A 57,671-nucleotide genomic window follows, 5' to 3' on the forward strand; every position below is an offset into this window, starting at 1 on the left:
TGCGTATTGCTTATAATCTATTTACGCAAAATCCAAATCATGAATATGAAGACTTTGCTTCATGGGCAAAAATTGTTTCTCCAGGTCAAGGAAGTGATAAGTATAAAATGAATGGTGCCGGAGAGATGTTAGTATTCTCAGCAGCCGATTTTGAAAAATTTCAAATGCCACGGCCTGAACTAGCTACGATGATGGAAGCTGACTTAAAGAAAGTAATTTCTCTATTGGTGGAAAACCGTTGGCCCTTCCGTTTACATGCAACTTATGATGAGTCAATCACACGTTTCTTAAATGTATTTGAGGAAGTTAACAGTGAAATTCCTTTTAATGGTCTACGATGGTGGTTTGACCATGCAGAAACAATCTCAGATCGTAGTATGGAACGTGTTAAGGCTTTAAATGGCGGTATTGCCATCCAAGACCGCATGGCTTTTCAAGGTGAATACTTTGTTGATTTATACGGAAAGGAAGCTGCAAAGCGTACTCCTCCGATTTATCGTATGTTAGACCTTGGTATACCTGTTGGCGCCGGTAGTGATGCAACTAGGGTTTCCAGCTATAACCCTTGGGTTGCCCTTTACTGGATGGTTGCCGGAAAAACCATTGGTGGGCTTTCCATATACGATGAAAAAAATAAACTTGATAGAAAAGTAGCCCTGGAATTATATTCAAAAGGAAGTGCGTGGTTCTCTGATGATGAAGGTAAAAAGGGAACCCTGGCAGTAGGTCAGTTTGCTGATCTTGCTGTATTGTCTGCTGACTACTTTACTGTGCCAGAAGAAGAAATCAAAAACCTTGAATCATTACTCACCATTATGGGTGGGCAGGTTGTTTATGGAAATGATGAATTTAAAAATTTATCACCTGAATTGCCGCCAGCATCACCTGATTGGTCACCGACGGGCGTTTATGGTTATGGTGGTGCTAACCTAGCCAACACTATACTTTCCCACGATTCCCATGATAACAAGTTACATAGTTGCAGTAACCCTCTCCATCAACACACTCATACCGTAATAGGAAAAGATGGAACTACATGGGGTATCGGTTGTACTTGCTTTGCTTTCTAAGTCAAAACCACCGGTATAATGCCGGTGGTTTTCTTTCTGCAATAAGGGGTATGTAGATTCGAAATAGCATTGTATATCCCTACATGGAATGTGTTACTATGCGATAAGACCGAAGAATTGATTGATTAACTTAACTTGTTTTTGATAGCCTTCTCTCCTTGCAAAGTCTGTCCTTTTTTCCTTAATTAAAAGTCAATGGTATCCCCCTCTTGATCGACTACACCACACATATAAATCCACTGCCCTTTGACTTTAATATAGATCTTAATTTTTCAATTGTTACACTAGAATCATTATTATTTCTATTACACTGATACTTTTTGCGAATCATTTAACTTCTGCATAAAGATACGTGCTGCAAAACTTAAAAATTTATCATCAAAGTGAATAAGATTAATATCTTGGCTTGGTGTTGGATCAGTAATACGAACTATGCTCAAAGTATCATTATTAACAAAGTTAACCAGTGAAAGAGGTATTATGGCAACCCCATGTCCATTGTATACAAGGCTCAATAGAGAAATAGAAGATTTTGTTTCTATATTTGCTTCAGATAAAGATAACCCTAAACTCTCACAATATATCTTAATAGATTCACGACAACTACATGAAACCATTATTCTACTCAGCCCTACTAATTCTCGAAAAGAAACAAATGATTTTTCATTCAAAGGATGATTTTTTGGAATTACAAGGACGAGCTCTTCACTATACAAAAGGGTGCTTGTTAATATGTCTGGAATTTGAGCACTACGTGTAATCCCGAAATCAATATTTTTGTCAACGATTTGATTTACAGCAACTTCGGATTCTATAATCTTTACTACAATGTTGGGATAATGTTGTTGAAACTTCATAATATAAGGTGTTAAATAAGTGAGATCCTCTAATAAACCTCCTATAGTAATCACACCTCTTTTTACACCCTTTAATTCAAAAATTTCATTATACACGTCATCAAATTGTTGCATGATAAATTTTCCTTTATCAAATAGCAGCTTACCCGCTTCTGTCATTTTGATACCTCTTCCAACTCGATGAAACAAGGGTGTATCAAGTTCCCCTTCTAAAACACGGATTTGTTGACTTAAAGTCGGCTGTGAAATACCTAGAACTTCCGCAGCTTTAGTGAAACTATTATTATTACAAACTTGAATAAAATACTCTAAATGACGTAATTCCATTCTTGATACCCACTCTCCGCTTTATGAAAGATTTATAATTTAAAGGACGATATGTATACGTTAACATAACAACTTTATTTCATGCTATACCAATTGAAATTACATGGTTTATTCATTTTGTATTATAATAAATTTACTACCATTTATTAATTTTTCCTCCTATTTATTTAAATTAGATTTAATTAGGACATTACTAATTCGAGATATATTTCTAAAAATTTATAGTTCGAGTGCATAATACCCTAATTTTTTCAACTTTTCGATTATCATTTTTTTCTCAATATAGTCCAAACCACCAAATATATGCCGAATCGCCTCTTTATGATGAGGAAAAATACTATCCATTAACTGAATACCATCTGAAGTAATTGACGCATACGTGACACGGCGGTCTTTTGGACATGGTTTTCGTATTAAGAACCTCTTCTTTTCCAACTTATCCACTACATACGTGATACTACTACTTGCAAGTAATATTTTCCCTCCAATTTTTTGTATAGGCTGATCGCCTTTACTATATAGTAGCTCAAGCACTGCAAATTCAGTTGGATTAAGTCCATAACTTTTTATATCCTCTTCAATACGCTTAGTAATTGCCTGTGCTGCCCTTGATAATGTAACAAATAACTTTAAAGATAAGCTCTCATCATTAATCACACTCATAATTACCAATCCTTTACAAGTTATCTTGAATTCGAGATTTATTATATTATCGTCGAAATATTATGTCAATAATTCATTTTAGTTTTATTAAGCCCCTTATCATTTATTTCTCAACATAAGAAATATGGAATTAGAAGAAAAAATTGTTAATATATAAGTATCTCAATTACGTTATTTCTTTTAAAGAGAGCTTGTATTCTAACGCAAGTTCTCCTTTTTTATATTCTAAATTGAATCCGGACAAAGTTCACATATTGAGTCTGCCCATGTATATGCTATAGTTTTTAAACAAAGATTAGAGCCCTCCTACAAGAAGGAGAGCTCTAATCTTTCATATAAATATTCACAATTTTTATCATTGCGGGGACATCAAAACTTTAACTTGATAGGGATATGGCACTACCCCAATTAATAAATATTATTAACTATATATCTATCATATTTTTTATAAACAGGATTAATTAGATTTAAAAAAAGATTTCTTTTTCTTTACTCGTAATAAATCACCTGTCCATCCTTTGACTCGCATATATAAATACATACCCCCTGTTGTGAAAATAATAAATAAGAGAGCGATTAAATAGCTATATTTCCATTCTAGTTCAGGCATGTATTTAAAATTCATTCCCCATAATGCTCCTAAAGCTGTCAAAGGCGTACTCACAGCAGTTAATACAGTAAGAGCTTTCATAATTTCATTCCCACGATGAGAAGAAACAACTTCTTGTAAATGAATCATCGTGTCTAATTCTTCTTGGTACTCTTTAACAAGTTGTAATCCACGCTCTAATTTTACGTGTGTTTGTTTATAATAAAGGGTGTTTGTTAAGTTTTCTAACCAAGCTTCCTCCAAGCCTTGTAACACTTCCTGTATTAAGCGAAACACATGTGTGTTCATAAATAATTCATGACGAATATGATAAATTCTTTCTAAAACTGCTATGTTATTATGATGATAAAAATCCCATAATACATTTCTGAAATTGTTTTCAAAATAGTCAACCTTTCGTAAATAGTGAGATATAAATATTGATAAGATAGCACATACTCCTTCAGCGGAACTATTACAATTTTTTATACCCATAGGGAAATTATGTATTAATTTTTGGAAATCCTCTTCCTCTTTTTCCTGGACTGTTATCAGTATTCCATGAGCTACGAAATAATGAATAAATTTTTGAATTTTGGCATCCTTTTTATCTTGATCATATAAAAACGAACCATATACACAAGTTTGACTTGGTGATAACGTATAAACATATAATCCATTTTCACAAGGAGAACTTATTTTCTTTACAAATTGAGAGAAATAAGATGTTACATCACGAGGGATTATAGAAGAAAGTTTTTCAAGCTCACTAGTTTTCACATGATACCAACTCCATTTCGTCATTTTTATGCATTCCATATTATTCTTCCTTTCTAAATAGTTTTATGTTTGATCGAATCATATCCGTAATATGAAATTTGTATGTAGGTATTCATATCTTGGAGGAAAAGTTTTTAAATCATCTAAATTACAAAATAAATGGCATAGGAGGTCTTATTCTTTTAAAAGAAAGACCCCCTATATATTAGTTATTTTTATTCTCAATTTTAAACATTTCCTCTATACAAGCACTTTTTATCTTTTCTTATAAATAATTTATTATATATGGAAATCAAGCCCTATAATTTAGCAGTTCTATTCAACAAAATTCATTTCGATCGTTATTATAATTGGGATTTTTGTGCAGATTGATTGGTGATGTCCTCAAATACTTGACTTCCAATAATATAGTATCCATGAAGCGCGGCCTCTTTTGAAGCGTCTACCATACGGAAAGAAGCAATTTCACCTTGCATTTTTTCAATTCGTTTTTTGTGGATATCTACTATTCCTCCGGTCCAAATAATAGTATCATACTGGTCTAACTTAAATTGTTCTTGTAATACACGCATGACGTCTTGGAAGTGTGCATCCAACTCTTTTTGAATTAAAATATCCACCTGACTTGTCTCATAATTTTCGTCTCGATCTCCATATCCTTTTTCTAATATTTTTGGCATGTCGTTAATATGCAATTGATTACTTTCACCCGCATGATTCTGCAGGATATTCTTAATATTTTTCAAAGGCTTGCTACATCCTAGTTCCGTCTCATAATGATTTAAAATGAGATTCTGTTTCATATCTGCCATTTCTAATGTACGAAATCCACCATCAATAATTAAGATGCGATCTTGTTCCTGAATAATTCCCTCTTTTAAGAAATAGGCATGTAAAGCGACTGGTTGCTGAAGAATCAAAGCATTTTCCACCGTAATATTAATAAATTTCCCATCAATTTGCACGGAAGTTTCTTTTTTTAGTGCATGTTGTAATTGCTCGTGCTGACTACCAAAACAAGTGACTGGAAGCCCGGTAACAACTAAAGGTAACACGACATTTTCTTTATAATCCTTTGCAATGCAACCAAATATTTGTTGTTTAAAACGTTCGCTTTCATAATAATTTTCTATTTCTTCATTAAATGGAGGAAGCAATGAAGCGTCAGATTGATGTGCTTCATTTCCCATGTAGTATGCAAAGTCTAAGTCTATAAAACTCACCTTTGTTAAATCTTCACTGTCAGTATGATTAGGTACAGGGGCTAGTGTGGAAGCTTCACTCTTAATCGTCATCTCAGAATCTACATCCTGTCGATATGCCCGCTTGGTAAAGCCAATTCCTACATCAATTGCATACAGAGATTTCATACTTTTTTCCTCACTTTCTCTTTTAAGAATTAAATCTAGGCACTCTCTTCTTTCTCTTCTTTCCTTTCTTTCACATATTTCTTTTCATTTTCCGTTTTTTCTCCGTCTAGGTTCCTACTATTTTCATTTATTTCGTAATCCTTTTCATCTTTTTTCTTTTTGTTACTTTCGTTTTCTGTTAAGTCTTTAATGGTAGAAATGACAACTGGTGTGGCTGTAAGCAATTGTGGTAATGTTTGTTTTGCAACATTAGCTGCAGTTGCAGAGAATTGTTTACTTGTCTCAGTTACCTTCTCCAATGTTTCCTTTATGTTTCCTTCTTGTAGTTTTTCTTTTACGCTTTTTCCTTTTGTTTGTATAGCTTTCCGATTTTCTTTTTTTAATAGGGAGACGATGACTCCGGTCGTAATCCCAATCACAGCATATTTAAATATTGTATGTTTCATTTTTCTCACCCTTCTCTACTTTTATTTTCTTCAATGCTACAACTTAAAATAATTACCTTACCTATTGCAATCTATTAGAGAGAATGATAGGTTTGCGACTTCCTATCACTCGCCATTGGTGTTTCAGCTGTTACTAGGAGTAAAATCCTCCCTTGATCTAGCTTTTCTTCATATAAGTTAGCTTCCTCCTTCGACAATCCCATTTCTTCCATTTGATTTCGAAGTTCGTCCCCTTTTTTGGAGAAAAAGTTGATAATACTTGTTCCCAATCCTTGTTCTTTTACTCCAATCGTATTTGTGTTTGTATCATCCGCAATCTTTTTTGTTAGATGTTTTTCATGTGTTAAGACATACATGTCACCTTGGTGAATCCCTTGCAATTCTAGCTCTTTTACTTTCATAACTACTTCCTGTTCATTTTCATATTCATGAACCACCGGTTTTCTTTCATTCTTGTGCATTGTATTTTTCCTCCTTTAAATTTTTTATTTTTTTATTTAGTTGTTATGTAATATGTAATACACCTATTTTAAAGATGTTAAACCTAAATTTTCAAAAAATTTCATAAAATAAGTTATAAATGTTTTTGAATATCACAGCGATGTCACGAGAAGTTTGCTTTGATAAAAGTGCTACAAATAACGATTTGTTTGGAAGGCAAGCCCATTGTTTTATAGAAAATTTCTATTTAGAAAAAGTTACAAAAGGAGTACAAGATATTTTTTTCGTTAATTAAATCCTAGGAAAATAAAAAAGCACTCTTTTTAAAAGAGTGCTAAAAAACATATAACCTAATAATGTTTCTAGTTTGATTACAGAAAGAAAGTCTTTATTAAAACATATAGTTGCTAATTTAATTGCGATCTTCCTTGCACCCAAGCAGCAATGTCATTTATAACATACTCAGGGATATTAGCAGGACTATAATATTCATCCGGTTTACTTATTTCTCCATCACCTTCTGTAAAGAAATGATTTAACTTCGGATATAGTCGATAATCGACGTTATCTCGTTCTTTTAATTGTTCTTTCCAAAGAGGAATTTCGATTTTTGATTGAACTTGATAGTCTCTTTCCCCTTGAATAATAAGAAGCCGTGTCTTTTGTTCTTTTGACATTTCGGCTGCTTTAATTTTTCGGATAGAATCCCAAAATATTGCTGATCCTAAGTAAAAATCTTTTGGGGGATTCTGACTAGAGAAATTTGGATCATTTAATAATTCAAATTGTGCTTTGTAGAATTTATATTCATCTAGATTCATTGCTCCAATAGAAAAAAGGTACTCAAATTGATCTAAAACAACGTCTTGGATCGTACGAGCTGGCCCACCCATTACAATTGCCCCAGCAATATTATTATTTTGGTCTTTTTCAATCATTTTCGGAAGCATCATTCCACCTTGACTATGACCAAGAATATATATTTGATTCTTATTTATTAGAGGCTCATTTTTAAGAAATTGAGTTACAAAAAGAGCATCATCTGTTGTCTCTTTATCAACTGTATAAAAGGGACTAAATTGTGTTTTCAACCCATGTTCATAAGTTCTTTTATTATAGCGAAGAACAGCAATTCCCTTCGATGCAAGACCTTCAGCTAAATCGCGAAATGGTTTTAAAGCAAACGCTGTTTCATCCTGATCGGTTGCTCCTGATCCTTGAACAAGAATAACCGCTGGAAAAGGACCCTTTCCTTTTGGAACCGACAATGTTCCTGGTAATGGAAATGCACCACTTCCAACTACTACTTCTTTATCAACAAATGATTCAGGCTTACTATATGATGGACGCTCTGCAACAGGACTAAACGACATGCTTAGTTGAAAATCGTCTATTTTTCCAGATGGATCTAGTTTAATTAGTAAAGGTACAGTCATTTTTTCAAAAACTAATTGAATCTCCACATTTGTATGAACAGGATTTGTCTCTTTTTGTGTAACCTCTCCAATTTCTATAAAAGAACCTGCTTGTAATTGTACTGGGAGTCCCTCCCAATAGCTCTTCAGCCATTCTTCGGATATTATTTTCTGTAATGACCTTGAGGTTAAATCAAATGCAGATTTATAATCTTCACTATTCATATGACGAATAAATGAAAGAGTAGTAGATATAATAGGATTTTCATCATCACTATTGTCTACTTTTTTTATAGTTGTGTTTGCTTCCTTTAATTTCGAAATAAATTGATGGTTAAACGGATAATTATATGTATCAGGATATAAGCTTGTTTTCAATACTTCCGTATTCCGTCCCTCATACAAACTTGAAGAACTCGTAAAATTTTCAGGTAAAATTACTTCCTCCGCATATGAGACTGAGGGAATTGTTATTGAAAAAATCGCACTAACAAGTAATAACTTATTACTTGTTCTTCTTTTCTTACCCATACTTATTGATTCTCCTTTCAAAATTTAAAATTTCTAATACAGTATGCCAACTATAAGGAAAATAAAAATTATCAAAGAGATTAATAATCTATTTTACGATCCCCCCTAACTAATTAAAAATCTATCATTAACAAACTTCAATAAAAAATGCCCTCCCCCTCTTTTTTTATTGTTGGATTTTCCAAGGACTTAGAAGCACAGCACTAATTTACATGTAAATGACCCATGAGATTCTCTGTTTCAAAAGAAAAAAGCACCCCACTAGATGCTTTCTTTAATTGTTCTCACTCTCATTTATTTAGTTAATTCTCTTATTACTGTAAAATAAATTTATTCTATTTCCTAAATCTCACTTATTTCTTAATTCACTCATACCAATATAAAACCTAATAACCTATCCTCAAAAAATAAAGAAAACAGGTTATTTGGCTATTCATTCCGTAAGCTTACTGCTCAAGTTAGTCTTTTTTCACACGGTTAAACTTTATTAAGAAAACCTTAAGGAATTTCCCTCTATATTTATAAGAATTTTTTTCTATACTGAATCATGTAAATGAACAAGAGGAGAAACGATCATGAAGAAATTTGTAATTTGCATACTAGGAATAGGCCTCCCTATATACTTACTACCTTTCATATTACGCGGAGATTTAGACAGATTTAATCCGATTGCTGAAGAAAAGAATGTATATGCCGTTGCGAAAGGATATGGTGTTCCAGATTATCATCATAAAGGAAGAGCTATGTACTCACTAAAAGGTGTTGATGAATTAAGCAATGAAAAAGAATATAAAGTTGGAACGAACACGCCTAATGATTTTACAAGAAAAATTTACTTAAAAATTCATGTGAAAGGTAAGTATGTCTATTCCTACGATATTATTTCTGAAAAGGACATTCCAGAGAAAATAAGGGGACAATTGGAGATAGCAAAGAAATAAAAGAGCCAATTCGTACGAGTTGGCTCTTTATTATCGCTCCCATCTACCGTTTGGAGAATTCTTTCGATCGATTTATTAAGTTCGTTATCATTGTTTTAACAACCATTCTTCAATTACTTTAACTGTTTCATCCCGTTGTGCTTTTGACGTAATTAAGCTTGCATTATCACCTTTTTGCTCACCATACATGCCAAAATGAGCATGGTTTCCGCCTTTTATCATGTGCATAGTTGTATTCTTTGACATTAACTTTTTATTGTTCTCTATTTTTTCTACAGTTGCTAAAGCATCTACTTCTCCATAAATAGATAACATTGGAATCGATTTTGTAGAGAAATCATCTGCAGGATAAGAGCCTAAGAAAATGATCCCATCTACCTTGTCTTCATTCTGAAAGGCATACTTAGAAATCATAGCTCCGCCCATTGAATGTCCAGCAACGTACCATTTTTGAACTTCAGGGTACTGTTCAATTACACTATCTACCGCATTGATTCCAAGTATCGCTAAGTTTAATGGTAACTTAGGCATTACTACAAAATGCCCATCTTTTGCAAGAGCTTCTCCTAAGTAACTATAAGCTTCAGCTTCTACTTTAGCACCTTGATAAAAAACAACCCCTATTTTAGCATCTTTCTGTCCAAAAACTATATTACCTTCATCTTTTTTATCATTCACTAACGACAAAGCCTCTTTCGTTGGTTTGTAAGTAAACTGGGACCAAGTAAAAAAAGTAATACTCCCTATAAGTAAAATACCAAGTAAAGAGTACAGAACAATTTTCATCCATTTCTTCATATGTATGACCTCCCTAAGATGTATATATTCTATACTTTAGATTATCATTAATAAACATAAAAACTCGAGCATTTTTATTGTGCTCAAGTTTTCATTTACGTCTTTAATTTATACTATAAATTGTCCAAGATAAATATGTAGCAAATGCAGACCATAAAAAATATGGAATTAGCAACCATGTCGATACTTTAGATAAATTGGAAGAAAACATAATGAGAAGTAACGTAGTAATAGCGACTAGTAAACAGTCTACTGTTGCTAAAAACAAATTTTTTTGACTGAATTGAAAGTAGCTGAACGCTTGATTGCACATATAATTTAAAAGGAATACAAACCAAAATGTTTTTGGCTTGAATCCATAGTTGTTGTAAATAATTGCAACTGATAATGCAATAAGTCCAAATAATACAGCCCATATCATTCCGATTGTCATACCAGGAGGTGTCCAAGACGGCTTTTCTAACGCATCATACCAAGTACGATCAATAGGGAATAAAACACTAGAAACATAAAACAAACCATATGTTAGTAAAAATACTATAATACTAGATTTTTTCATAAACATTCTCCTTTTTACTAGAAGATTATAGAAACTTTATATGATTAGTATGCCCTTGTAATGGATAAATTTCTAATATTTAAATTTCAAATACATATCGTTTAATCTATTTCATACGAACTCTTTCATACTTTTATATGCACACAGTGCTCTCTCTCTTGCTGCCTTATGATCAACGACTGGCAAAGGATATGTATTACCAAGCTTTATATTGGCCTTTTGTAAAATATGCTCAGGTGCTTCCCAAGGTTTATGTATATACTTATTCGGTATATCTCTTAATTCTGGTACCCATTTTCTTATATACTCTCCATTTTTATCAAACTTTTCTCCTTGTGTGATAGGATTAAAAATACGAAAGTACGGTGATGCATCTGCTCCACTTCCAGCAACCCATTGCCATCCCATTGTATTATTTGCAATATCAGCATCTAGTAGTGTATCCATAAACCATTTTGCTCCTTCTTGCCACGGAATTAACAAATGCTTTACAAGAAAAGAGGCTACAGCCATTCTTGTCCGATTATGCATAAAACCTGTTTGCCAAAGCTCCCGCATTCCCGCGTCAATAAACGGATAACCAGTTTCACCTTTTTGCCATACTCTTAATAACTCCTCTTCCTTATTCCACGGAAAATGTTCAAAGTTTTTATTAAGAGGTTTATATACTGTAAACGGATAGTGATATAGCAAATAATAAGAAAACTCTCGCCAAATTAATTGGCGTATAAAACTATTCACTTGTTTTTCAAAAAGACTACATTGTCTTTCGGTACTTTTATTTATTAAGTAATGATACATTAACTTCACTGATATTTGGCCAAATGAAAGATATGGCGCCAACATCGAATGAGCATTTTGATTTGGAAAATCTCTTCCTTCACTATAAGAGGCTAATTTGCTAGAGAAAAATTTCTTGAATGTTTTGTATGCCCCTTCCTCTGTAGGCTCCCATATTGATTCAATATGAGATGTCCACGGTATAGTTGGCAGCAAGTGTAATTCTGAAACAGATAAGCTTGCTGGTAAAGAGCTTCCCCATTTTATACTCTGCACTTTGCTAATAGGTTTAGGTATTACCTGCTTTTGAAATGCATTGTAAAAAGGCGTAAACACCTTATATTCAGTGTTGTCCTTCTTTTTTATAATCCACGGTTCTAATAATAAATGCGAATTAAATTCCTTACAAATAATACCTTTATCTTCTAACATCATTTTCATTTTTTGATTAGATTGTAATCTGTCCGGATCATAGCAAATATTCCAATATACAGCCGTTATATCTAATTGTTCTATGAGAGAAAGTATTTCTTCCTCCGTACGTCCTTTACGAATTATTAAAGTAGAGCCCAATGCCTCAAGTTGCTTCTTTACATCTATTACAGCATGGTGTAACCACCACTTTGCCGCACTTCCTATTGAAAAAGTTTCATCTTGTACATATACCGGAAGAACCTCCCCGGACTGAACAGCCTCAAATAGAGCTGGGTTATCATATAAACGAAAATCTTTTTGAAACATAACGATAATTTTGTTTTGCATGGCTACCTCTTCTGATTCTTAAAACATAATAAAATTTATTATACAACAGCAATTTATACATAAGAATTTATTTGTCTTTAATAAATTAGTTAACTTTTTCAACTATTTTATTAGTAGGAATTTTAACAACCGTTTCTTTTTCCCCTATTCTATCAATCTTGAAACCATGAACTTTAACATCAGACGGTACTAGTGGATGATGACAAATCATATCTATACTCTTCTCAATATTTTCACTAACATTTTCTTTTCCAATTAGCCATTCATCGAGGCTACCACTTGAAAATTCAGGCATGCAATTTTTAAAGAGATAGTCTAATTCTATATTATCTTTTATGAAATCACGTTGAGTTTGTAGATTAACTGAAGACGTTTCTTTATCCTCTATTCCGACAACAAAAATTTCTTTAACATTTTCTTGATAAATAGCAATAATAATAGATCTCATTATATCTCCATAAGGATGTACAATTACAGAATCATAGCTGTGTATAGTCAACATGTTTTCTTGGTGAATGTTAGTTACTTGTTGGATACTAGGCTCTATTCCGTGTTCAATTTCTGTTAATAATAAAACTTTTTTATTCTTTGAATTCATATGGAGCACTCCTTCTTCATTATTGTATTTATGAAACTTTTAAGCTAGTAACAATAATAATTGTTACCAGTTTTTCCAGCGTCCCTCTGGATCAACACTTGCAAGTCTAACCCATCCATTTTGAACTTTTTCTCGAAATGTGAAATCATTATTTAACAAACGTTCTATATATTCAATAGGTGCTTGAATGACAATTAGTAAACGAAGTGGTGAATGATACGTCTCACTATCTGACTGCATAACCGATTGCCAAGGTAAGCCTGGCAACAGGTCACTTGCATTCCCTTGCATAACACCGAGACCTGCCGTTACAGTTTGGGTTGTTTTGTTTCCACTACCATAATAATGAGGTGCTACAGTTGAAGCGTAATATTGTAAATTTATCCACTGAGCTACTGTTCCTGGTCCTGCAATAATGTTAGCTAATATATCGCCACTTTCATCCTGTTTCCAATCATAATTATGGAGGAACGCCCTACCTTCTAAGTCACAATCTTGAGTTAATTCTCGTTGCCCGATAATAAAAGATGCATTACGAGCTAATCCCCATTCTGGACGTATTTCACTCCAATCTTCTGCAAATCGATGTGCCTCTTTACTCGCATTTTTTATTTTCGTTTTAAAATTTGGTAATTGCGTTAAACGCTCTCTATTTGCATGTTGGCTCACATTTGGCATAATCGACTCGATACAATCAAATGCTTCTTGCGCAGCTTCCGAAAGTTCCGGGACGTAAATCCATTCCAATTCGTCCACTGTTGTTTTATGTTCAGCTGCTGCAAAAATGGTGTCCTCAGGAATTTTAATACCTTCAGCAGCCAATGCCTCTCTTACTTCTGGAAGATTACATAAAGTAGCAAAAACTCTTGCATTGAATCCCCCTGCTGCTCCGCCACAAGCACCACACTCAAGCGCTGCAGCATAAGGATTGTTCGTACTTTGACTACTATGTCCGCACATTACAACTAAAGGAGCAAATTTTTCTGTCAGTCCCACCATTTTTAAAGCTTGACGCACATAGTTCACTTTTTCTTCTTTCGTAAAACCGATAGGTATCTCGCCCTTTGTGTCATGAACATGATTAAGTGAGAATGTTGTATCAGGTTTTTGTAACATAGTTTTACGAAGGTTACGAATGAAAGCACCAACTCCTCTTGGGACAAAGCTTCTTGTCACCATTTGTAGACCAAATAAAGGACCACTTAACTCAGGTAGCGCCATACTCGTCAGTACGTTCTGTTTCATCGTTTTAAATGTATAACGTACCGAACTGCCTACCCTCTTACGTTGCTCATAAGATTTAAGTTCATTTTCATTTGTGAGCTCTTTTATTTGATGTTTCGGTTTGAGTATAACTGGCAAAGAAGGATGGTTGTTATTACTACCTAGTTCACTAGTTGCAATTGGTAATCCAAAGAAACCAGCTATTCCAAATGTTTCAAACGGACCTAATTTTTCAAGGTGGCGACGAAACGGTTCTGAACGTACATCAATACAGAATGCTAATTGAGCTAATACACGCTTTTTATCATTAGTTGCACGTTGTTTAGAAGCAATCTTCTTCCTTAATTGCTCTGCATGCGTCTGTTCCCAAGCTTCCAGCCAAAGTTTCCTACGAATATTTTCATCAAAACGATAAGCGAATACTAATAATTCACTTTGTTCAGCAGCAGGCATTTGTAACCATTCCCGTGTTGAAATATTCCCCCAATAGATCCAAGAAGCTATAAGCGGGACGATTGCAACTTTTTTCTCAACCTTTTGATTTTTTAAAGGTAAATAAGGCTTTGTAATAGCCAGCTCCATAGAAATTCGAACTGCTAAATATTCTATTAGGAGTTCCTGTTCCTGAATTGATTGTTGTGAGCGCCATCGTATCATTCCTGCCCACCCAGGCAAAGAAAGTAAGTGCCCTTCAAGGTAAGCTTGTATGTTAGATTCAGAAATTCCTAGTTCAGATAATGCTCTCGCTAAAGCTACTTGGGCATCTTGTGGCCAATCTTTTAAAACTTTACGCTCATTTTTACTGAGCGCTGGATCAAATTTAATAAGGTGTTGCCATGCACGATAAAAACCTTTCTCTCGATTTGGCATCGTCCAACTTGATCCGGAGTCATCAAGATATAATTTACACCATTTAATGATATGATAATTAAGAATATCAGATAGGTTTTCACCCTTTTGGTTCTCTATAAGTGAACTTACAGGTTGCAAAGAAGAGTCTTTCATACTCTCTGTATTTATATAACTCATTTCTTCTGCCAGTTTATTTACTTCTGGCAATGATAATAGACTAGAAGGTAATTCCTCTAATTTTAAAGCTACTTGGCAAAACTGCTCCACTTTCTTTCGCGGGATATGAAAAGATTGTGAATCAAGCCAACGAGACAAGCCACTTTGTAAAAATGATTCCTCAATCTCCCCTTTTGCCTTTGCCGAATGAATTATAGCAGCACTCGGATATATATCCACATTACGAATTTCTTTTAACCAATCTGCAACTTGTTCAAATGATTGTTTTTCAAGTCCCATCCAAGGGTGATGAGCTGCAAACGTAGAGATAGGCCAAAGTGGTGCAATCACTCGGCTAGCAGATGCAACTAAATCATTTATATTATTTTCTTGCATATCAATATTTGTATCTTTCTTTAATATTGACAATATGCTCATCACGAATTACCTCCCTTTGATACATAATGTTTCAGATAGCCTGGGTGACTTTCTACTGACTTTCTTCTCGCCTCACCTACTCGAACTAACCAAAGATAAAGTACAGCGAATAAAGTAGAAGATTGATTACGAGTAACGAAAGTACTAATAGCACTACTAAATAGTAAAATACATATAACAAAGATAACAGCTGGAGCTGAAGGTTGAACACTTTGATACATGTCAGTATGCAACCATTTGTAAAGAGAATTATGAACGGTAAAATAAATGAGAGAAAAACCAGCTAAAATAAATACGCCAACAATTCGTCCCATTCTTCCCTCTCCAAAAACAACAAGCTGTTTCCATGAAAAGTATAATGACCACCCTAAGATGAACGCACTAACTAATTCATACCCTTCTCCAGAAGTCGTAAACCAAAAAGCAATCGCTATAAATAATCCGAAAACACGTCCGACCATAATCCATAAATCAGATATCTTTTCATTAGACTGCTTCACTGCCCCAAAACGTTGCACGGAAGAACCAGCTTGTAAAAACAGTGTAGCTTTAAACAAACCATGTAAAATCAAATGAATAACAGCCGCTAAATAGGCTCCTAATGCGCATTGAATAAGCATAAACCCCATTTGTGCAATAGTTGATCCCACTAGCTGACGTTTATAATCAACTTGAACTAGGCTAATTCCTGTTCCGATTAAGATAGAAATACTTGAGAAAATTAGTAAAATGATTTGTGCAATATCATCATGAAAAAGAGGTGAAAATCTAGTTAACATGATACCGCCAGCATTTACTAAACCAGCATGCATAATAGCAGACACAGGAGTTGGAGCTACAGCTGACTCAATTAACCATCTTTGAAAAGGCCATTGTGCTGCTGGAATCATCACAGCTACTATAATCAATAAGTTAATTCCTGTTTTCTCCAACGTTCCAAATTGAGCTACATTTTCATTCGTTAAAACTGATGTTAATTGCCACTGTCCAGTGCCTTGAAAAAGCCAAATGATAGCTGATAGCAAGGCGATCCAGCTTATTGTAAATAAATAACTAGAAATTTTTGTTGCTTCACTAACTACTTTCCAACCTTTATTTAGCCCTATGAGTAGAACCAATCCTATAAGAGTTGCTCCCCAACAAATAATCATGAAACGAAGATCATTACTTAACCATGCGACTGAAGATACACCTGTAGTAAATGTAAAAAGTGCAAAGTATTTTCGATATGAGCGATCTCCCAGTAAGTAACGTATAGAAAAACGCTGAATGATTAAACCAATTGTAAGAACAAAGAAAGCCATGAACCAAGCTAAAGTATCTAGATGCCAAGGCCCTACAACTCTATCTTCATTGTGATTAACAAGTGCGAGTAAAGAAACCAATGAAGGCAATGCAGCGATACCAATATGGATATGAACAAAACGTAAAGGCATCCTTGCATGTAAAAACAATAATCCACTTAGCCAAAAAGCACTAAGCGCCATAAAAAATAATGTTAACAGTGTTGATGAACTCAGCGAAATTAACATGTTAAATACCCCCTTCTAAGCAAAAATAAACTATAAAAATTCCTTTTAATTAAGATGATTTTTTAAATTTCAATTTTCATTCACTCTTTTTAGTGCATCGTTTTTTCCCATAAAAAAAACCGACAACTTCCATAATTCAATGATTTTATATCATCATTGAATTATGGAGATTGTCGGTTTCCCTTCAACTAACTTCAATAAAGTTTTTTGAAGAGCTCCCATTTTATAGAGGATAATAATGTATGTATTACTCCTGTTAAAAAGAAATGTATATTTCTGATCTCCTAGATTATGCAATCAATATATCAATTTATGTTATACGCTATCTTTTAATTAAGAAACTTTTTCATTTAGTCAATATTACATATTAAAAAAATGCTAAAGCCTTAATTATAGCAAACTGTTAAAATGAGCATCTATCAATTTTTTAAAACAATTATAAGATAAACCATATTAAGCAGTTTGTCAATTTATTTATCCGTTTTTTGAACGTTATTTCAATCAGAATTTATTATACCTTAATAACTTCAAATTTTTAATTATTAGCATGTTAATAAAGTTAAACAAATTGCAAAACTTGTAGGTTTCTTAATCCTTCCACTAACCTTAAGGTATTTTTAAAATTTCTCCTCAAGATTATGAAGCAATTTAAAAATCATTACTCGTTCACCTGTACGGGAGCTTATATCCGTATGAAAGCTTTTCACTTTCTCTCCAGTTAATTCTAGTATAATCTCTTTTAGATCTTCAATTCCAGATTCAACTAACTCCGAACGATTTTTCTTTATCGTTAACATACCGTCTTTTGTTTCGCAAACCGTATATTCAGCCGGCGTTAAAATCCCTTGTAAATTTACGATAATCATATCCCGTAATATATCTGTCTTAACGGATATAGACCCGCGTCCTAGGTAGTCCTTTTCCCAGTGAGTAATTGCTTTGCTTATCTCTGATTCAATAGAGCCTTTTGAGTTTTTCATCTTTGTATCCTCCTTCAATAAAATGTAATTATATTTATAATTACAATAACAATATAATAATCTGGATTGATTTTATTTTCAATTATTGAGAAGAATTTATAGGAATCGTTGTCATGTATCCTTTAGTATTAAAGTGAATTTTTATATTGCAATATATGTTTTTTGATTATCCCCAACAAAATACTCTTACTATAAAGGCTCTGTTGCATACATTTCTAAAAAGGACATTCCGGAGAAAATAAGGAAACTCTTGTAACGTAATATACAAACGAAAAATCCTACACTTATAAGTAGGATTTTTCTCTTTTTATATTAGTCAAAAAACTAAAAGTATACCTGCCCTCCAAATATATTACCGATTGGGATTATGCATATTTCCTTCGAATTTTGCCAACCACCAATAACAGTAAAGGAATCCCTAGCTCATAAACGGGAAATGCAATTGGAATTACGAAAAATATGTAGTAATAATGGGTAAATGTTTGGATATTTTTAACTGACACAGCTATGATGAACGAAATAGGAGCAAGAACTAACGCTACTTTTCGCCAATCCTTCAAATGAAATATTTGTGCTGTTCCATAACAAGCGATAAACATGTATAACGCCAATTTCACAAAAATACTAAAAAACCAAATAATAACTATCAAAATATCCACATTTTGAATGAACTCCATGACAGATATGTATCGGCTCAAATCGTAAACCGGATACAAAAAACTTGAAGATAAATTCGGACCGAATGTTAAAATGACCGCTAATGTTCCGATTGTTACCATGAAAACGGCTAATCCTACCCCCAACATCGCCCTTGATGACGCTTGCTCTGGTTTATCCATAAAGAAAACGAACATCATCATCATAACAGCCTCTCCAAAAAATGCGGCTACAGGGGTATAGGAACCTTTAAGGATGGGAAGCCAGCCAGAATCGTGATAAATAGGCCGCATATAATCCCAATTCATATTGCCAACATTCAAAATGATTATAAACGTTATCATTAAAAGTACAATTGGCCCTATGATTTCACTTAAACGTCCAATACCTTCCACCCCTCCTTGGTAAATGATAAAAATGAGCAATAACATCGCAGTAAAGACAATGACCCACAAAGGTGTATTATGAAACAAAGCGATAATAATGAATTCACCAAATTCACGGACGGTTATCCAAATTATCATGTACCACCCAAAGAAGTAAGGAATCATCAGTAGCTTTCCTAGCCATTTACCAAGAATAGTTTGACTAAATTCAATGAGAGTTTGTTTCGGATAAAGCGAACCAAGTGTAGTTGCCAAAAAAGTAAGAGCAACCCCTATCACTCCTGCAATCAAAATCGAGATCCACGCATCTTGTTTGACAGTACGAATCGTCGCTGGAATAACTAGAAGGAGTGATTGTCCCACTTCAAATGTGAACATCATCCAAAAGATTTGCCTGCCAGAGATTTTCATCGAATTTCTCACACTCTATATTCCTCCTTATTTTTTCATTTCATTTTTCTTCAACTGCAACGGTGGTCCAGTCAGTCCTACTCGCCGAATAGTAAGCTTTGTATGAACAGAAACCTCCACTTTTCGAAATTGTTTACTCCAATTCTTTTTTAACCCTTTCCATTCGGATGGATATTTTTGATGAATGGCTTCTCCAAATCCAAAGATATCGGTTCCGTATTGTTTTTGAACCTTTTTAATAGTTTGGAGAGCTTCCTTTTCGGACTGTTTTTCCAATACATGTTCTAAAAGAGTAAGATTTTTTGGCTGCGAAAGATCTAAATTCGTATTGTTCTCCTGAATTGTTCCTTCACCAGAAAAAACAATGTCACACTTAATTGTGTCCCCTTGTATAGTAGGTATGATTTTTCTATTGATCTTTGTCATATATAAACTTGCACTACCATTTCCTTTAGAGGCCGTTGCTGTAACTGTCTGTTTACTTAAACGATTCACTATCCAAAGAGTAGTTAACCATTCCTGCATGTTCAAGTATCCTACCAATTTGAAATCGTTGTTAAATATAGCACCGCCTACAATTTGAAATCCTTTGACCACGGTTTTACCTTTTTCATGAGACACATTTAGTTTAATAACGGGCAAAATCGGGGTGATTCCATCACTCGTACCAGCAATAAGAAAATTTAATAAAGACATATCTCCCGCTGCCTCTATTTGCATATGCTCTTTAAGTGCCCCAAGTGCCGGGATAGACTCTAAAGGGATGGACGCTTTCAGAAAATCTTTTGCAGTATTCCCTTTTATGACGAACACACCTACTCGTAATCGAATATCAGGATCGCGGCTATATGCATCTAAAACTGGAGCAAGACCACTTTTAGCCATTTTTTCTCCAATCAATATTACACGCTGGTGCCCTCGAAAAATTTCTCTCGACATTTTTGTTTGCATCATTTGTATAGCTTCATGTGTATCCTTTCCCGTTCCCGATTCTGTAAAAAACGCTTTTCCTGCATTACTTCTTCCGCTCTGTCCCATTCCCATTTTTGATGGAATAATAAACTGAGCACTAATTTCAATCTTATTATTCTTCGCTTGATCAAGTCCCCATCCTAATTCTATTGCCAAATCATTTAATTCTGTCCGATCCCAACATCCCGTCAAGAAGCATAAAGAAATGACCAGTATCATACAGAGTGCCTTGTGCAGGCTCATTCTGTTTCCCCTCCCCGTTTCTCATCTGGCTTTTGTCCACCTGGAAAACGGACTTTCTCTTCACCAGATACCATTATTGGGCGGTGGGTCATATTCCAACGAGGTGTTCGGAGAAAAACATCCTTTAAATCACGAGGAGTCTGAGGTGCAACTGGACTTAAATACGGAATGCCAAAAGAACGAATGTTAGTTAAATGAATCAAAATCGCAAGGGTACTTATTGCAACACCGTATAGCCCGAGCATTCCTGCCAATAACAGCATAGGAAAGCGTAACATCCGGTAAGCTGTTCCTAAGTTGTAGCGCGGGAATGCAAATGACGCAATACCGGTCGTCGCCACAACAATGACCAAAGGTGCCGAAATAATACCTGCTTGCACAGCAGCTTGCCCGATAACAAGTGCTCCGACAATACTAACTGCGGATCCAACAGGTTTTGGTAACCGAACCCCCGCTTCCCTCAAACCTTCAAATAAAAACTCCATCATTAGCGCTTCTATGACAGCCGGGAAAGGAATGCCTTCTCGCGCAGCTGCAATACTAATAAGCAAATTTGTCGGAATTAATTTAGGGTGAAAGGTTGTAATAGCAACATAGAGAGAAGGAAGAAATAATGAAATATTAATTAATATTAAACGAATCCATCGAACAAAAGTTGTGTAGATGGAGCGTTCATAATAATCCTCCGCTGCTTGCAGACCTGTCCAAAATGTCATAGGAACGATCAAAACGAAAGGTGTGTTATCTACTAAAATGGCGACTTTCCCCTCTAATAAACTTGCACAAACCGCATCTGGCCGCTCAGTATTTTGAATTTGTGGAAAGGGAGAAAAGGGTTGGTCCTCAATAAACTCTTCAATGAAAGCTGACTCCAACACTCCATCAATTTGAATTCGCTTTACCCTTTGGCGAACTTCATCCAAAACCGAATCAGGTGCAATTCCCTCAATATAGGCAATTACCACATCTGTCTGTGACAATTCCCCAATCGAATAAGGTTCCATTTTTAGTTTTTGGCTTCGAATTCTTCGGCGAATCAGGCTCGTATTGACCCTTATTGTTTCCGTAAATCCGTCCCGAGGGCCACGAACAGAAATCTCGGCAGCCGGCTCTTCAATACCTCGTTTTTCAAAACCTTTTAAATCAGCGACTAGAGCTTGACTCTCTCCTTCTGTTAAAATGACGATATTCGCTTTCAATACTGCTTCTATAACCTCACGAACTTTAGAGATTGTCTTTACTTGAGAAACCGCAATTAGCTGATTTTGTATAATTTCTCCTACCGAATCCACACTCTTTACTCCACTAGGCAGACCTTCGAACATCATTGGTTTCAAAACAACTTGTTCCACAGCTTTAGTGTCGACTAATCCATCTATATAAATAAAAAGAATTTTATTTTGACTATCTATGATTATTGGACGAAAAACAATATCGGAACAATTTTCAAAAACTTGTCTCAAAACTTCTTCATTCGCAGATACATTCTGCTTGAGTTCACACTCTTGATTATTATGGAGCAGCATACTTGCACTCTCAAGTTCCTGAATATCTTTTCTCAAACGCTTTCTACTAAGTTTTTTCATCATACTACCCCATTTATCGAGTGGTTTATGTTTTTATACTTGAACTTTAGTGTTAGGATTTCTTGACAGACAAGCTTTAGAAACCGTTCCACTATAATGTTTTGGGTAAGTAATCATTTATCTAGAAAACAAAAGGAAAATATCCCCTCTATATCCTTCTTAAAATCTCCTTACACATGAAAATTATTCAATTTTTTCTATAAGTTAGTTATTCTAAAATGAGGTATCCATAAAGTAACTTGTAACTGATGCTTTGTTAAATTGGTACTAATGAGCTTATAGAAACAAGCAAAAAAAGCATGTCCTGAAGAAAGATGAATCAGAACATGCTCTTAATTTATTTATTTGATACTATAGACGTTGATCTTTCTGGAAGTTTAGTTGAAAATGATCCGCTTCATTGTATACCCCGAATTCATATCCTTTTTCCTTATAAAATTTAATAATTTCAGGAAGCGCTTGTAATGTTTGTGGTTTTTCATGCATTAGAACTACTTCCACATCTTCTGTTGTTGTACGCTTTACATTCTCTATAATTTGCTGTGGATTACCTTTTAATTTCCAATCATTTGAATCTATCGTCCAATCCCAAACTTTTATTCCTGCTTCTACAATTTGGTTACGAATTTCCTCGCCCTTTAATCCTGGTGCAGATCCATATGGCGGACGAACTAGTTTAGGAGTTGTACCCGTAATATTATGGATAAGAGCTAACGTTTCTTTCATCTCCGGTACAAATTGTCCTTTTTTGTATAACTTATCACTATTATGTGTCATACTATGAGCACCAATATAATGTCCTTCTTTTACCGCTCGCTTTACGTTTTCCTGAAAAGCGGTATTCTGTAAATTGCTACCTTGCATAAAAAATGTCGAAGCAACATGTTGCTCTTTTAGTACATCTAAAAATTTCCCAGTTAATTCGCTAGGACCGTCATCGAATGTTAAATAAACAACCTTTCCTACCGGTTTTCCATCAGGTCTTTTCTGTTTTGCTGGTGGTGTCTCCTTTTTCTTTTCTTGTTGTTGCGTATTAACTTGATTACTACTTTCATTAGCTACTCCCTTCGCTGGGATAGAGTTCCATTTCCCAATTAAAAAGAATGTGAAAAAGGTCGTTGCTAAAACAACCCCTAGAGATAGTATTGCCTTAGTTCCTACATTTGTTTTTTTCTTATTTTGTGATTCTTTCATTATGTTTCGATCCTTTCCCTACTAATTTTCATATTCATTATTTATACAGCTAAGCATTAACTCCAGTTGATATTTACAATAAATAGATTAATAGAGGAAGGTGAAGATAAAATGCAGATAATGTCGAAATTAGTTAAAGAATAGCGTACTGCATCCACTCTTTAGAAAAATATTGTTTTCTCTAATACAGTTAAATTTGAAAACTGGATATACATCCAAAATAAAAAATACTACTCTTTCTAAACAAAATTTTTATATCAAGATAATAGTATGCTGTTATAAAGATAAAATACTGAGTTAGCCATACTATTGAAATTCTATTATAATTTTGTAATTGGAATTCATTTGAATCAAATAAAGAACTAGAAGAAATATTATTATGTGGAGGTGCTCCGATGAATCTTTTAATTAGAGAGTTAGAAACAAATGATTTAGACAATTTCCCGAAGATCGATGACAGTTTTATAGTGAATGCTCGGTTAATTCTTTCTCTTTCCAAAGTAAATAGACGCATAGAATATACAGTAGAAGACGTTCCAAGTTATGAAAAAAGTTATTTACAAAATCAAGATGATAATGAAGAACTGGCTTACAATGAATATATAAATAAACCTAATCAAGTCATTTACATAGCACTGTTACATAACCAAATCATTGGATTAATGGTATTGAAAAAGAATTGGAATCACTATGCTTACATAGAAGATATAACGGTGGATAAAAAACATCGTACACTCGGAGTTGGTAAAAGATTGGTTGATCAGGCAAAGCGATGGGCAAAAGAAGGCAACATGCCCGGGATCATGCTTGAAACGCAAAATAATAATGTCGCAGCATGTAAATTTTATGAAAAATGTGGATTTGTAATTGGTGGGTTTGATTTTCTTGTTTATAAAGGTTTAGATATTGAAAATGATGAAGTTGCAATTTATTGGTATTTATATTTCAAATGAAACTGTTTTTAGCATTAAACAAAGTCAAAATAAAAACCCCAATTTCTCCATATTAAAATTGAGAAATTGGGGTTAAGTTATTTAACAAGATTTTTTATCTAAAACAGATAACTAATTAATAATCCTGCCGATAATAAGAAGCCAAAAATCGTATTTGTCATTGCTGTTGATTTCATTGCGATGCGCATATACCCAGGGTCCTTTGCTCCTTTTTGGAAACTTTGAATAGCAGAGATTGGCTTTCTCAAACCTAGGAACATAACTAATGCCCAAGGGCTTATATAACCCATTAATACAATTACGGCAATCCATAAATACGCAATGAAAAAGGCTACCGCTAGTGTTACTATGGCTTTTTCTCTCCCAAGGAGGATTACTAATGTCTTTCTTCCACCTTTAATATCTTCTTCTATATCTCGGATGTTATTTGACATATTGATTGCACCGACTAAAATCCCAATTGGAATGGAAATCAATACACTTTCAATCGTTATCGTATTTGTTTGAATAAAGAAAGCAATAAGTACAAAACATGTCCCCATTAACAATCCAGAAACTAATTCTCCAAACGGAGTGTACGCAATTGGTAATGGACCACCTGTATATAAATAGCCAACCGCCATTCCAATTAAACCAATAACCACTAACCACCAACTACTATTCATACAAATATAAATGCCAATAAAAGCTGCTACGACATATAATAAAAGTGCAACTGTTAACACATTTTTTGGCTTCAATCCATGACGGACAATTCCGCCACCGATGCCAACGGATTCAGCGGTATCTAATCCACGTTTAAAATCATAGTACTCATTAAATAAGTTAGTTGCTATTTGCAATGCTAAACATGCAACCATCATCGCAATAAATAACAGCCAATCAATTTTGGCAACATAAAGTGATGCCACTGTCCCTAAAATTACAGGAGAAAACGTCGCCGTTAATGTATGTGGGCGCGTCATCTTCCATATTAATTTAGCGGAACTAATTTCTTTTTCTGTCCCCATAACTCTGTTCAATCTCCCTACATTTTAAGTATAAATTACTAGCAGTATCTTTCTATCTATTTCCTGCTTCGCATCCATTCATTATATCAATAAATGATTATCCTTTCTAACAAATCTACTTTTAATAAAGTAAAAATTATAAAATGAAACTTTAATTAGTAGAAGTTTTGTCACCCCCACTGATTATTAGTACATATTCAGTGGGATTTTACGGGCAGCCCTCCCTCCCATTCGCTGAATTTTTAAGGAGGAAATCTTATCCGCCCGCAAATATTGGGATAAATAAAAGAGCCAACTCATATGAGCTAGCTCTTTCATCTCTTATTTTATAAAAATTCAATAGTTACGCTACATTGAAAAACAGATAAATCCTACTTTTGTAGCCCATTAATAATGGTATCTATATTCCATTTCATCATTTTTAAGTAAGTATCTCCATCCTCACCTGATTTACCTAGTGAGTCTGTAAAAATTGTCCCTGCAATTGGCACGTTTGTTTCTTTTGAAACAGTTTCCATACTACGTCGATCTACACTTGTTTCAACAAATAAAGCTGGCACTTTGTTTGTTTGAATTAAACTTACAACATCTCTAATTTGATCTGGCGTACCTTGATTCTCTGAGTTAATTTCCCAAATGTATCCCGTCTTAATGTCATATGCTTTTCCAAAGTATTTAAAAGCACCTTCGCTAGAGATTAAGAAACGTTTTTCTTCAGGAATTTGATGAATTCTGTTTACTGTCTCATCGTGTAACTTTTGAAGTTCTGCTACATACTCATCAGCATTTTTAGTATAGAACTCTTTATTTTTAGGATCTTCTTTAATTAATGCCTGCTTCACATTTTCAGCGTATAAAATACCATTTTTAATATTCATCCAAGCATGTGGGTCTGGTTCTTTTTCTAATCCTTTTGTTTCTAAGTAAATAGCTTCTACACCTTCACTTACTTTATAAACCGGTGCATCTTTCGCTGATTTATTTGCCGTTTTTAATAGCTTTTTAAACCACGCTCCACCTTCTTCTAGGTTTAGCCCATTGTAAAATACCATATCTGCATCTGTCATTTTCATAACATCTTTTGGTAGTGGATCATATTCATGCGGGTTAGCTCCGATTGGAACAAGACTATGAATCTCAACTTTATCTCCACCAATTTGCTTCACCATATCATATATAATGGAGTATGTAGTTACAACTTTTAATTTTCCATTACCCTCTTCTTTTCCATTTGTGTTACTCGAACACGCTGTTAATGCAAATACAAAAATACAAATTACCGATAATACAACATTTTTAAATTTCATCATTATCCTCCAATCAATTATGACAACTCTGCTCTATTTTTTCTAATTTTGATAGCTCTCCAAAACAAACCTTGTGACGGTGAGAAAAAGAATGCCAATCCGAACAAGAATGTTGCGACAAGAACAATTGTTGCACCTGAAGCAAGATTATAAGAGAAACTAAAATATAACCCTACTACAGATGAAAGCGCACCAATGCCTGCTGCTAAATAAATCATGACCCATAAACGGTTTGTTAATAAATACGCTGTAGCCGCTGGTGTAATAAGCATCGCAACGACTAGAATAATTCCAACAGTTTGAAGTGAAGCTACTGTAACCATTGTAAGGAGAATCATTAAGCCATAATGAATCCATTTATTCGGTAATCCATAGCTTTGCGCCATCGTTGGATCAAACGTGGATACGAGTAATTCTTTGTAAAACAACATTACAAGACCAATAATGACCACTCCAATAATCAGTGTCATCCACATATCAGAAGAACGAACCGATAAGACATTCCCGAATAAAATATGATACAAATCAGAACTACTCTTCATAAAGGTAATTAAAATAATCCCTACAGCGAAAACAGATGTAAACATAATTCCTATCGCCATATCATGTTTAATACGACTATTTTGACTTACAAATCCGATTCCTACTGCAGTAATAACACCTGTTAAAACCGCTCCTATAAAATAGTTCATTCCAATCATATAAGAAAGCGCTACTCCTGGAAGAACAGCATGTGAAATGGCATCACCCATTAATGCCATACCTCGTAAAATAATAAAACATCCAATGACACCACAGATAATTCCTACCATAACGGAAGTTAATAACGCCTTCTGCAGAAAACTATACTGCGTTAATGCATCTATAAATTCTACAATCTTCATGATGAATGTACCTCCGCTGCATTATTAAACAATATTCCTTGATTCACATACGCTTTTGACATAACAGTTGGTTCTAATACTTGGCGTACTTCTCCGTAATGAATTAAGCTTTTATTCATTAATAGTAATTTATCAAAATACGATTCTGCTTTACTTAAATCATGATGGACAACGACAATCGTTTTTCCTTCTTTACGTAGTTCCCTAAGAATTTTAATGATTGTCTCTTCACTTGTTACATCAATTCCGACAAACGGCTCATCTAAGAAGAATATTTCCGCCTTTTGCGCTAAAGCTCTCGCCAAAAAGACACGTTGTTGTTGTCCACCTGACAACTCACCGATTTGGCGATTTTTAAACTCTTCCATTCCGACTTTTTTTAAGCAATCAAACGCCCAATCCCGATGCTCTTTCTTCGGTCTTTTCATCATACCTAAAGATGGATACGTTCCAATTAGCACGACATCTAAAACTGTAATCGGAAAGTCCCAATCTATATCACTTCTTTGCGGTACATATGCAACACTCTTTCTAACGCTTCGAATATCCTCTCCAAGAATTTGGACATATCCCTTATCATTTGGGATTAAATCTAATACAGCTTTCATTAAAGTAGATTTCCCCGCTCCATTTGGACCAATAATTCCAACGAGCTTCCCTTTTTCAATATCGAAGGAGACATTTTGAACTACTTGATTCCCTTGATACGATACAAACAAATCTTTAACAATTATAGCCTCACCCATTTTTTATGCATTCCCCTTTCTTTTTTTCGTGTATATAATTATTTTGCGCAAAGGAAACTTTTAAGCAAAAAAATATAAAGCGAATGTAAACCCGCGCTTAAGTTTCCTTAAGGAAACTTTTTTATATGAGTCAAATTATATAAGCTATATGAAAATTTGTAAACTAAATTTTACTAATTTATAAATATATAATGAAAATAATTATCAATGTGGAACAAAATATATTATCTATTTTATGATTTTTTGAAAAAGATATTACTGTGAAAAAATAAGCAATATAGTATATAAATGAAAGAACCTACTCGTATGAGTTGGCTCTTTCTCTTTTACAATATTTGATACGCTCTGCAGCAAAAAATATAATTAAATTACTTCCAAACAACACCTCGCCTCTCATATTCCATTCTATATTCAACAGCAGCTGCAATTTTAGAACTTGCGAACTTTTCCGTAATCCAAAGAGCTAAATCAGTTCCTGAAGTAACTCCTCTTGCAGTAATAATATCGCCTTGATCTACAATTCGGTAATGAAGAAGTTCTGCCCCATATTTACTCATTTCACCCTGTGCCAAATGGTGCATCGTCGCCTTTTTACCATTCAATATACCTGAGGCTGCTAGTAGCATACCTCCTGTACAAACTCCCGCAACAATCGTTCCTTCATTATGCATCTCTCTAATCGTTTCTGTCAGTGTTCCAAGCTCTGCTTGCTTTCGTGCCCCATGTTCAGCTTTATGATTCCAGCCACCACCAGGTACAATTAACAAATCTGGGCGATTATCCATTCGTAAAAAATCATGTAGTGTAACCGTAACTCCAAACGAGGTAGTAACTTCTTGTTTTCGTTCACTTGATACGAGTTCAACTGTAAACGGAGCCCCTTCTTCTATTGCTCTTTTCAGTACTTCAAACGGCGCGAAAGAGACAAGTTCTCCGAAGCCATCAAACAATACAATTTGTATTTTCATTTTCGGACACCCCATATTGTTTCTTTTTTGAATCGTAAATTAGGACAATAAATGTTATCTACAAATTAACAATGAAGATAGTCTTTCTCCTCTCACTCTATAAACTTCAAAATGTTCCTCTAGCTGCCCCGCATCTTCTAATACATTTAGCGTTTTCTTCACAAAATTCCAATTCAAACTACCAGATAACCATAATAATGAAGACAGTCTTTTATAATCGTTTGAGGTTAAAATATTATTAGCCTTATATCCTTCTAAAAATGAACTAGCAACACTTGAACATACTTCATGCGAATGTATTCCTTCTGTTCGAGAATACCACTTTACTAAAAAGGCTAACCCTTCAACGCGGTCAACATAACTAATAGATTCAAAATCCACAATTCCTTTTACCTTTTGACTTAATTCCCATAAAACATTCAAAGGATTTAAATCAGTTTGTACAATAAACTCCAAACTATTCGTATGTGCACATTCTATATGACACTTAGCGAGCTCTATATACCCCCGCAATTCCTTACATGTACCACCTTTATTTTCTAATAGCTTTATAAACTCACCATATCCATCTAAATGCGATTTCTTTTGAAAAGTCGAGCTTTGAAATGTACTAGAAATATCATGTATATTTCTTGCTTCCTTTCCAAAAATCTCTGCCATTGTTTCTGTACAATGAGTAACATGCTCCCCTTCAATCCAAGTAGACAATACAAACCGGTACTGTTCATCATTCCAAGTAACAAATGTAAATGACCCTCCCGCCTGATTCTCCTTAATCTGCATAAATGGGATTCCATGCTCTCGTAAATAATACGTAAATCGTACTTGCTCTTTCAATTGTTCATTTGATAACGGCCCAAAAGCTGGATTGATTGTTCGATCGCTATTGATAAACCGTGCGGAATACCGATCTCCATTTACGATAATTTTATAGTGTAGATCGGTATGCCAACTGTTCTTATGTAATTCTTCTTCCACTATTAGTGAATGAATTTCTTTAAAATAATTTATTACTACATTTCTTATTATACGTTTCACCCTATTCCCCTTTCATGCAAAAATTCATTCTTGTACTTCCGAATAAAAACCTTTTAAAGTGAGGATTTTTAAGATACACCTAATGTATTCAAATAAAGAATTCTATCCTACTGTGGAGTAATAATAAAGTTATGTAATTTTGTCGCCAAAATTACAATAGCCTTCTATCTATGTAGATGAAAGAAGGCTACTAAATCTTTTTAAAAATCTAGTTATTTCATAGTGAATGTATTATTGATTAAATAATACATTTGTTTAATACAAGTACTAAATAAGAAAAAATAACCGTTATAATGCAATTAACAAATTAAGGATTTTCATTTAAACTTTATAAAACTCAAATGTATTTTTTTCTATACATATTGTTTCATCAGAGGTTTTGATAATGATATCAAAACGCTGACTATACGAATGCATAAATACTTCATATTGAAGCCGGCGTTCTTCATGAGACTGCCTTAAATAATTTATATCGGCTCCCCTTTCAGCTATATCCCGGCTTGATCTTCTTATTAGTTCCGTTTCGCCATCTGTATAAAAATAAATTTTCAAATCAAATAAATCAGGATTAATAAATGCGGCGCTCATTCCTTCCACAATCGTTACTTTATTTTCCGAAGAAATCAACTTGCTTTTCATATAATGCGTATCTATCGTATAAAAATCTATCCCAGCTCTAACCATATGAATATCTCTTTCTAAAGCTGCCAAATGGTGCGCAGCTGGATGACAAGCTGTCATTTTATAACGATGATTTTCTTTTTGATATGTATAGTGAATCACTGCATGCTTACGGATATCCGAACTAACAATGTAAGGATCTGTATTAATATAATTTACTTCATTTTGATTTAGTAGGTTTACGAGTCTATTAGTAAACGTTGTTTTTCCAGCTGCACCATGTCCTGAAATACCGATAACAATTTGTTCATCTCTCATCTTTAACCAATTTATGATTTCTTGTAACAACTTATCCATCATTATCCCCCTTGCGCTAATATACTACCCTTTATTTCAATATCCAAAAATCCCTTTATTTAATTATACATAAAAAGGGAAAGATAGTGTGATTATTCATCATACCACCTCTAATTCTAAGCAACTTTATTATCTTTTATATGACTTTATTATTTATGAACACCTACATGATTAAATACATTTCTAACTTTATAAACCCAACAGAATATCCTCTGCTTTTCGGTAATTTATGCGAACCAATGCAGTCATAACTATGTACAATAAAAAAAGAGCCAATCATACAATAGAAGATTGACTCTTTCCTTTATTTACTCCCCTGTTTCAGAAAATCTCTTTATACGTTTTCCAATTTCATCGCGAACACGTTGAAATTCAGACCACCCTTTTCCTGCCGGGTCATCAAATCCCCAGTGAACACGATTTACGTGCGGAGGTGTCGAAGGACAAACCGAATCCGCATGACTACAAAGGGTAACAACTAAATCAGCGTTATTTAAAATATTTACATCAATTATATCTGATGTTTGATTCGTTATGTCAATATTAACTTCTTTCATCGCTTTAATAGCATTTGGATTTACTCCATGTGCTTCAATACCTGCAGAATATACATTCCACTTATCCCCTACATATTGTTTGCCCCATGCTTCTGCCATTTGGCTTCGGCATGAATTTCCTGTGCATAAGAAATAAAGTGTCTTTTTATTTTCCATGTTGTTTTCCGCCTTTGTTTTTAATTATACTGGTTGATTATTAAAATATTTACGCTTAAACCAAAAAGCGACGTTTACAAGTGCAATCATTACAGGTACTTCCACTAACGGTCCGATAACAGCTGCAAATGCTGCGCCCGAATGAATACCAAACACACCAACTGCTACAGCAATCGCTAACTCAAAGTTATTACTACCTGCTGTAAATGCTAACGTTGTCGTCACCGGATAGTTTGCACCAATTTTTCTTCCCATAAAGAAAGAAACAAAAAACATTACAATAAAATAGATTAATAACGGAATCGCTATTCTTACTACATCTAATGGTACGCTAACAATCATTTCCCCTTTTAAAGAGAACATAACGATGATTGTAAATAGTAATGCAAGTAATGTAAGTGGACTAATCTTCGGTATAAACACCTTTTCATACCACTGTCTACCTTTTAACTTAACGAGTACAAATCGCGTCAACATACCTGCTATAAAAGGAATTCCCAAATAGATAAACACGGATTTCGCTACTTCTACCATTGTAATATCGACAATAGCCCCTTCAATTCCTAACCATTCTGGAATGACTGTTACAAACACGTATGCATAAACGGAGAAGAATAGCATTTGGAATACTGAGTTAAAAGCCACTAAACCTGCTGCATACTCTTTATCCCCATCTGCAAGATCGTTCCAAACGATTACCATGGCAATACAGCGTGCTAAACCAATCATAATGAGCCCGACCATGTATTCTGGCTTATCAGGAAGAAAAATAATTGCTAAAACAAACATAAGTACAGGTCCGATAATCCAGTTTTGTACTAAAGATAAAACCAATACTTTTACGTCTTTAAATACTCGGCCCATTTCCTCGTAACGAACCTTTGCTAATGGTGGATACATCATGACAATTAAACCAGCAGCAAGCGGAATAGACGTCGTTCCAACTTGTAATGTATTCAGTCCATCTACTACACTAGGAAACACAAACCCTAAACCAATTCCAACTGCCATAGCTAGAAAAATCCATAGTGTTAAATATCGATCTAGAAAAGATAAACGTTTCATTTTATCCCCCTTCTTCTATGAAAAACCAAAATATATTTCATAGATAATTTCTCTCTTTTATATGTAATTAATCAATTTTTTTTGATTAATAGAATAAAATTTTAACAGCAGCTACCTTTGCCTGTTTTTCTAAAGATACAGCATAATTCTTCTGATAATAAATTATTTACTTCCGCATCATTTAAATCATAATAACTCCACGTACCTTTTGTTTCTTTTACAATTAAACCTGCATCTAATAAGATTTTTAAATGATAGGACAACTTGGATTGCGTCATTTCAAAAACTTCAGTTAAATCACATACACACGTCTGACCTCGCTGACAAAGCTCATACATAATTTCTAAACGTTTCTGATCCGCCAACGCTTTAAATTTTTTCTCATAGAGCTGAAAATCTTGTGCCATTTTAGTTCACTCTCCCTTCATCAATTTTTTTTGATATTTATAGTATATATGTAGTTTAGCTCTTTATGCAACTAATTAATCAATTTTTTTTGATTAATATATTCTTCTCTTAACAGAACTTTTAAGTTATTAAATTACAAAATGCCCTGCATAACAGGGCTATTTTGTAGAATTATGCATGTTTGTATTTGAAATCATACGAAATACTTTCACATAGAAAACTGCACTAACAAGGGTACAAAGCAATATAATTCCGAACACAACAATTGGAGATAGCCATGTAGAAAATACAATCATTATTGGTGCAATAAAACGCCCAATGGTAAATTGCAAATTAGATGCTGCCATATACTGTCCTCTAGAATTTTCAGGTGCATATTTACTGACAAAACTATGTACAACTGGCGAACGAATCAATTCCCCAATAGTTAATATTGCCATAAAGCCAAATAGTAGCCATATATTCGTTGTTAACCCTATTAGAAACATACCCATTCCAAATAATATATTAGAGACAATTAAAACGTTTCGGTCGCTCCAATTCTCAAAATATTTTGCAACAGGTAAAGAACATAAAACAAACAAAATGCCATTTAACCCCATCATCCATCCGAAAATTTCAGTATTACTCAAAGAGAATGAACCAATATTCCATGAGAAAAGAGATTGAGTTGGTACAAATTCCTTTACATATAATGCAAGATAAAGATCTAGCTGCATGAAAGCTATCATAATCAAAACTCCCGCAAATATGTAAAGAGAGAAAATTTTATCACTAAAAATTTTCATATAATTATTCCATTGTTCTTTAAAGATTTTTGATATTGGATTGTTATCTCCATCATTTTTAGAAGCTTCGGGCAGCGTTTCTCTAATTATGAAATAGATTGCTATAAAATAAATAAATGTAACAATTGTACAAGTCCATAACAATTCACTTCGATAATGAAAGAAGAAAAATGAACCTAACACTGGTCCAAATACAGCACCAATATTATTTGCTGTAACAAAAGTGGCAAAGACCACCCTTCTATCCTTTTCTGGCACTATATCAGCTATCATTGCAGAACTTGCTGGACTGTATATTGCCCCGCTAATTCCAATACCGATATAGGCTAAATAATTAATCCAATGTGAATGAGATAAAGCAAAAACTGCAAACATTGCTACTTGTATGATTGTGCCTAATAGCATGACAGGTCGACGCCCTAATCGATCAGCTAAATATCCACCTAACAAATTACCTATTATGCCTACAAGAGGTATAATTGCCATTAAAATTCCGCCAATTGCTTTACCAAAAGCATCGCTATAGTATATTGCCATAAACGGAAAATACATCCAAAACAATGTATTGAACATAGTTTCGCCAATCAATCTAGTTTTTAAATTTCTGTCCCAAGATAACCATTTCAACGTAATACATCCCCTATTTCAACTTTTCAAATATTCACTATACATTTTATAAACTGTCAGTCCAAGGGAAATATAATAACATAAAGTGAATTTATTTTACAAATTAATATAGAAATATAAATTTTAATTACAACACATTCTCTAGTTATTATCCTTTAATGCAATTCGAACTCACAGATCACCGTTACTATTAAACTAGACTAGACTAGATCCAAGATATCACTAAAGAAATTCATCCTCAAAATTAATGAAGAAACAAATGATTCATAAATAGAAAAGAACATTGATTTTTTTCAATGTTCTTTTCTATTATTTCTGCATATGAATTAGATTTATATTCGAAAAAGTGCCTTACCCCTGATTCCTCTGTGCCTCTCTAAACTCCTCCTTCACCTTCTCTAACAACCCTTCTTCCGTAATTAATCGATACGCCGTATTTGCTAATGCTTTTGCCGATGTAATTAATGCTTTATCTCCAAGTTCTGAACGTGCTGCTTCTCTAAATTCATTCGTATGTGCAATTAAGTCATCTGGTCCGATTTTAATGTACGGATGAATTGTCGGTACGACTTGACTTACGTTTCCTGCGTCGGTTGAACCGATCCCTACTCTTTCTTTACGATTTACCTCTTCACCTAATAGTTCTAATTCTTCCGCTACGATATCGTTATATGTTTTTGTTACGAGTAATTCATCGATTTCATTTTGGAATTGATGAATTTTTACTTTTGCACCTGTTGCTAACGCTGCTCCCTCAGCAATGTTTCTTACTTTTTCTGTTACTTCTGCACATCTTTTTCGCGTTGCTGCGCGGATGAAGAACCTTGCCGCGGCGTAGTCAGGAATAATGTTAGGTGCTTTTCCGCCTTCTGTAATAACGCCATGAATTTTCACGTCTGACGGAAGTTGTTGGCGAAGTGCGTTAATACTGTTATAAAGCTGAATAACCGCATCTAATGCATTAATCCCTTCTTCTGGTGAGGCTGCAGCGTGAGCTGTTTTTCCGTAAAAATGAAAATCAAGTGGATCGACTGCTAATGAAGGACTCGTTGTCGCTGTCTTTGCGCTCGGATGAATCATAAGCGCCGCATCAATGTCTTTAAATAAACCTGCCTTTACATAACTTGATTTCGCGCTACCATTTGGCCCGCCTTCTTCTGCTGGTGTACCAAACACGACAACTTCCCCGCCAATTTCTTCAAGCGTTTCTGATAATGCGATTGCTGCTGCAACGCTAATTGTGCCAATTAAATTGTGACCACACGCATGACCTAGTCCTGGTAAAGCGTCATACTCCGCTAAAAATGCAATGACTGGTCCTTGTTTTCCTGAACTTTTTCGCGCGATAAAACCTGTTTCATGTCCAGCTATATTGTGTTGCAGCTGAAATCCTGCACTACCTAGTAATAAGCTTAACGTTCTGGATGCGTAAAACTCTTGGTTTCCAATCTCCGGATTCGCATGAATATCATGACTTGTTTCTATGTACTTTTCCTTATTTCTTTCGATACTCTCGTCAATTGTTTTTCTTTGTGACGTTACTCCTGTCGCTCCCATTGTTCTTCCTCCTTTTATTTTCACGTAAAAAAGCCTCTTTCTAAAAGATAGAAAGAGGCTTCTGTATATACAATCAAAATGAGCTTCTTTCTTATCTTTCAAGTTACCTTGCTGGAATTGGCACAGTATTCATAACGAATCCGCTGCCGAGGTATCATAGGGCCAGTCCCTCCACCTCTCGTGATAAGAATTTTCATAAAATTATATTAAATTACATTCATTCTAAGTTCATTCCAAATAAAAGTCAAGGAATTCCTATCCGAATTTACCGAATATCTAAAAATCCTTTTAATACACTAATTGTTTCTGGCGCTTGCAGTCTGGCACATACGTACGGAAATTCTGTACTACCTTCAAACATCATTTGAGATGTAAGCGGTGCGCCTGCCCAGAAGATTTCATCATCAATTACGATAAACGGGAGTGCTTTATTTTGTCTTTGTAACTTTACATTTTTCAGTGGAACTGGTCCATCACTATAAACTGTTATCTGTGCATTTGTACGCATTAACGCTTGCCATACTCGCTTATCCACTTGTTTTGTACTTGGAAGTGAAATAATAATTTTTCGTTTTGCGGCTAAAATATCTTTTAATAACCCTTTCGGCTCTTCAAGATTCATTTCCATAAACCAGCGTAAACGTTTCGAAATTTTCCGTTCCCACAATTGTCTTGATGTCGTGCGATCATACACATCTCCATGACGTTCTATATGAGCTGTTAATTGTGATAACGCTTGTTTTCTCGAAAGGTTTTTACGCATATAATGGCAATCTGATAATTGAATGAACTTCCCTCTCGCTCTTGTCACTGCTACATTGACGAGGCGATGGTTTTTGTGATCAAAGAATAATACGCCAGGTCGTTCTTGCGGATAACTGTCAACCGTATCAAAGATCATCATATCTCTTTCAGAACCTTGGAACTTATGAACTGTCGCCGCTAAAACTGGTATGTTTTGATATTTCGTTCTCTGCAACATTTCTCTAATACACGTTGATAAAAAGCGTGACTGCGCCCTGTAAGGTGTCACAACACCAATCGACTGAACACCGTCTAACAATCCGATTAACATCATTTGCATCGCTACTAAACCAGACATAATGTTAAAACGTGAACCAGAAGCCGCATCTTTTAACGAAAAAGCTCCCATTTGGCTCGTATCAAATAAAACACTCGCTTCATTTGCGAACGGCTGCAATTGCGCAAGTTCTTTACGCTCTGAAACAGAAGGATGATCGTATACTCTATTTTTATAAATAAACGAATTCGTAAACTTCGATATATCCGCATGCATACGTCTTTGTTCCTGCAACATAAATAGGTTCGGATGTGCTTCTGATTTATTAACAGACTCAACAATCCCAGCATGGTAAAACATATCTTCCCCAAGCCATTTGCGAACAAGTTCATGGTTCGCCATCGCAATTGGAGGTAATTGTAAAAAGTCGCCACAAACAACGATACGTTTTCCAAGTGAAGCAGCTAATGCGATTTGCGGAACGAACGCCATACTCACTTCATCTACGACAACTAAATCAAATGTACGCTCATAAATTAGCGCATCAATTGCACATTTTGATAGAGTTGCACCAATTACTTTCGCATTTTCAATATATTCTTTTTCTACTTCTTTAATTTTCGCTTTTTGCTTTCGAAGATCACTTTCAATCTCTTGTATACGCTTCTTATCAGCAGAAGTCGCTTTATATGATAAAATCTTTTCACGAAGATCTTGTCGTGTTTCTTCTAAATAGAGTCTTTCTTCTCCCCAAGATCCGTTCGTCGTTTCAACTAGCTTCGACGTAAGTAATGTTTCATGATTTCGTATATGTTCATGTTGACTATAACCGTAACGAACAATTTCGCCAGGTGTCCATTTCTTTTTCTTCTCAATTTGTTTCGTTACTTCGCTCATTAATACGTCCACTGCCGCATTACTATGAGCTAACACAAGTACCGATTTTCCTTTTTGGTAATGAGCCGAAATAATACGTGATAAATTGTACGACTTCCCTGTTCCAGGCGGTCCCCATACGTACGTTGTCGGATTGTAAAACGAACGATATGCTAGTTCATTTTTCGGATTTTTCATCTTCTCAATATGCTTCGGACTGCTCGTCCCATCCACGAGACGCTTTATACGATTACGTTTTAGCTTATCTTTACGTGCTTCTTTCAATCGCTCTTGCAGTTGCTCTAAAAGTTGCCACGGTTCACTGTATAAAACCGCTTCTCTTATTTCACCTTGTATATAATCATTTAATTTCAATTCTATTTCTAATCCATGTACAGATAATACTTCTCCTGTCGCTTCCTCACCATCGAACTCAATTCGAATTGGTGAACCTTCAGGTAAACTTACTTCCGAAATAAGCTGAAATACATACACTGTATTCTCATAATCTGTATATAAAAAACGACCGTTCATGATAGAAATTTTACTACCACCTATCGTTTTCCAATGTTTAATTTCATATGCTAATGCATAATGCCACTCTTTCATCGTTTCCGATAATGAAGGAGTTTGAGTAGGTATATTCATCGTATAATCTCCTTCCTTCTCCCCAAACATACTTTCTCACTATACCATACAACACGCTTAAATTTGTAAGGTTTTTATCTTGCTTATTTTCTTAATTTTCAATAATATATTGTATATAATTTTCAGAAAGAAGGAATCTACATGCCAGTTAGAAGAATTGAACACGTAGGACTTATGGTTGCAAACTTAGAAACATCTATTACTTTTTATGAAAAAGTAGTTGGCTTACAGCTCATTAAGCGAATGGGACACCCAAACCCAGACTTAAAACTCGCTTTTTTAGGTGTAGAAGAATCGAAGGAAACGATACTTGAATTAATTGAAGGCTACAATTCTTCTCTTCCGGCAGAAGGAAAAGTACATCACATTTGCTTTAAGGTAGATTCATTAGAAGAAGAAATCACAAGACTAAAGAAACACACAGTAACCTTTTTACTAGGAGAAGAAGTCGAAACATTACCAGATGGAACACGTTACATATTCTTCGCTGGTCCTGATGGAGAGTGGATTGAGTTTTTTGAGACGGAGAGATAAAACAAACCTTTATTTTGCGGGATAGAAAAGGAGCCGGAATTACGGTCCTTGTTTTTAACCAGTAACAATGAAACATACCTCCAACCTAAGAATTTACCAAGATTAAAAATACAATCATTTTGTTAGGAGGAGAGAATGGGAAATACAGTCTTTATTATTGTTTTTTGGATAGTGATACTATTTCCAATCCTTTATGTAATCAAGATAAAGGATTGGAATATAAAAACAGCTGCCTTATTTGTTGGAAGGATTCTATTAAGTATTGTCTATTTTATAAATGGAATGGTATTAGGTCTGCAACGAAATTGGGTAGAACCTCCCTATGAAACAGAATGGGATTTCTTTGTAAAGTCTTTACTAAACGGAAAAACTGATGCACTTATACACTTGTTACTTCTAATTATTATCATTACTTTGGATCTATTCATTACATTTTATTATATCAATAAAAAGAAATAGGATATTCTCTCCTATTTCTTTTTTATGAGTAGCGCCATATCGTTATCAAACTAAGGTTTTATGTTGCCCCTAAACAATAATTTTTTACATTTTTACTCTGGAGATGTCAATTTTACTATATTTTGGGTATTTATTTTTACTAGCTTGATGGACATGGGGTTGATTTATTTTCTTAGGCTGATAGGCATGTGGTGCTATCCCATTGCTATTAAGCTAAGAATTTAATTGTAATAAGGTAATACTTAAGATACAAATAAAATATCTTTTCCATGTCGCACTGTTTTATTGAAGTCTATCCCGAGTTGTAGCTAGTTCAATGCGACTGTAAATTCGGAGTTCGGTGCGCCAGCAAATACAACCGTTCCATTCTCTGGTAGTTTCACTTTGTTATTATCACTAACGACGGTAAAATTGACGCATACTCCATTCTCATCATACACCGCGAATGAACTTCCTGATGGCAACTCCACATTCATCGTTTTCCCTGCTGCCTCTTGCGGGACCGTAAACCATTTCGCATGCCCATTTTTTTGCAATGTAACTTTTGATAATCGACCTGTATCAAGGGGTTTTACGTTAGATTCACTGACGTATAAAAAGCTGGACATCTCCATATATTCAGTACCATCCTCTGTATAGAAATGGGCTTCCTTTGTATCCCGCCCATTCATCACAGGAATTTGAATTTGATGCGTCGCCGTATTCGGACCTGTAATTTTTTTGCCGTCCCAATATCCATCCTTGATCGTAATTTGTGTGTTAAGAGGCATTAGTTGTCCTAGATAGTTCATAGAATTAAATTTTTCGTTAACGAGATAGAACTTGCCACCCTCGCGCTTCGCCCATGCAGCAGCTGTTTTCTTCGGTAACACATTGTTTTCTAATTTCTGGGCTAAATAGTGAGTCAGCACATTTTGCCCCAATCCCGGTGATAATTCATATGTGCTCTCTCTCAAATAAACTTTTCCATTCTTCTCTGTGACGAAGTTAAGCTTGGAAGTACCCTTCTCATTTATAAAGCTTCCATCCGCCGTATATACATATTTTTCTTCCGGTTTAGTTGGTAAAACCAGTTCTCCCTTCTTCGTAATTTCTATTTTGAAATGGCTATAGCTATTTCCATAAAACCCTGCTTTTTTTACCACGTCTTGAGGCACTTTAGCCTTGACGGGCTTTCCGAAGGATTTATCTGGCTTTATATCCTTAATTGTCCCTTTCTCTTTAAGCCTAGCTAGCAGTAATTTATTTGCCAACAGTTGATTTGTCATGCTGCTGCCGCCGGAGGACAATACAGCTGCTGCCATCTTCTGTTCTGGAAGCACGACCAATGTAGCATGTTGCAGTATCGTATCCCCACCCTTAGTCAACGCTTTTATCCCATATTCACTGAATGGGTATAGTTTCACACTATCCCAGCCAAGTCCATAGTTGAACACATTTCCGCTATCTCCCGGCCACATTCCTTTTTTATATTCTTCTTGTTCCATCGCCTTGACTGCTTTATTAGAGAGAATTTCTTTTCCCTGTCCCATAAATATTTGTGAGAATCGCACCACATCTTCTGCAGTAGAAGAGATTCCTCCCGTACCAATTAGATTCACCATTTCACTTGGTAGCTGTCCCTGGTATGTCGGAGAATACAGTCCAGCCCGCTTTTCGTCTTCCCATTTGTCTTGCGATGTTATCGTATGATTCAGTTTTAATGGCTCTGTAAACTTTTGATGTAGAAATTCAGTAAAACTCATACCGCTGACTCTTTCTACCAAGATCTCAGCCAGTGTAAAACCGTCATTACAGTATACTGAGAACGCACCAGGGTCTGCCTTCAAGTTTTGGTTGGACAATTGTTGCAATAATATATCATGGGCGTAAGCATCATTATCTTTAAATAAAAATGCATTATTGAACGTCGAACCTTGCAAACCCGAGGAGTGATTCAACAGCATACGCGGTGTAATACGCTTATATCGTTTATCTTTCATTTTAAAATCAGGAATATAGCGGGCAACAGGAGCATCCAAATCAACTTTTCCTTCGTCTACCAGTTTCATAACAGCCGCAGCTGTATATACTTTACTGGTTGAACCAATTCCGTATAGAGTATCTTTGGTTAGTGGCTCTTTCCCTTCTATGTCGTTCTTACCTGTCTGCCCCGACAAAATAAGTTTACCATTATCAATCAGCGCATACTGTACACTAGTCGTCTCATAGGACTTCGTGAGCAGTGCAGCGTTCTCTGCAGCAATCTTCTCCAAATCTTTGCTAGCAACTTCTTGGCTAGATACAACCGGAGTCTTACTGCTAGAAGACGCTATCGCTCCTGTTGGTAGACTCATCGTTAGAGCTAAGGTAGCGGCTAACACTCCAGATAATTTATTTTCCATAAGAAAAATTCCTCCTTAGATAAATGATCGATTTCATCTTTTATTTGTTCAATTACAAACATCACATAAACTACTATTCTGGCTTTATCCCTACTGTCTATATTCAACAAGTAAAATACTTTTAAAAAGACCAGTATTCTCGGCTCTACCCATACTGTTCAAATTGCCGTCAACATATGCCCCTCCAGCAAAAGTATCAAATCCTAGAATAACATCTGTATGTTCCCATATCGGGACACCGTTAGGAAATATAATTTCATAGATTCCTAGACCATATCCATTGATTCTTCCCTTTCCTGTAGGAACTGTAGTGAGTATTCTGTTCTTTCAGTAATTGCCACCAATAGAATGCTCTTATTACTAGTTTGTTTTTCGTATAAATGTATCCTATTTACCCTCCCTCTTTTACGCTTCTCTATATTTGTATCCTACACAATAAAAATTTCTTTTTTCTTATCCATTTCTTACAATTTCCTTACGTTCAAATCACTTCTATAATTAGATAGGTTTTATTTTAAAATCTCCAGGATAATAAGTGCATATATAATCCCACGATTTTATAGAAGATGGATTAATAACCTTTCATGCACATCTCTAATATTCCCTTAGATTCCACCCTCAACCTTTACCACAGTTCCAACTGGCATCAACACTTCTTCACATTCTTATAAGTGGAAGTCATTATTTCATATTCATCATTGTAAAAAGATAAAACGAGAACTGAAACACCCCCTAATATAATTGACGTTGTATGAGCTTTGATTGATAGCGACGGGGTACCGCCAGTATTTCGGAAAAAACCACACTAAGGGTATACAAGGTTTTATACAGTTTTTCAGTTAATCCAATAAGAGACAAGAACCCTAAAACCGCACCAGGATAGGAAAGTATAAAAAATGCATAGATCCATAGAACAAAAAAAAGACGATTCCCTTGTAAAATTAGAGAACCGTCTTTTTCTTCGCTATCGATAACAAAAATCAAGTACGTAATATTTTATTTGTCGATATTTTTTCAATCTTCATTATCGATTTCTATTGTACCCGTTCTAGCACTAACCTTTAAAATATTTAACAGATTATCAGGTGTCTTAATTTCCACTTCATATTCAAATTTTGATTGTGCTAAGTTGTCATCTTCTAATTCGAATTCTTTTTTCACATTAATAATTTCTCCATTTGTATGAGCTAAAGAAATTTCACGAACTTGTTTCTCTGTGTAGTTTTCATTCTTTTTTGCATAATTGTAGCCCATACCATAATATCCACCAACAATAGCAATACCACTTACTAAAATAGCAATTACACTTATAATTATTTTCTTTTTATGCTTTAACATTTTCATCCACTCCTTAATGATTACTCCTCTATTCCAAATCTTGCTTCAAGCGCATTTTCTGCTTGCTCTAATTGATCTTCCAGTATATCGTGTTCTTTTTCTTGCGTTTGATATTGTTCAACAGTTATCGTTCCAGCGTGATAATCTGCTTCTAGCTGATTATCAGATAGATCTATCTTGTCATCCAATTGGTCAATTTCTTTTTTTGTTGCCAAGTACATATTTAAGTTATCTTCTTTTGCTCCAACTGGTTTCGTGTTATTTGCCTTTTCTACAATAGATGTAACTTCGTTTTTGAAATCTTGTGTTTGCTTCGTATCATTCGTAGCAGGCTCTGTTTTGTTTGGTTCTTGTTGTAGTTGAGCAACTTCTTTTTGTAATTTATCATTTTCCACTTTCAGTTGTTGCACTTCTGTATTGTTAACAGCTTGAGTAGAACAAGCTGTTAACAATACACAAGATATCGCTCCAATCAGCATCCATTTTCGCATTCTGTTTTCCTCCCTTTACATGTGCACCTTATCCTTGCCTTTATATTACTGAACAAACATTAAAGGAAGATTAATGTATAAAAAAATAAAGTGAAGACTTTTACGGGTAGCCCGACTTCCCCTAACTCCCTCGCATTCGCCGAATTTTGAAGGAGGAGTCTTACTGCCCGTTAATGCTGGATAAAATGATATAATTAAATCGTTTCTAATCTTGCTTTAATGTTTTTGAATTATAGTGATACATATTAATAAGAAGAAAAGGAGAATGTTAATGCGAGTTCTTATTGTCGAAGATGAACAAGACTTACAAAATATATTGGTAAAACGATTAAATGCAGAACATTATAGTGTCGATGCATGTGGGAATGGAGAAGATGCCTTGGATTATATAAACATGGCTACCTACGATTTGATTGTGCTTGACATTATGATTCCAGGAATAGATGGTTTACAAGTATTACAAAGATTACGCGCGGACAATAATACAACTCCTGTCTTGCTTCTTACAGCTAAAGATACAATTGATGATCGTGTAACAGGACTCGACTTAGGTGCGGATGATTATTTAGTAAAGCCGTTTGCTTTTGACGAACTGTTAGCAAGAATTCGAGTGTTAATGCGAAGAAAAACAGGAAATACATCTAATGTGTTTGAAATCGCTGACCTAGTGGTAGATTGCAATATGCATAAAGTAACACGAGGAGACCAAGTTATCACTCTTTCCAGTAAGGAATTTGCTATTTTAGAATATATGATTCGTAATAAAGAAGTTGTGCTGACACGAGATAAAATTGAGCAACATGTGTGGAATTACGACTATGAAGGTGGCTCAAATATTATTGATGTTTACGTCCGCTATCTTCGCAAAAAAATTGATAGCCAGTTTGAAACGAAGTTAATTCATACAGTACGAGGAACTGGTTACGTATTGCGAGTAGAATCATGAAAAGACTATCAATAAAAATGAGAGTAACCCTGTGGTATACGGGGCTAATTGTAATTATTATGGCACTCGTGTTAGCTTTTATTTTAACTTCTTCAGATAAAGTTTTGCTTTTTAATATGAAAGATCAATTAAAGAGCACAGTAAAAGAAAGCATGGAAGATATCAAATATAAGCATGGGCAGTTAAAGATTGACGATGATTTTGAAACCTTAGAAGATGGAGTAAATATTAGTATTTATAGTAAACAAGGTGAGCTGTTAGTAGGACATAGTCCAACAAGCTTTAATAAAAAGATATCGCTTAAATCCGATGAAATACAAACCATTAAAGACGGCAATAAAGAATGGATAGTATATGATTTTCTCCATAATGCAGGCGGCGATGAGCAAGTCTGGGTTCGTGGAATAATGACTATGAACCAATTATCCTCAACGATGAATACGCTTATCGTGGTAACAATCATCTCATTCCCATTACTTATTCTTATTGCGGCATTCGGAGGATATTTTATCACGCAAAGGGCATTTCGACCTGTGCAACAAATGAGTGATTCAGCTAGTAAAATTGGTGATGGTAAAGACCTTTCGAAGAGAATTAATTTACAAGGTTCACCGAAAGACGAAATGTATCATTTAGCACAAACCTTTGACAAAATGTTTGAGCGATTGGAGACATCATTTGAAAGTGAAAAACAATTTACATCTGACGCATCTCATGAATTAAGAACACCAACATCTGTTATTATTTCACAATGCGAATACGCTTTATCGCAGAAGAATAATCCGAAAGAAATGGAAGAATCGTTAGAAGTAATTTTAAAGCAATCACGTAAAATATCCACTCTAATCTCACAACTTTTATTATTAGCAAGAGCTGACCAAGGAAAACATAATACTTTCCAATTTGAATGTATCAATATGAGTGAATTAACGGAAATCGTCGTAGAAGAGCTCTCATTAATGGTACAAGAGGCTTCGATTGATATAACAATTAATATAGAGAAAGACCTATTTATTAAAGCCGATCAAACATTGATGATGCGTTTATTAATGAATTTACTAACGAATGCGATTGCTTATAGCAAAGCGAGTGGAACTGTGAATATGCAACTATTCCGTGATGAAACCAACATAATAGGTAAAGTCTCCGATAATGGCATCGGCATCAGCGAGCAACATATTACTAAAATATGGGACCGCTTCTATCGAGTTGATGCAGCACGCACATCTTCAAACATCGGAAACACAGGTTTAGGATTGTCGATGGTAAAATGGATTGTCGAACTACACGGAGGAGAAATTACGGTTGAAAGTAAATTAGGAGAAGGCAGTACTTTTACATTTAAACTACCAATTGAAAAAAGAGCATAATTTATACGTGTCTGTCGCTTCAGAATAAAGATTGATTCAAAGGCTCTCTACAATCCTTATGTAAAAATAACTGACGCATTTTAAACATCATCGATTTTATCATTTTGGACAACCTATTCTGTTAAATTAATATACATGCGAAAAAACTATCAAAATAAAACCCCAGAAATCCAATGGTCTCTGGGGCTTCATTATATATTTAGCTCTTTTTGCTTTTTGTTTTGTTTATGTCTATAGAGCAATTTTCGACTTATTAGAGAAATCACTAATAAGGTCAGAATTAATAAGATAAGTTGCATAAATGATAAATCAAAATATTTAGCACCTGTAACGATTAAAAGTGTAGAAATCGTGCCTTTTACAACGAAAAAAATAATAACCCATAACCCGCCTTTTTTCCAGTTCATTTTATATTACCCTTTCCTACGTTTAAATTCTTAAAATATTTAATGATAGTTCGTAAATATGACAACTTAATAGAAATCTATTATATTAACAAAAAATTCATGTCTAATTAAATGCGACGATTCTATATTAAGTGAAAATGATATTCATTGTCAATTTTATTGATTATTTGAATACTTATTCTCAATCTCTTTCTACTTTGTTTCTTATAAGCAATACACTTTTATATTCAAACAAAAACACCTCCATTACATTTGCACACTTAGTATGCGAATGCAAGAGGTGTTTTTTCATATACCATCAGGTAAGATTTCCTGCTTTGTTTATTTCTAGATACGTAGCTATTTTTTAGTACACAATTACTGGATCATACGTGTTCAAACTATCATATACAGTTTTTGCAACATTAGGAAGAAGGTTCACACACCCACCTGATCCACCTGTTAAATAAGCATTATTTGCCCAGTCTTTTCGCCAGCCGGCATCGTGGAATCCTTGACCGCTATTTGTGAATGGAACCCAGTAATCTACTTTAACCGCATAATCAGCTTTCCCTACTGCGCTACCTCTTAGCGTGTATGGTGTTCGTTTGTATAGGACGTACCACACACCTGGTGATGTATCTTCACCCGTGCTATGTTTACCCGTTACTACATTTGTTGTAACGACTAATTTTCCATCTTTATAAATCCAAATTTGTTGCTCTGCAATTGAAACTTCCGCATACGTGTCTCCGATGCCATTATTCGCTGTTGTTTTATAACCGATACCTTCCTTCTCCCAACCATTTCCGTGAATATTAGAAGCAGAAAGCGACTTTTCGCCTTTCTCAAAGGCTTGTTGAACTTGTTTAGTTTCTTTTTCAACATCTAATGCCCAGCCGTAGCCTTGCCCTTTTACTGATATAACTGAACCGGAATGCGTTTTAAATGAGAAATCTTTATTTAATGTTGATTTGGCATTATTAATTTCAGTAATTTTCTTCTTAATGTCACTCGCATCAATTGTAACTTTCATATCCTTTGACATAGAGGCATTTTGAATTAAATCTTTCGCTTTTAAAGGATAAACTTCATCCTGCACTTTATACTCAACAGACTGCCCAAGAAGATTCTGTAGTGCTTTCTCCTCTTTTTTGACAATTGGATCGTCTTCTTTAATAGGTTTTATGTATGCAGACTTCAGGTGAATTTCGCTTTTATATTTTTGCTTATCGTAATCTTTTAGTAGACTAGTAACGTCATACTGTTTTCCTTCAACACTTTTCGAAATAACTATTTTTCCTTGTTCTAGCTTCGCCATAGCATCTTGAGGCGCTTTTAATTTTTCATTCATAGAGATGAGCGTTTCTTCTACAAGTTTTTTCATCGTTTCACTACGATACTGATCTGCCTTCTCTGGTAGTAATGAATAATTTTCTCCCTTTGAGGAAGGGAAAAATGTCCACTGACTTTTTAATAGTTTCTTAACTTGAGGCAAATCTTTTTCCGTAAGTTCCGTTTTTGTATCTTTTTCATCTAAAATTTGTTGTTGATCAACATAGACTTTGTTTGCTAGTCCAGATGTCTTTAATTTCTGTATTGCCTGATCAGCGCTCAGACCACCAACTTTTGTGTCATTAATTGTAACATTCGAATTGAAGTGAGTTGCCTGATAATAACTCATTCCCCCAATAAGAAGTGCAATTACACCAATACCCACTGCGATAAACTTCCAATTTGTATAACGTTTTTTTGATCTTACTCGTTTTTGATCAATTTCTTCAACTGATTCATTTGTTGTATTGTTGTTCATCAATCTTTCCCCCGTATGCATTAACGTCAAACGATTTTCAACTAAAATCATAGACTAGTGTACCTTATTTTTCCTAAAATTTCATTATTTCCGACCACATTTTATCGCAATTCATCGATTAAATTTAGATTTTTTAATGGTACGATGCATTGAACATCCCTTTACAAGTCATAAAGTGAAATTTCAATCAATCGTTATACATCAAGAAAATTAGCTAAATCTTATTCAGAAAATTTTTCCTCTTTACGTAAAATACGAATTATATTCTCCATTTTATGAACATCAACCCCTAATTTTGTCAAAAAAATAAACGATAGTCCTTCTACATTTTTGATAAAAGGACTATCGTTTTTTCAGTTAGAGTATTTGTATAATCGTTTAACTTTTTATTTCCTGAAGGTCTAACGTGATGAAGATGATGAAATTTCATCTCATAGCCTTTAAATGAAAAACATTATGTTTTTTATGACAATCAAGTTTATTTTTATAAATTAAACCCTTAGCTTGATGCCTCTCATATATCCAGCAGCCTAAGATTAAGTAAGAGTCCGTTCAACTAGATTTTTTCTAATATTTTTAGGAGCATCTTATTTCTCCTTGGCATATTTCACCAATTTTATTTAAAATACATCCATATGCTATTTAGTAAAATTTACGATTCGAGACGTAATTATTGCAGTAATCAAGATAATAATAGCGGTTATCAAGCCAGATTCTCCAATCCAAATCTCAGTTTGATACCCTGTACTTGCACGTGTGAAAGGTCCTTGAATAATGGCATTCCAAGTAGCATGGATGATAACCGAAGGCCAAATGCTACCTGTGATAAGTCGTAAATAAGCTATAATATAACCGAATGGTACAATACAAAGATAGATACCAAGTACTGAAAGAACGACAGATGGTCCCGCTACATATAGACCAGCAATAACTATTGGAACATGCCACGTTGCCCAAATCAATCCACTAATAAGGATGGGCCGTGAAAACTCTGCATCGACTAGCCTTGTGAGCATATAACCTCGCCAGCCCATTTCTTCTCCCAAAGCCGGGATTAAGCCAAGCAAACTTCCGAAAATGCCGCTCAATACTACTAGATAAATGAAGTTGAATGGTGCCGTTACATACTGAAGCCCAAGCATATTGTAGATCGGTTCTAAAATAAACATACCAACTTCGGGATACTGAAACCCCGCAATTCCGCTCAACCAGGCGATAGAATAAGTAATTCCACAAATAATCATAGGGATTAGCAGAGCAAAACCAATCCCTTTCCATATCTTTAAGTTACCGAGACTAAAAGATACATCTTTAAACCCTTCTTTCAGTATTATGCGAGTCAAAATAGAAGATAATGCTGGGGTAAACATATATACCACAATAAGCGGCATACTTTTCGTAATTATTACTACTACATTTAGGATAATAGAAGTAATGATTAAGATACTCAAAAAGAGTTGAAGTCCTATTTTAGCACGTTGGATTTTATCTTTATTGTGGAACGATTTTGCGTGTAATATCATTTTAATCCGCCCTTCCCCTTTCATTCACTTGTTTATCGAATTTACTTCTTGTCATTTCCACAGACACAACTTAGAATAAAAATGTTTTTGTATACAGATTCATTCATCTTTAAAATCCCTCCCCAATTTATAGTCTAGTCTTACTTACGACTCATCAATGTAATTATTATTTATAAGTTGTCATAACCGATAGTACAAAAGTGTAATGATTAGTCTATGACCTGTGTCAATTAACCTTATGACAATATGTAACTAGAAAATATGATATGGGATAGATAACAATTGAATTAAGGCAATTGATACGTGCAAGTACATGAATCAATCTTGCTTTTAAAAATAATTCAATTGGGGTGAAAAAAATGAATAAGAAAAGAATAATTGCAATGGTTAGTACAGCTTTATTAGTCACAGGATGTGGGGAAGTAGGAAACGCTCAAACGGTAGCAGTCGAAAATTCAGGTCAATCAATCCAAAAAAATATAGTTAAATCAATACAATCACAGGCTAACCCATTAAAAACGATAGATCCGTCAAAACCATTTGAGGATTTAAAACCACTTAAGAAAATGATTGGGAGCGCGCAATATGTGGGGTTAGGAGAGAATACTCATGGAAGCTCTGAAATTTTCACTATGAAATTTCGCCTTGTGAAATATTTGGTTACTGAGGTGGGTTTTACAAATTTCGCAATGGAAGAAGATTGGGGAAACGGCTTAAAGCTAAATGAATATATCCAAACAGGAAAAGGAAACCCTAGGGAGTTTTTAAACTTGTTATATCCTACTGATGAAATTATAGCCATGATTGAGTGGATGAAAGATTATAATGCCGATCCATCCAATAAAAACAAGATCCAATTTATCGGGCTCGACTTAAAGGAATTGGACCAAGGTTGCTTTAATAAAGTAATTGATTATGTAAAGCTGCATCGACCAAATTTGCTGGCAGAAGTAGAAGAAAATTATAAAGAATTGTCGGCTTTTAATGGAAGTACACAGGAATATATGGACCTTGCTCCTGAAATAAAAGAAAAGTTCAAAGCAAACGCTGAGAGAGTAGCTCGATTACTAAAAGATGAGAATAAACAAGCCAACACAGAAATAGTTTCACCCGAGTACATCTGGGCGAAAGCAACGGCAAGTGCAATAGAGAAATTTACCACAATGCTAATTCCTAACGACTATCCAAGTATGTTAAAGCTACATGAGCAATACTTGGCCGATCATGCAATGTGGGCACAAGAAACATTTGGTGGTAAAACGATGGTATGGGGACACAATATTCATATTGCTAAAGGAATTATCGATGAGAAATTATACCCTTATGTTGCGGGGCAATTTTTGAAGGAACGTTTAGACAATAATTATGTCACAATTGGTAGTACAACTACGAAGGGGAATTTCACCTTATACAGCGAATATGATCCTTCTACTGGAGGTAAGATTACAACGCGTGCGATTCCACAAAATGTAAATAGTTTTAACTATACCCTCGGAAAAGTACCATATAACATGTTTTTATTGGATAACCGTCACCTTAAAGGACAAGCAGAGAAATGGGTTAAAGCCAAAAGACCATTACTAAGTATAGGGGGACAAATATTCCCAAACGAATCGACATACTTTGATAAATCATTGCTTGAGCAATTTGATATTATTTTTCACATTCGAAAAACAAGTCCATCTCATATTAAATAAAAGTACAAAACAATCCCGTTCTTGCAAATGCAAAAACGGGATTGTTTTGTGGAGGATTAATAAAATGAAACTTTATTCAGTAGGGGTTTTGTTCATCCCAACTGATTATCAGCCCTCACCAATCGGGCTTTTACGGACAGCCCGACCCCCACCTAACTTCTTTGCTTCCACCTGAATTTTGAGGTGGGGGTCTTACTGCCCGGCAAATAGCGGGATATAAGCATCTTTTTAACCAGCAGTAGGCTGCTCTCCCCTTTTTAGCATCATTTAGAAATGTCATATGACACTTTTACACTAGTGAGAATGACAAAAAAAACAGTATGATTCGGTTATTACATAGATAGGAGCGATGAACTTTATGAAATCAAAATTCATCCAGAATGGTTATTTTTTATTGCTAACTTTCGTTACAGGATTGTTTTATTTTTGTTTTTATCTAATAGCTCTGCTATTTAGTTTCACCCTTTCATTTACTGTTGTTGGGATTCCATTAATTATGCGCGTACTACAGACTACCACACACTTTATCCAATTCGAGCGCATACAGACGAAAATTTATACAGATATTTCAACAGACTCTTACGATAGAAATATAACAATGGATACATCGAACTGGGCTCAGGTGAAATTAGTGCTTACAGATCGTTGTACTTGGTCTGCTGTCTATTGGTTAATGCAGAAATTTGTGATTGGCATTTTCAGTCTTATTAGTGCAATCATTTTTTATGTAATGCCACTTATGTTCCTGTTGGCACCACTACTGTATCGATACATCGATATGAATATTATATTCATACAGATAGATACGTTTGCCAAGTCACTCTTTGTAATGTTTATGGGTATAGTATTTACCGCCATAAGTATTAGAATAGTAGAAGGTTTGACACAGAAAATTGGGGGCTATACACGTAGTATGATTCAGCAACTAAATCAATAGAAGTTTGCAGTCTGTGAGTAGTATCGCAGTTTTAAATTAAAAAGTATAATAAGGCATGAAGGATTAATTTATACTATAGGAAGTAAAAAGGTAGGCTATTTAGGGGGTAAATGACTTGTTAGATATGGTTAAGTATTGGTTTTGGTACGATTGGATTATGTTAGGAGTCCGTATACTTGTTAGTGTCTCTATCGCCATAACCACATTAGATTTTCAGGATCGTTTAACATTGCCACTTTGGATTGTTATTTTTTGGGAGGTTGTTGCCTTCTCGATTCCATGGGTAGCCTTACTGTTCAATTACAAATATTACTTGTTCACAGAAATACTGCTATATGGTGGACTGTGTATATATTTAACCTCTTTATTTCCGGAAGCTAACGTTACATTTCTGATATCGGCTTTTCTAATTGCTGCGAATAGTAAGCATTTGTCCTATTATTGGACAGCTCCAACAACAGTTTTTATAACAACTGGAATTCTCTATGCGGTTGCGCCAAGTAATAGCTATTGGATTTTGGTTACCTACTATGGACTTGCTTATGTAATGGGCTTCGCTTTTCATTTATTAATCGTCAATCATAAACAAAATGAATCAATTCGTAAACAAAACGCGGTACTTGAGCAATATATGTCTCAGATTGAACGCATCACACTGGCGGAAGAACGGAACAGACTGTCGAGTGAGCTTCATGATACAGTTGGTCATGCTTATACTTCTATTATTATGGGGATGGAAACGTTGCGTACCGAACTTTCTACTGAAATGGGTATACAGAGGCTAGACTCTCTGCTTGAAATGGGACGGAAAAGTATCGAGGACGTGAGAGGTTACCTACATCAAATGGATTCTTCATGTCAATCGCCTTCCTTAATTCAATCTCTACAAAATCTTGGAGCCGAATTTCAGGAGCACGCTCAGGTAAATGTAAGTTTTAGGACATTCGGAGAGGAATATCAGCTGTCTCGGCAAGCGAAGATCGCATTCATTCGTTGCTTACAAGAGTCCCTTACGAATGCAGTACGTCATGGTCAGGGGACTGAAATTATAGTTTCATTGCAGTTTGACGAACAATATACGAGGTTAGAAGTTCAAGATAATGGAAAAGGAAATGTAGAATGGCAGGAAGGCTTTGGTATGAATGCGATGAAAGAACGGGCAATGAACTTGCAAGGTCAATTGTCTGTATATACAAAGCCAGAGGAAGGAATGCTTGTTACATGTACCATACCGCGACAAACTGAAATAAAAGATGGACTTATTCGTTTGTTAATTGTAGACGATCAACCATTTGTTCGGGAAAGTTTGAGGACACTACTCGATAGATATGAAGATTTAAATGTAGTCGGTTTAGCTGAGGATGGCAATGAAGCCATCGATTTGTGTGGGCGCCTTCAACCCCATGTTATACTTATGGATTTAGATATGCAGCACATGGATGGAGTCGAAGCAACCAAAAAAATCAAGCAACAATGGCCACATATCCGCGTATTGATTTTCACAACTTTTCAGGATACCGAACAGGCGTTGGAATCCCTTCGCAACGGTGCGGATGGTTTTTTACTCAAATCTATTGAAACATTGGAGCTAGCTAATACGATCCGACTTATTCACAAAGGTGGGACACTGATTGATCAGGGAATGTCTCACAAAATATTTGAGAAGTTTGATGAGCAAAAAGAGACACCACAATCAAAAGCAACCGCTTATGAGCTAACAGCTAGGGAGATAGAAATATTGCAGCTAGTGGCAAAGGGACTTCGATACACTACCATAGCATCAAGGTTATATTTATCGAATGGTACGGTCAGAAATTATGCTTCCACAGCTTATACAAAGCTAGGAGTCCGCAACAAAGAAGAAGCTGTTCAAAAGGCTCTAGAAATTGGAATTATTGAATAAGAAAAATGTTTTTTGTTTCTCTACAGCAAGGTAAAATGTAGTTACAAGATACAGTAAAGGATAAAGTGAAACTTTAATCAGTGGGAGTTTTGTTCATCCCCCACTGATTATCAGCCCTCACCAATCGGGCTTTTACGGGCAGCCCGCCCCACCTCACTTTTTTGCTCTCGCTGAATTTTGAGGTGGGGGTCTCACTGTCCGTTAATGCGGGATAAACTTATGAATTTAGTTGAATATTATTTTTGATAGGTAATTTTTTTGAAAAATTTAACCCTGTTTTAAAAAATTTAAATAGCGTTACTACATATTGAATGTAGCAACGCTATTGTTTTCTATATTAGAAATTAAACATCTTTATTATCGCTATACGGAAGACAGTTTCAGGTCTTTTCATGTGGGAATTCCTCTAAACCAGTCCCCCCTAATTCACTTGTTGTCTCTGAAAATAGTCATTTAAAAATATAGTTGCTAATTTCATTTCACTCTTCCTTGCACCCAAGTGGCAATATCATTTATAACATACTCTGGGATATTAGCAGGACTATACTATTCATCCGATTGACTTAATTCTCCTTCTCCTTCTGTAAAGAAGTGATTTAACTTTTGATACAGTCAATAATCAATGTTATCTCTCTCTTTTAATTGTTATTTCCAAAAAGGATTATCTATCATTCTTTATAAATTGCAAAATTTAAGGTCGGCAAAGGATTTCTATTTTTTATAAACAGGTGGAATGCTTTGTGGAAAATTGAAAATATCTTCTGGATCGTATTTAGCTTTCACTTGAGTCAATCGTTTAAAGTTTTCACCATAATATAAATCCGACCAATCTTTCATTGAGAGGTCAGGTGTGTTAACATAGACACCTTTCGTAAAAGGAATTAACGCGTGACGAAAAGCTTCTACCCAACGAATCCCTTGTGCAGCTCCCTCAGGTTTGTCCCAAGTGGAAAATAACACCATATTCATTAGAGCTTTTCGATAAAAATAAGCAGTTGCTTCCTCGGGTACTGCAGAAACAGTCCCCCCTAAGCCCTGAAAAAATATAGAAACAGTAGAATTAGGTGGAGATTGACTCATAAAATGTTGAATCGTAGCAATACCTTCTTCAGGTAATAAAGAATCCATAAAAGGTGCTACGCTTTTAAATGGAAAAGGAGTTGTAGGCTGATGATTGGATATTAACGTTATAGCTTCTAAATAAGAGAGTTCTTTTATGTCTACCTTTATAGGTGATCCAATTTTGAGAAGTGGTTGTATCAATTTCTGTAAGTCTGTAACTGATCCATGAAAAATCCCATGCATCAACACAGGAGCTGTCTTTTCTGAAGACAATAATAATGTAGGAGTAAAGCGTTTATCAGAAGTAGGTAGAGTATACTTTTGCCATTCCTGTATAACGGCTTTTAAATCTTGATGCCTCCAACTAACTTCAACAAAACCAACAGTCTTAATTTCCTGAGTACGAAAGCGAAAAGATGTACAAATACCGAAACTTCCGCCTCCACCACGTAAAGCCCAAAATAGATCAGGATGCTCCTGATCATTAACCTGCAATACACAGCCGTTAGCATCAACCATTTCTATTTCTACGACATGATCAAGTAGTAGTCCTAATGGTCGAGAAAGAATACCTTGCCCACCACCTAGCGCTATTCCTGCGATAGCTGGTTTAGGACAGACCCCATTAGGAATAGCTAATCCCTCTTTCCCAAGAAGCTCAGCTAGATGGAGATTTTTACAACCAGCTCCTACTGTAACAGTTTTTGATGTTGGATCTATTTTTATTTGATTTATCTCACTGACATCAATTACAATACCACCATCTAAAACTGACAAGCCTTCATAATTGTGCCCTCCTGAACGTACTCGGATAGGTACGTTATTATGTAACGACCATCGTACTGCATTCACAACGTCTTGAGTATTTTGTGCAAAGACAATAACAAAAGGGAATCTATTAAAAAATGTGTTGAACGCTTGACGTGCTGAATCATATTGCGCTTCACCAGGCGATACAATACGTCCTGTTAAACTTATATTTTCATCATAGAGCATATAGAAACCTCTCTCTCCGTACAAAAATTTTTAATGCTATCATGCTAATAATATGTATGTAAAAAAAAGTAAGAACCGCCAATTATATTGGTGATTCTTACTTTTTTTCATAAAATTAAACAAATCCGTGCAGCTTTTAAATCGACAAAAGCCGTTTTTGAGCCTTTATTTTTACTATATGGCGTAGTGACGCATACATACCTATCAACCTTGCTTGATGGTGATAGGACACGGCAACAATCCTTTCTCTTTCGGGCTACTCATTATAAATAATAGATTTTCAGGGTGAAACTTTAACTTATGAGATTATAGCATTACAAGCTTTAAAGAAAACTCATACAAATTAATCCTATTAAATAAAACTTGCCAATGGCCCCTAAAAGTAGTAATCGTTGCCGCGCCCCTTCTTAGATAAAAGATAAATTTTTAATTTAAAATCTAAAATAAATAGTTTATGGACTGTAGTGCTAGTCCACCTATTATTTCTAAATTTCTTGTACCCATTCAAAATAATCAATAAAACGAGGTCCGATTATGTCTATACTTCGTATAAATAACATCATTACATTAATCTTTTTTCGGGAGTACAATCCCTTTATATAATTGAACTGTAATCAAGTAATAAATCGAGTAAATTACTACAAAAATAACAAGTGGTAACCAAATACGAAAGTACGGATCGATTAA

At 34.8% G+C, this 57,671-nt stretch carries 50 protein-coding genes, 1 pseudogene and 1 riboswitch (2 of these 52 only partly in view); of the genes and pseudogenes, 11 read left to right on the forward strand and 40 right to left on the reverse strand.

Translation table 11 applies throughout. The annotated features are described in order from the left end of the window. Nucleotides 1–1,070, forward strand: partial view of an amidohydrolase gene (locus CN409_RS01185; protein ID WP_000174494.1) — the 3' portion only. It extends 766 nt beyond the left edge of the window; 1,070 of the gene's 1,836 nt are visible here — the last part of the coding sequence; its start codon lies beyond the left edge, outside the window; the stop codon is at nt 1,068–1,070. A gap of 305 nt (nt 1,071–1,375) precedes the next feature. Here the strand turns inward: CN409_RS01185 and CN409_RS01190 are convergent, their stop codons facing one another. From CN409_RS01190 to CN409_RS01215, 6 genes are all read right to left on the reverse strand, one after another. Next, complete coding sequence (locus tag CN409_RS01190; protein ID WP_000423185.1) at nt 1,376–2,254, reverse strand: LysR family transcriptional regulator; 879 nt, start codon at nt 2,252–2,254, stop codon at nt 1,376–1,378. Nucleotides 2,255–2,473: 219 nt separating this feature from the next. Beyond that, entirely contained in the window at nt 2,474–2,917 is a 444-nt protein-coding gene (locus tag CN409_RS01195) for a MarR family winged helix-turn-helix transcriptional regulator (RefSeq protein ID WP_097980994.1), read from the reverse strand. A gap of 457 nt (nt 2,918–3,374) precedes the next feature. Further along, on the reverse strand, nt 3,375–4,325 hold the full coding sequence (locus CN409_RS01200) for a magnesium transporter CorA family protein (RefSeq protein ID WP_097980995.1): 951 nt from the start codon (nt 4,323–4,325) through the stop codon (nt 3,375–3,377). Between the two features lie 305 nt (nt 4,326–4,630). Next, on the reverse strand, nt 4,631–5,656 hold the full coding sequence (locus CN409_RS01205; protein WP_000839445.1) for a ParM/StbA family protein: 1,026 nt from the start codon (nt 5,654–5,656) through the stop codon (nt 4,631–4,633). Between the two features lie 35 nt (nt 5,657–5,691). After that, nucleotides 5,692–6,102 (reverse strand): peptidase U61, encoded by a 411-nt coding sequence (locus tag CN409_RS01210; protein WP_097980997.1) that lies wholly within the window; start codon nt 6,100–6,102, stop codon nt 5,692–5,694. Between the two features lie 74 nt (nt 6,103–6,176). Then, a complete protein-coding gene (locus tag CN409_RS01215) occupies nt 6,177–6,563 on the reverse strand; it encodes a YflT domain-containing protein (protein WP_097980998.1) in 387 nt (128 codons plus the stop codon). A 119-nt stretch (nt 6,564–6,682) separates the two neighbouring features. On the opposite strand from CN409_RS01215, the gene CN409_RS32215 reads away from it, so the two are divergent. After that, nucleotides 6,683–6,838 carry an acyl dehydratase gene (locus CN409_RS32215; RefSeq protein ID WP_074789697.1) on the forward strand — a complete coding sequence of 52 codons (156 nt, stop codon included), beginning with the start codon at nt 6,683–6,685 and terminating at the stop codon, nt 6,836–6,838. Nucleotides 6,839–6,950: 112 nt separating this feature from the next. Here CN409_RS32215 and CN409_RS01225 read toward each other — a convergent pair whose 3' ends face one another. Then, complete coding sequence (locus CN409_RS01225) at nt 6,951–8,489, reverse strand: alpha/beta hydrolase (protein WP_141527675.1); 1,539 nt, start codon at nt 8,487–8,489, stop codon at nt 6,951–6,953. A gap of 575 nt (nt 8,490–9,064) precedes the next feature. Here CN409_RS01225 and CN409_RS01230 point away from each other — a divergent pair. Continuing rightward, complete coding sequence (locus tag CN409_RS01230; RefSeq protein WP_000714889.1) at nt 9,065–9,430, forward strand: YxeA family protein; 366 nt, start codon at nt 9,065–9,067, stop codon at nt 9,428–9,430. Nucleotides 9,431–9,517: 87 nt separating this feature from the next. Here the strand turns inward: CN409_RS01230 and CN409_RS01235 are convergent, their stop codons facing one another. From CN409_RS01235 to CN409_RS01285, 11 genes are all read right to left on the reverse strand, one after another. Beyond that, nucleotides 9,518–10,228 (reverse strand): alpha/beta hydrolase, encoded by a 711-nt coding sequence (locus CN409_RS01235; protein WP_097981000.1) that lies wholly within the window; start codon nt 10,226–10,228, stop codon nt 9,518–9,520. 103 nt (nt 10,229–10,331) lie between these two features. Further along, the gene (locus tag CN409_RS01240) at nt 10,332–10,787 is read right to left on the reverse strand and encodes a TspO/MBR family protein (protein WP_000749748.1); all 456 of its coding nucleotides are present in this window, start codon (nt 10,785–10,787) and stop codon (nt 10,332–10,334) included. Between the two features lie 111 nt (nt 10,788–10,898). Then, nucleotides 10,899–12,329 carry a cryptochrome/photolyase family protein gene (locus tag CN409_RS01245; RefSeq protein WP_001179984.1) on the reverse strand — a complete coding sequence of 477 codons (1,431 nt, stop codon included), beginning with the start codon at nt 12,327–12,329 and terminating at the stop codon, nt 10,899–10,901. An 85-nt stretch (nt 12,330–12,414) separates the two neighbouring features. Beyond that, the gene (locus CN409_RS01250) at nt 12,415–12,927 is read right to left on the reverse strand and encodes a carbonic anhydrase (RefSeq protein WP_097981001.1); all 513 of its coding nucleotides are present in this window, start codon (nt 12,925–12,927) and stop codon (nt 12,415–12,417) included. 63 nt (nt 12,928–12,990) lie between these two features. Beyond that, the gene (locus tag CN409_RS01255; RefSeq protein ID WP_097981003.1) at nt 12,991–15,597 is read right to left on the reverse strand and encodes a DUF2309 domain-containing protein; all 2,607 of its coding nucleotides are present in this window, start codon (nt 15,595–15,597) and stop codon (nt 12,991–12,993) included. Continuing rightward, nucleotides 15,597–17,129 carry an NADH dehydrogenase subunit 5 gene (locus tag CN409_RS01260; RefSeq protein WP_097981004.1) on the reverse strand — a complete coding sequence of 511 codons (1,533 nt, stop codon included), beginning with the start codon at nt 17,127–17,129 and terminating at the stop codon, nt 15,597–15,599. Before CN409_RS01260 ends, CN409_RS01255 begins: the two co-directional genes overlap by 1 nt. 617 nt (nt 17,130–17,746) lie before the next feature. Then, nucleotides 17,747–18,109, reverse strand: a complete 363-nt coding sequence (locus CN409_RS01265; RefSeq protein ID WP_000798165.1) for a Na-translocating system protein MpsC family protein — start codon at nt 18,107–18,109, stop codon at nt 17,747–17,749. A 365-nt stretch (nt 18,110–18,474) separates the two neighbouring features. After that, nucleotides 18,475–19,563: a GerAB/ArcD/ProY family transporter gene (locus CN409_RS01270; protein WP_033668948.1), complete on the reverse strand. Its 1,089-nt coding sequence runs from the start codon at nt 19,561–19,563 to the stop codon at nt 18,475–18,477. 27 nt (nt 19,564–19,590) lie between these two features. Next, entirely contained in the window at nt 19,591–20,778 is a 1,188-nt protein-coding gene (locus CN409_RS01275; protein WP_000052107.1) for a Ger(x)C family spore germination protein, read from the reverse strand. After that, nucleotides 20,775–22,367 (reverse strand): spore germination protein, encoded by a 1,593-nt coding sequence (locus CN409_RS01280; protein ID WP_081144014.1) that lies wholly within the window; start codon nt 22,365–22,367, stop codon nt 20,775–20,777. The genes CN409_RS01275 and CN409_RS01280 overlap by 4 nt, the downstream gene beginning before the upstream one ends. Before the next feature lie 348 nt (nt 22,368–22,715). Continuing rightward, nucleotides 22,716–23,558, reverse strand: coding sequence for a polysaccharide deacetylase family protein (locus tag CN409_RS01285; protein WP_000665156.1), 843 nt, complete (start codon nt 23,556–23,558; stop codon nt 22,716–22,718). Between the two features lie 395 nt (nt 23,559–23,953). On the opposite strand from CN409_RS01285, the gene satA reads away from it, so the two are divergent. Next, a complete protein-coding gene (satA, locus tag CN409_RS01290; protein ID WP_016098684.1) occupies nt 23,954–24,511 on the forward strand; it encodes a streptothricin N-acetyltransferase SatA in 558 nt (185 codons plus the stop codon). 98 nt (nt 24,512–24,609) lie between these two features. On the opposite strand, the gene menA is transcribed toward satA, so the two are convergent. The 13 genes from menA to CN409_RS01360 form a co-directional block, all read right to left on the reverse strand. Further along, nucleotides 24,610–25,521, reverse strand: a complete 912-nt coding sequence (gene menA, locus CN409_RS01295) for a 1,4-dihydroxy-2-naphthoate polyprenyltransferase (RefSeq protein WP_000536383.1) — start codon at nt 25,519–25,521, stop codon at nt 24,610–24,612. Between the two features lie 371 nt (nt 25,522–25,892). Then, entirely contained in the window at nt 25,893–26,828 is a 936-nt protein-coding gene (gene mntA / locus CN409_RS01300) for a manganese ABC transporter substrate-binding protein/adhesin MntA (protein WP_000669597.1), read from the reverse strand. Between the two features lie 17 nt (nt 26,829–26,845). Further along, complete coding sequence (locus CN409_RS01305) at nt 26,846–27,712, reverse strand: metal ABC transporter permease (RefSeq protein ID WP_000706183.1); 867 nt, start codon at nt 27,710–27,712, stop codon at nt 26,846–26,848. Beyond that, nucleotides 27,709–28,458 (reverse strand): metal ABC transporter ATP-binding protein, encoded by a 750-nt coding sequence (locus CN409_RS01310; RefSeq protein WP_000503231.1) that lies wholly within the window; start codon nt 28,456–28,458, stop codon nt 27,709–27,711. The genes CN409_RS01305 and CN409_RS01310 overlap by 4 nt, the downstream gene beginning before the upstream one ends. A gap of 368 nt (nt 28,459–28,826) precedes the next feature. After that, nucleotides 28,827–29,426 carry a DJ-1/PfpI family protein gene (locus tag CN409_RS01315; protein WP_000701570.1) on the reverse strand — a complete coding sequence of 200 codons (600 nt, stop codon included), beginning with the start codon at nt 29,424–29,426 and terminating at the stop codon, nt 28,827–28,829. A 54-nt stretch (nt 29,427–29,480) separates the two neighbouring features. Continuing rightward, nucleotides 29,481–30,464 carry a phosphotransferase gene (locus CN409_RS01325; RefSeq protein WP_141527676.1) on the reverse strand — a complete coding sequence of 328 codons (984 nt, stop codon included), beginning with the start codon at nt 30,462–30,464 and terminating at the stop codon, nt 29,481–29,483. Between the two features lie 321 nt (nt 30,465–30,785). After that, nucleotides 30,786–31,442, reverse strand: a complete 657-nt coding sequence (locus CN409_RS01330; RefSeq protein ID WP_097981006.1) for a uridine kinase family protein — start codon at nt 31,440–31,442, stop codon at nt 30,786–30,788. A gap of 308 nt (nt 31,443–31,750) precedes the next feature. Next, complete coding sequence (arsC, locus tag CN409_RS01335; RefSeq protein ID WP_000428375.1) at nt 31,751–32,155, reverse strand: arsenate reductase (thioredoxin); 405 nt, start codon at nt 32,153–32,155, stop codon at nt 31,751–31,753. Nucleotides 32,156–32,179: 24 nt separating this feature from the next. Further along, nucleotides 32,180–33,220: an ACR3 family arsenite efflux transporter gene (gene arsB, locus CN409_RS01340; protein WP_074789715.1), complete on the reverse strand. Its 1,041-nt coding sequence runs from the start codon at nt 33,218–33,220 to the stop codon at nt 32,180–32,182. Between the two features lie 101 nt (nt 33,221–33,321). Then, nucleotides 33,322–33,627, reverse strand: coding sequence for an arsenical resistance operon transcriptional regulator ArsR (gene arsR / locus CN409_RS01345; protein ID WP_000046018.1), 306 nt, complete (start codon nt 33,625–33,627; stop codon nt 33,322–33,324). 159 nt (nt 33,628–33,786) lie between these two features. Then, nucleotides 33,787–35,043, reverse strand: coding sequence for an MDR family MFS transporter (locus CN409_RS01350; RefSeq protein ID WP_000871750.1), 1,257 nt, complete (start codon nt 35,041–35,043; stop codon nt 33,787–33,789). Between the two features lie 351 nt (nt 35,044–35,394). Further along, entirely contained in the window at nt 35,395–36,600 is a 1,206-nt protein-coding gene (locus CN409_RS01355; RefSeq protein WP_086397094.1) for a M20 family metallopeptidase, read from the reverse strand. A gap of 88 nt (nt 36,601–36,688) precedes the next feature. Beyond that, a riboswitch (SAM riboswitch) is annotated at nt 36,689–36,790 on the reverse strand. A gap of 75 nt (nt 36,791–36,865) precedes the next feature. After that, on the reverse strand, nt 36,866–39,175 hold the full coding sequence (locus CN409_RS01360) for an AAA domain-containing protein (RefSeq protein WP_140159766.1): 2,310 nt from the start codon (nt 39,173–39,175) through the stop codon (nt 36,866–36,868). A gap of 111 nt (nt 39,176–39,286) precedes the next feature. Between CN409_RS01360 and CN409_RS01365 the strand changes: the two genes are divergently transcribed. Both CN409_RS01365 and CN409_RS01370 read left to right on the forward strand, forming a co-directional pair. After that, nucleotides 39,287–39,679: a VOC family protein gene (locus CN409_RS01365; protein WP_001145295.1), complete on the forward strand. Its 393-nt coding sequence runs from the start codon at nt 39,287–39,289 to the stop codon at nt 39,677–39,679. A gap of 135 nt (nt 39,680–39,814) precedes the next feature. Beyond that, a complete protein-coding gene (locus CN409_RS01370) occupies nt 39,815–40,138 on the forward strand; it encodes a hypothetical protein (RefSeq protein WP_079245738.1) in 324 nt (107 codons plus the stop codon). Between the two features lie 308 nt (nt 40,139–40,446). On the opposite strand, the gene CN409_RS01375 is transcribed toward CN409_RS01370, so the two are convergent. The 3 genes from CN409_RS01375 to CN409_RS01395 form a co-directional block, all read right to left on the reverse strand. Then, the gene (locus CN409_RS01375) at nt 40,447–42,522 is read right to left on the reverse strand and encodes a serine hydrolase domain-containing protein (RefSeq protein WP_000428443.1); all 2,076 of its coding nucleotides are present in this window, start codon (nt 42,520–42,522) and stop codon (nt 40,447–40,449) included. Nucleotides 42,523–43,536: 1,014 nt separating this feature from the next. After that, complete coding sequence (locus CN409_RS01390; RefSeq protein WP_000912129.1) at nt 43,537–43,860, reverse strand: PepSY domain-containing protein; 324 nt, start codon at nt 43,858–43,860, stop codon at nt 43,537–43,539. A 20-nt stretch (nt 43,861–43,880) separates the two neighbouring features. Beyond that, nucleotides 43,881–44,351 (reverse strand): hypothetical protein, encoded by a 471-nt coding sequence (locus CN409_RS01395; protein ID WP_001233663.1) that lies wholly within the window; start codon nt 44,349–44,351, stop codon nt 43,881–43,883. A gap of 271 nt (nt 44,352–44,622) precedes the next feature. Here CN409_RS01395 and CN409_RS01400 point away from each other — a divergent pair, with 271 nt between their 5' ends. Together CN409_RS01400 and CN409_RS01405 are read left to right on the forward strand one after the other, a co-directional pair. Further along, a complete protein-coding gene (locus CN409_RS01400; RefSeq protein WP_001264526.1) occupies nt 44,623–45,297 on the forward strand; it encodes a response regulator transcription factor in 675 nt (224 codons plus the stop codon). Then, complete coding sequence (locus CN409_RS01405) at nt 45,294–46,667, forward strand: sensor histidine kinase (protein ID WP_002162747.1); 1,374 nt, start codon at nt 45,294–45,296, stop codon at nt 46,665–46,667. The genes CN409_RS01400 and CN409_RS01405 overlap by 4 nt, the downstream gene beginning before the upstream one ends. A gap of 191 nt (nt 46,668–46,858) precedes the next feature. Here the strand turns inward: CN409_RS01405 and CN409_RS01410 are convergent, their stop codons facing one another. From CN409_RS01410 to CN409_RS01425, 3 genes are all read right to left on the reverse strand, one after another. After that, nucleotides 46,859–47,074 (reverse strand): hypothetical protein, encoded by a 216-nt coding sequence (locus CN409_RS01410; protein WP_001104104.1) that lies wholly within the window; start codon nt 47,072–47,074, stop codon nt 46,859–46,861. Between the two features lie 346 nt (nt 47,075–47,420). After that, entirely contained in the window at nt 47,421–48,866 is a 1,446-nt protein-coding gene (locus CN409_RS01415; RefSeq protein WP_001064072.1) for a L,D-transpeptidase family protein, read from the reverse strand. A 638-nt stretch (nt 48,867–49,504) separates the two neighbouring features. Further along, nucleotides 49,505–50,389: a CPBP family intramembrane glutamic endopeptidase gene (locus CN409_RS01425; RefSeq protein ID WP_000600467.1), complete on the reverse strand. Its 885-nt coding sequence runs from the start codon at nt 50,387–50,389 to the stop codon at nt 49,505–49,507. Between the two features lie 359 nt (nt 50,390–50,748). On the opposite strand from CN409_RS01425, the gene CN409_RS01430 reads away from it, so the two are divergent. The 3 genes from CN409_RS01430 (at nt 50,749) to CN409_RS01440 (ending at nt 54,926) form a co-directional block, all read left to right on the forward strand. Then, nucleotides 50,749–52,086, forward strand: a complete 1,338-nt coding sequence (locus CN409_RS01430) for an erythromycin esterase family protein (protein ID WP_001036177.1) — start codon at nt 50,749–50,751, stop codon at nt 52,084–52,086. Between the two features lie 358 nt (nt 52,087–52,444). Beyond that, entirely contained in the window at nt 52,445–53,023 is a 579-nt protein-coding gene (locus CN409_RS01435; RefSeq protein WP_000836848.1) for a sensor domain-containing protein, read from the forward strand. A 115-nt stretch (nt 53,024–53,138) separates the two neighbouring features. Beyond that, nucleotides 53,139–54,926, forward strand: coding sequence for a helix-turn-helix transcriptional regulator (locus CN409_RS01440; RefSeq protein ID WP_097981007.1), 1,788 nt, complete (start codon nt 53,139–53,141; stop codon nt 54,924–54,926). 474 nt (nt 54,927–55,400) lie between these two features. Here the strand turns inward: CN409_RS01440 and CN409_RS01445 are convergent. The 3 genes and pseudogenes from CN409_RS01445 to CN409_RS01460 all read right to left on the reverse strand — a co-directional run. Beyond that, nucleotides 55,401–55,595, reverse strand: a pseudogene (locus CN409_RS01445) (alpha/beta hydrolase); the annotation flags it as partial. Between the two features lie 42 nt (nt 55,596–55,637). Then, nucleotides 55,638–56,984 carry an FAD-binding oxidoreductase gene (locus tag CN409_RS01450; RefSeq protein ID WP_000964999.1) on the reverse strand — a complete coding sequence of 449 codons (1,347 nt, stop codon included), beginning with the start codon at nt 56,982–56,984 and terminating at the stop codon, nt 55,638–55,640. Between the two features lie 567 nt (nt 56,985–57,551). After that, nucleotides 57,552–57,671 carry the final stretch of an FtsX-like permease family protein gene (locus CN409_RS01460; RefSeq protein WP_000897822.1) on the reverse strand. The gene runs 1,710 nt beyond the window's last position, so only the last 120 of its 1,830 coding nucleotides appear in the window; the start codon falls outside the window, past its right edge — the gene reads right to left on this strand; it ends in the stop codon at nt 57,552–57,554.

Origin of the sequence: Bacillus sp. AFS012607, assembly GCF_002558005.1 — a bacterium.
In the GTDB taxonomy this organism is placed as follows: Bacteria; Bacillota; Bacilli; order Bacillales; family Bacillaceae_G; genus Bacillus_A; species Bacillus_A thuringiensis_S.

Coding starts and splice junctions, on each gene's coding strand:
- CN409_RS01395 (WP_001233663.1), bottom strand. CDS start 44,351: ATGCGAAAATGGATGCTGATTGGAGCGATATCTTGTGTATTGTTAACA.
- CN409_RS01425 (WP_000600467.1), bottom strand. CDS start 50,389: ATGATATTACACGCAAAATCGTTCCACAATAAAGATAAAATCCAACGT.
- CN409_RS01210 (WP_097980997.1), bottom strand. CDS start 6,102: ATGAAACATACAATATTTAAATATGCTGTGATTGGGATTACGACCGGA.
- CN409_RS01330 (WP_097981006.1), bottom strand. CDS start 31,442: ATGGATAAGTTGTTACAAGAAATCATAAATTGGTTAAAGATGAGAGAT.
- CN409_RS01305 (WP_000706183.1), bottom strand. CDS start 27,712: ATGAAGATTGTAGAATTTATAGATGCATTAACGCAGTATAGTTTTCTG.
- CN409_RS01390 (WP_000912129.1), bottom strand. CDS start 43,860: ATGTTAAAGCATAAAAAGAAAATAATTATAAGTGTAATTGCTATTTTA.
- CN409_RS01400 (WP_001264526.1), top strand. CDS start 44,623: ATGCGAGTTCTTATTGTCGAAGATGAACAAGACTTACAAAATATATTG.
- CN409_RS01205 (WP_000839445.1), bottom strand. CDS start 5,656: ATGAAATCTCTGTATGCAATTGATGTAGGAATTGGCTTTACCAAGCGG.
- CN409_RS01430 (WP_001036177.1), top strand. CDS start 50,749: ATGAATAAGAAAAGAATAATTGCAATGGTTAGTACAGCTTTATTAGTC.
- CN409_RS01355 (WP_086397094.1), bottom strand. CDS start 36,600: ATGGGAGCGACAGGAGTAACGTCACAAAGAAAAACAATTGACGAGAGT.
- CN409_RS01315 (WP_000701570.1), bottom strand. CDS start 29,426: ATGAAAATACAAATTGTATTGTTTGATGGCTTCGGAGAACTTGTCTCT.
- CN409_RS01405 (WP_002162747.1), top strand. CDS start 45,294: ATGAAAAGACTATCAATAAAAATGAGAGTAACCCTGTGGTATACGGGG.
- menA (WP_000536383.1), bottom strand. CDS start 25,521: ATGGGGACAGAAAAAGAAATTAGTTCCGCTAAATTAATATGGAAGATG.
- CN409_RS01215 (WP_097980998.1), bottom strand. CDS start 6,563: ATGCACAAGAATGAAAGAAAACCGGTGGTTCATGAATATGAAAATGAA.
- CN409_RS01260 (WP_097981004.1), bottom strand. CDS start 17,129: ATGTTAATTTCGCTGAGTTCATCAACACTGTTAACATTATTTTTTATG.
- CN409_RS01240 (WP_000749748.1), bottom strand. CDS start 10,787: ATGAAAAAATCTAGTATTATAGTATTTTTACTAACATATGGTTTGTTT.
- CN409_RS01245 (WP_001179984.1), bottom strand. CDS start 12,329: ATGCAAAACAAAATTATCGTTATGTTTCAAAAAGATTTTCGTTTATAT.
- satA (WP_016098684.1), top strand. CDS start 23,954: ATGAATCTTTTAATTAGAGAGTTAGAAACAAATGATTTAGACAATTTC.
- CN409_RS01370 (WP_079245738.1), top strand. CDS start 39,815: ATGGGAAATACAGTCTTTATTATTGTTTTTTGGATAGTGATACTATTT.
- CN409_RS01415 (WP_001064072.1), bottom strand. CDS start 48,866: ATGAACAACAATACAACAAATGAATCAGTTGAAGAAATTGATCAAAAA.
- CN409_RS01225 (WP_141527675.1), bottom strand. CDS start 8,489: ATGGGTAAGAAAAGAAGAACAAGTAATAAGTTATTACTTGTTAGTGCG.
- CN409_RS01285 (WP_000665156.1), bottom strand. CDS start 23,558: ATGAAAGAATCACAAAATAAGAAAAAAACAAATGTAGGAACTAAGGCA.
- CN409_RS01195 (WP_097980994.1), bottom strand. CDS start 2,917: ATGAGTGTGATTAATGATGAGAGCTTATCTTTAAAGTTATTTGTTACA.
- CN409_RS01310 (WP_000503231.1), bottom strand. CDS start 28,458: ATGGGTGAGGCTATAATTGTTAAAGATTTGTTTGTATCGTATCAAGGG.
- arsR (WP_000046018.1), bottom strand. CDS start 33,627: ATGGCACAAGATTTTCAGCTCTATGAGAAAAAATTTAAAGCGTTGGCG.
- CN409_RS01360 (WP_140159766.1), bottom strand. CDS start 39,175: ATGTTTGGGGAGAAGGAAGGAGATTATACGATGAATATACCTACTCAA.
- arsB (WP_074789715.1), bottom strand. CDS start 33,220: ATGAAACGTTTATCTTTTCTAGATCGATATTTAACACTATGGATTTTT.
- arsC (WP_000428375.1), bottom strand. CDS start 32,155: ATGGAAAATAAAAAGACACTTTATTTCTTATGCACAGGAAATTCATGC.
- CN409_RS01270 (WP_033668948.1), bottom strand. CDS start 19,563: ATGAAAATCTCTGGCAGGCAAATCTTTTGGATGATGTTCACATTTGAA.
- mntA (WP_000669597.1), bottom strand. CDS start 26,828: ATGAAATTTAAAAATGTTGTATTATCGGTAATTTGTATTTTTGTATTT.
- CN409_RS01435 (WP_000836848.1), top strand. CDS start 52,445: ATGAAATCAAAATTCATCCAGAATGGTTATTTTTTATTGCTAACTTTC.
- CN409_RS01275 (WP_000052107.1), bottom strand. CDS start 20,778: ATGAGCCTGCACAAGGCACTCTGTATGATACTGGTCATTTCTTTATGC.
- CN409_RS01375 (WP_000428443.1), bottom strand. CDS start 42,522: ATGGAAAATAAATTATCTGGAGTGTTAGCCGCTACCTTAGCTCTAACG.
- CN409_RS01450 (WP_000964999.1), bottom strand. CDS start 56,984: ATGCTCTATGATGAAAATATAAGTTTAACAGGACGTATTGTATCGCCT.
- CN409_RS01410 (WP_001104104.1), bottom strand. CDS start 47,074: ATGAACTGGAAAAAAGGCGGGTTATGGGTTATTATTTTTTTCGTTGTA.
- CN409_RS01235 (WP_097981000.1), bottom strand. CDS start 10,228: ATGAAGAAATGGATGAAAATTGTTCTGTACTCTTTACTTGGTATTTTA.
- CN409_RS01190 (WP_000423185.1), bottom strand. CDS start 2,254: ATGGAATTACGTCATTTAGAGTATTTTATTCAAGTTTGTAATAATAAT.
- CN409_RS01265 (WP_000798165.1), bottom strand. CDS start 18,109: ATGAAAAACTCAAAAGGCTCTATTGAATCAGAGATAAGCAAAGCAATT.
- CN409_RS32215 (WP_074789697.1), top strand. CDS start 6,683: ATGTTTTTGAATATCACAGCGATGTCACGAGAAGTTTGCTTTGATAAA.
- CN409_RS01255 (WP_097981003.1), bottom strand. CDS start 15,597: ATGAGCATATTGTCAATATTAAAGAAAGATACAAATATTGATATGCAA.
- CN409_RS01365 (WP_001145295.1), top strand. CDS start 39,287: ATGCCAGTTAGAAGAATTGAACACGTAGGACTTATGGTTGCAAACTTA.
- CN409_RS01250 (WP_097981001.1), bottom strand. CDS start 12,927: ATGAATTCAAAGAATAAAAAAGTTTTATTATTAACAGAAATTGAACAC.
- CN409_RS01230 (WP_000714889.1), top strand. CDS start 9,065: ATGAAGAAATTTGTAATTTGCATACTAGGAATAGGCCTCCCTATATAC.
- CN409_RS01200 (WP_097980995.1), bottom strand. CDS start 4,325: ATGGAATGCATAAAAATGACGAAATGGAGTTGGTATCATGTGAAAACT.
- CN409_RS01280 (WP_081144014.1), bottom strand. CDS start 22,367: ATGATGAAAAAACTTAGTAGAAAGCGTTTGAGAAAAGATATTCAGGAA.